Origin of the sequence: Pseudomonas sp. NFPP24, from assembly GCF_900112095.1 — a bacterium.
Lineage (GTDB): Bacteria > Pseudomonadota > Gammaproteobacteria > Pseudomonadales > Pseudomonadaceae > Aquipseudomonas > Aquipseudomonas extremorientalis.
Map to the genome: position 1 here is coordinate 345,771 of NZ_FOKD01000004.1, position 57,671 is coordinate 403,441.

47 protein-coding genes and 2 pseudogenes (2 of these 49 cut by a window edge) are annotated in these 57,671 nt (G+C 62.0%); 17 read left to right on the plus strand and 32 right to left on the minus strand.

Annotated elements, in window-relative coordinates; genetic code table 11:
• The 7 genes and pseudogenes from BM026_RS11070 to hemE all read left to right on the plus strand — a co-directional run.
• A pseudogene (locus tag BM026_RS11070) lies at nt 1-542 on the plus strand (type IV pilus secretin PilQ) (its annotated part extends 715 nt beyond the left edge of the window); the annotation flags it as partial.
• A 4-nt stretch (nt 543-546) separates the two neighbouring features.
• Nucleotides 547-1,065, plus strand: coding sequence for a shikimate kinase AroK (gene aroK, locus BM026_RS11075; protein WP_003171222.1), 519 nt, complete (start codon nt 547-549; stop codon nt 1,063-1,065).
• 125 nt (nt 1,066-1,190) lie between these two features.
• Complete coding sequence (gene aroB, locus BM026_RS11080) at nt 1,191-2,291, plus strand: 3-dehydroquinate synthase (RefSeq protein WP_093121358.1); 1,101 nt, start codon at nt 1,191-1,193, stop codon at nt 2,289-2,291.
• 10 nt (nt 2,292-2,301) lie between these two features.
• Nucleotides 2,302-3,861 carry an SPOR domain-containing protein gene (locus BM026_RS11085; protein ID WP_093513476.1) on the plus strand — a complete coding sequence of 520 codons (1,560 nt, stop codon included), beginning with the start codon at nt 2,302-2,304 and terminating at the stop codon, nt 3,859-3,861.
• A gap of 352 nt (nt 3,862-4,213) precedes the next feature.
• Nucleotides 4,214-8,659 carry a glutamate synthase large subunit gene (gltB, locus tag BM026_RS11095; protein ID WP_092246425.1) on the plus strand — a complete coding sequence of 1,482 codons (4,446 nt, stop codon included), beginning with the start codon at nt 4,214-4,216 and terminating at the stop codon, nt 8,657-8,659.
• A 32-nt stretch (nt 8,660-8,691) separates the two neighbouring features.
• A complete protein-coding gene (locus tag BM026_RS11100) occupies nt 8,692-10,110 on the plus strand; it encodes an FAD-dependent oxidoreductase (protein ID WP_092246428.1) in 1,419 nt (472 codons plus the stop codon).
• Nucleotides 10,111-10,351: 241 nt separating this feature from the next.
• Nucleotides 10,352-11,419 (plus strand): uroporphyrinogen decarboxylase, encoded by a 1,068-nt coding sequence (gene hemE / locus BM026_RS11105; RefSeq protein ID WP_093121351.1) that lies wholly within the window; start codon nt 10,352-10,354, stop codon nt 11,417-11,419.
• Nucleotides 11,420-11,538: 119 nt separating this feature from the next.
• Here the strand turns inward: hemE and BM026_RS11110 are convergent, their stop codons facing one another.
• Nucleotides 11,539-12,765 carry an MFS transporter gene (locus BM026_RS11110; protein WP_371914409.1) on the minus strand — a complete coding sequence of 409 codons (1,227 nt, stop codon included), beginning with the start codon at nt 12,763-12,765 and terminating at the stop codon, nt 11,539-11,541.
• Nucleotides 12,766-12,937: 172 nt separating this feature from the next.
• Between BM026_RS11110 and BM026_RS11115 the strand changes: the two genes are divergently transcribed.
• The gene (locus BM026_RS11115) at nt 12,938-13,831 is read left to right on the plus strand and encodes a LysR family transcriptional regulator (RefSeq protein ID WP_093528528.1); all 894 of its coding nucleotides are present in this window, start codon (nt 12,938-12,940) and stop codon (nt 13,829-13,831) included.
• Nucleotides 13,832-13,991: 160 nt separating this feature from the next.
• Here BM026_RS11115 and BM026_RS11120 read toward each other — a convergent pair whose 3' ends face one another.
• Genes BM026_RS11120 through BM026_RS11215 form a run of 20 tightly spaced genes read right to left on the minus strand, consistent with a single transcriptional unit; the run spans nt 13,992 to nt 31,339 of the window.
• On the minus strand, nt 13,992-14,435 hold the full coding sequence (locus BM026_RS11120) for a hypothetical protein (RefSeq protein ID WP_093121349.1): 444 nt from the start codon (nt 14,433-14,435) through the stop codon (nt 13,992-13,994).
• A 26-nt stretch (nt 14,436-14,461) separates the two neighbouring features.
• A complete protein-coding gene (locus BM026_RS11125; protein WP_071492357.1) occupies nt 14,462-15,688 on the minus strand; it encodes a beta-ketoacyl-ACP synthase in 1,227 nt (408 codons plus the stop codon).
• Nucleotides 15,688-16,416 (minus strand): 3-ketoacyl-ACP reductase FabG2, encoded by a 729-nt coding sequence (locus tag BM026_RS11130; protein ID WP_092246444.1) that lies wholly within the window; start codon nt 16,414-16,416, stop codon nt 15,688-15,690. Before BM026_RS11130 ends, BM026_RS11125 begins: the two co-directional genes overlap by 1 nt.
• On the minus strand, nt 16,413-16,874 hold the full coding sequence (locus BM026_RS11135; RefSeq protein WP_092246447.1) for a hotdog family protein: 462 nt from the start codon (nt 16,872-16,874) through the stop codon (nt 16,413-16,415). The genes BM026_RS11130 and BM026_RS11135 overlap by 4 nt, the downstream gene beginning before the upstream one ends.
• Nucleotides 16,871-18,037: a beta-ketoacyl-[acyl-carrier-protein] synthase family protein gene (locus BM026_RS11140; RefSeq protein ID WP_093513473.1), complete on the minus strand. Its 1,167-nt coding sequence runs from the start codon at nt 18,035-18,037 to the stop codon at nt 16,871-16,873. Before BM026_RS11140 ends, BM026_RS11135 begins: the two co-directional genes overlap by 4 nt.
• On the minus strand, nt 18,034-18,516 hold the full coding sequence (locus BM026_RS11145; RefSeq protein WP_093528531.1) for a hypothetical protein: 483 nt from the start codon (nt 18,514-18,516) through the stop codon (nt 18,034-18,036). Before BM026_RS11145 ends, BM026_RS11140 begins: the two co-directional genes overlap by 4 nt.
• On the minus strand, nt 18,513-19,247 hold the full coding sequence (locus BM026_RS11150; protein WP_092246456.1) for a class I SAM-dependent methyltransferase: 735 nt from the start codon (nt 19,245-19,247) through the stop codon (nt 18,513-18,515). The genes BM026_RS11145 and BM026_RS11150 overlap by 4 nt, the downstream gene beginning before the upstream one ends.
• A complete protein-coding gene (locus BM026_RS11155) occupies nt 19,244-20,491 on the minus strand; it encodes an NAD(P)/FAD-dependent oxidoreductase (RefSeq protein ID WP_093121333.1) in 1,248 nt (415 codons plus the stop codon). Before BM026_RS11155 ends, BM026_RS11150 begins: the two co-directional genes overlap by 4 nt.
• 33 nt (nt 20,492-20,524) lie before the next feature.
• Nucleotides 20,525-22,837: an MMPL family transporter gene (locus tag BM026_RS11160; protein WP_093121331.1), complete on the minus strand. Its 2,313-nt coding sequence runs from the start codon at nt 22,835-22,837 to the stop codon at nt 20,525-20,527.
• Nucleotides 22,827-23,480, minus strand: a complete 654-nt coding sequence (locus tag BM026_RS11165) for an outer membrane lipoprotein carrier protein LolA (protein ID WP_093528533.1) — start codon at nt 23,478-23,480, stop codon at nt 22,827-22,829. Before BM026_RS11165 ends, BM026_RS11160 begins: the two co-directional genes overlap by 11 nt.
• A 29-nt stretch (nt 23,481-23,509) precedes the next feature.
• On the minus strand, nt 23,510-23,935 hold the full coding sequence (locus BM026_RS11170) for an acyl-CoA thioesterase (RefSeq protein WP_093528536.1): 426 nt from the start codon (nt 23,933-23,935) through the stop codon (nt 23,510-23,512).
• Nucleotides 23,928-25,469, minus strand: coding sequence for an HAL/PAL/TAL family ammonia-lyase (gene hutH, locus BM026_RS11175; protein ID WP_093528539.1), 1,542 nt, complete (start codon nt 25,467-25,469; stop codon nt 23,928-23,930). The genes BM026_RS11170 and hutH overlap by 8 nt, the downstream gene beginning before the upstream one ends.
• Nucleotides 25,453-26,388, minus strand: coding sequence for an LpxL/LpxP family acyltransferase (locus tag BM026_RS11180; protein ID WP_092246475.1), 936 nt, complete (start codon nt 26,386-26,388; stop codon nt 25,453-25,455). Before BM026_RS11180 ends, hutH begins: the two co-directional genes overlap by 17 nt.
• On the minus strand, nt 26,385-27,119 hold the full coding sequence (locus BM026_RS11185; RefSeq protein WP_092246478.1) for a glycosyltransferase family 2 protein: 735 nt from the start codon (nt 27,117-27,119) through the stop codon (nt 26,385-26,387). The genes BM026_RS11180 and BM026_RS11185 overlap by 4 nt, the downstream gene beginning before the upstream one ends.
• Nucleotides 27,112-28,782, minus strand: coding sequence for an acyl-CoA synthetase family protein (locus BM026_RS11190; RefSeq protein ID WP_093528542.1), 1,671 nt, complete (start codon nt 28,780-28,782; stop codon nt 27,112-27,114). The genes BM026_RS11185 and BM026_RS11190 overlap by 8 nt, the downstream gene beginning before the upstream one ends.
• Nucleotides 28,779-29,324 (minus strand): COG4648 family protein, encoded by a 546-nt coding sequence (locus BM026_RS11195; protein ID WP_092246484.1) that lies wholly within the window; start codon nt 29,322-29,324, stop codon nt 28,779-28,781. Before BM026_RS11195 ends, BM026_RS11190 begins: the two co-directional genes overlap by 4 nt.
• Nucleotides 29,321-29,575, minus strand: a complete 255-nt coding sequence (locus BM026_RS11200; protein WP_016979215.1) for an acyl carrier protein — start codon at nt 29,573-29,575, stop codon at nt 29,321-29,323. Before BM026_RS11200 ends, BM026_RS11195 begins: the two co-directional genes overlap by 4 nt.
• A 9-nt stretch (nt 29,576-29,584) precedes the next feature.
• Nucleotides 29,585-29,854: a phosphopantetheine-binding protein gene (locus tag BM026_RS11205; RefSeq protein ID WP_071492342.1), complete on the minus strand. Its 270-nt coding sequence runs from the start codon at nt 29,852-29,854 to the stop codon at nt 29,585-29,587.
• Nucleotides 29,832-30,644: a lysophospholipid acyltransferase family protein gene (locus tag BM026_RS11210; protein ID WP_093528545.1), complete on the minus strand. Its 813-nt coding sequence runs from the start codon at nt 30,642-30,644 to the stop codon at nt 29,832-29,834. Before BM026_RS11210 ends, BM026_RS11205 begins: the two co-directional genes overlap by 23 nt.
• A complete protein-coding gene (locus BM026_RS11215; RefSeq protein ID WP_092246490.1) occupies nt 30,620-31,339 on the minus strand; it encodes a beta-ketoacyl synthase chain length factor in 720 nt (239 codons plus the stop codon). Before BM026_RS11215 ends, BM026_RS11210 begins: the two co-directional genes overlap by 25 nt.
• Nucleotides 31,340-31,688: 349 nt before the next feature.
• On the opposite strand from BM026_RS11215, the gene BM026_RS11220 reads away from it, so the two are divergent.
• Entirely contained in the window at nt 31,689-32,459 is a 771-nt protein-coding gene (locus BM026_RS11220) for a ParA family protein (RefSeq protein ID WP_071492339.1), read from the plus strand.
• Nucleotides 32,460-32,516: 57 nt separating this feature from the next.
• Here the strand turns inward: BM026_RS11220 and trxC are convergent, their stop codons facing one another.
• Nucleotides 32,517-32,951, minus strand: coding sequence for a thioredoxin TrxC (gene trxC / locus BM026_RS11225; protein ID WP_093528548.1), 435 nt, complete (start codon nt 32,949-32,951; stop codon nt 32,517-32,519).
• A 237-nt stretch (nt 32,952-33,188) separates the two neighbouring features.
• On the opposite strand from trxC, the gene BM026_RS11230 reads away from it, so the two are divergent.
• Both BM026_RS11230 and BM026_RS11235 read left to right on the plus strand, forming a co-directional pair.
• Nucleotides 33,189-33,476: a type II toxin-antitoxin system HigB family toxin gene (locus BM026_RS11230; protein ID WP_093513466.1), complete on the plus strand. Its 288-nt coding sequence runs from the start codon at nt 33,189-33,191 to the stop codon at nt 33,474-33,476.
• An 8-nt stretch (nt 33,477-33,484) separates the two neighbouring features.
• Complete coding sequence (locus BM026_RS11235; protein ID WP_038846491.1) at nt 33,485-33,886, plus strand: helix-turn-helix domain-containing protein; 402 nt, start codon at nt 33,485-33,487, stop codon at nt 33,884-33,886.
• Nucleotides 33,887-33,931: 45 nt separating this feature from the next.
• Here the strand turns inward: BM026_RS11235 and selO are convergent, their stop codons facing one another.
• The 5 genes and pseudogenes from selO to BM026_RS29565 all read right to left on the minus strand — a co-directional run.
• The gene (selO, locus tag BM026_RS11240) at nt 33,932-35,395 is read right to left on the minus strand and encodes a protein adenylyltransferase SelO (RefSeq protein WP_093528551.1); all 1,464 of its coding nucleotides are present in this window, start codon (nt 35,393-35,395) and stop codon (nt 33,932-33,934) included.
• A gap of 48 nt (nt 35,396-35,443) precedes the next feature.
• Entirely contained in the window at nt 35,444-38,782 is a 3,339-nt protein-coding gene (gene mscK, locus BM026_RS11245; RefSeq protein WP_071492335.1) for a mechanosensitive channel MscK, read from the minus strand.
• Nucleotides 38,783-38,832: 50 nt separating this feature from the next.
• Entirely contained in the window at nt 38,833-40,575 is a 1,743-nt protein-coding gene (locus BM026_RS11250; protein ID WP_058423526.1) for a potassium/proton antiporter, read from the minus strand.
• 234 nt (nt 40,576-40,809) lie between these two features.
• Complete coding sequence (locus tag BM026_RS29560; RefSeq protein WP_371914410.1) at nt 40,810-41,682, minus strand: methyl-accepting chemotaxis protein; 873 nt, start codon at nt 41,680-41,682, stop codon at nt 40,810-40,812.
• Nucleotides 41,683-41,712: 30 nt separating this feature from the next.
• Nucleotides 41,713-42,435: pseudogene (locus BM026_RS29565) on the minus strand (MCP four helix bundle domain-containing protein); the annotation flags it as partial.
• A 277-nt stretch (nt 42,436-42,712) separates the two neighbouring features.
• On the opposite strand from BM026_RS29565, the gene BM026_RS11260 reads away from it, so the two are divergent.
• Both BM026_RS11260 and BM026_RS11265 read left to right on the plus strand, forming a co-directional pair.
• Nucleotides 42,713-42,943 (plus strand): hypothetical protein, encoded by a 231-nt coding sequence (locus BM026_RS11260; RefSeq protein WP_058423524.1) that lies wholly within the window; start codon nt 42,713-42,715, stop codon nt 42,941-42,943.
• On the plus strand, nt 42,940-43,233 hold the full coding sequence (locus BM026_RS11265; RefSeq protein ID WP_071492333.1) for a cell division protein ZapA: 294 nt from the start codon (nt 42,940-42,942) through the stop codon (nt 43,231-43,233). Before BM026_RS11260 ends, BM026_RS11265 begins: the two co-directional genes overlap by 4 nt.
• Here the strand turns inward: BM026_RS11265 and BM026_RS11270 are convergent.
• Both BM026_RS11270 and putA read right to left on the minus strand, forming a co-directional pair.
• Nucleotides 43,230-45,032 (minus strand): acyl-CoA dehydrogenase, encoded by a 1,803-nt coding sequence (locus BM026_RS11270; protein ID WP_093528557.1) that lies wholly within the window; start codon nt 45,030-45,032, stop codon nt 43,230-43,232. The two genes, BM026_RS11265 and BM026_RS11270, sit on opposite strands and share 4 nt — an antisense overlap.
• Before the next feature lie 204 nt (nt 45,033-45,236).
• On the minus strand, nt 45,237-49,190 hold the full coding sequence (gene putA / locus BM026_RS11275) for a trifunctional transcriptional regulator/proline dehydrogenase/L-glutamate gamma-semialdehyde dehydrogenase (protein ID WP_093513461.1): 3,954 nt from the start codon (nt 49,188-49,190) through the stop codon (nt 45,237-45,239).
• Nucleotides 49,191-49,650: 460 nt separating this feature from the next.
• Between putA and putP the strand changes: the two genes are divergently transcribed.
• The 3 genes from putP (at nt 49,651) to BM026_RS11290 (ending at nt 54,023) form a co-directional block, all read left to right on the plus strand.
• The gene (gene putP / locus BM026_RS11280) at nt 49,651-51,135 is read left to right on the plus strand and encodes a sodium/proline symporter PutP (RefSeq protein WP_071492330.1); all 1,485 of its coding nucleotides are present in this window, start codon (nt 49,651-49,653) and stop codon (nt 51,133-51,135) included.
• A 204-nt stretch (nt 51,136-51,339) separates the two neighbouring features.
• Nucleotides 51,340-53,313, plus strand: a complete 1,974-nt coding sequence (locus BM026_RS11285) for a type VI secretion system Vgr family protein (RefSeq protein ID WP_093528560.1) — start codon at nt 51,340-51,342, stop codon at nt 53,311-53,313.
• Between the two features lie 26 nt (nt 53,314-53,339).
• Nucleotides 53,340-54,023, plus strand: coding sequence for a DUF4123 domain-containing protein (locus BM026_RS11290; protein WP_093528563.1), 684 nt, complete (start codon nt 53,340-53,342; stop codon nt 54,021-54,023).
• On the opposite strand, the gene BM026_RS11295 is transcribed toward BM026_RS11290, so the two are convergent.
• Nucleotides 54,009-55,286 (minus strand): O-acetylhomoserine aminocarboxypropyltransferase/cysteine synthase family protein, encoded by a 1,278-nt coding sequence (locus tag BM026_RS11295; RefSeq protein ID WP_092246523.1) that lies wholly within the window; start codon nt 55,284-55,286, stop codon nt 54,009-54,011. The genes BM026_RS11290 and BM026_RS11295 overlap by 15 nt on opposite strands.
• A gap of 174 nt (nt 55,287-55,460) precedes the next feature.
• On the opposite strand from BM026_RS11295, the gene BM026_RS11300 reads away from it, so the two are divergent.
• Nucleotides 55,461-56,297 carry a 23S rRNA (adenine(2030)-N(6))-methyltransferase RlmJ gene (locus tag BM026_RS11300; protein WP_093121304.1) on the plus strand — a complete coding sequence of 279 codons (837 nt, stop codon included), beginning with the start codon at nt 55,461-55,463 and terminating at the stop codon, nt 56,295-56,297.
• Nucleotides 56,298-56,424: 127 nt separating this feature from the next.
• Here the strand turns inward: BM026_RS11300 and msrA are convergent, their stop codons facing one another.
• Nucleotides 56,425-57,072, minus strand: coding sequence for a peptide-methionine (S)-S-oxide reductase MsrA (msrA, locus tag BM026_RS11305; protein WP_071492325.1), 648 nt, complete (start codon nt 57,070-57,072; stop codon nt 56,425-56,427).
• Between the two features lie 73 nt (nt 57,073-57,145).
• A protein-coding gene (locus BM026_RS11310) for a putative bifunctional diguanylate cyclase/phosphodiesterase (protein WP_071492324.1) crosses the window boundary here: on the minus strand, nt 57,146-57,671 show its 3' end. The gene runs 2,168 nt beyond the window's last position; the window shows 526 of its 2,694 coding nt (coding positions 2,169-2,694); its start codon lies beyond the right edge, outside the window; its stop codon occupies nt 57,146-57,148.

Below are 57,671 nucleotides of genomic sequence, written 5' to 3' on the forward strand. Positions count from 1 at the left end.
CCTTTATCACCGACAACCTGCTGCTGGACCTGGAGCTCACCGCCATGGAGAAAACCGGTAACGGCGAAATCGTCTCGCAACCCAAGGTGGTCACGTCCGACAAGGAAACCGCACGCATCCTCAAGGGCACCGAGATTCCCTATCAGGAATCCAGCTCCAGCGGCGCGACCTCGGTGTCGTTCAAGGAAGCCTCGCTGTCGCTGGAGGTCACCCCGCAAATCACTCCTGACGACCGCGTGATCATGGAGGTGAAAGTCACCAAGGATGAGCCCGACTATCTCAATAAACTCAACGACGTGCCGCCGATCAAGAAAAACGAGGTCAACGCCAAGGTGCTGGTCAAGGATGGCGAGACCATCGTCATCGGCGGGGTTTTCTCCAATACCCAAAGCAAAGTGGTAGATAAAGTGCCATTTTTGGGCGATGTGCCGTATCTTGGCCGCCTTTTCCGGCGCGATGTGCTGGCGGAGAAAAAATCCGAGCTGCTGGTATTCCTGACTCCGCGTATTATGAATAACCAGGCGATTGCTGTGAGTCGTTGATTCTGTGCGAAATTTGATTCTTGTAGGACCGATGGGCGCTGGAAAAAGCACCATCGGCCGTTTGCTGGCCAAAGAGCTGCGCCTGCCGTTCAAAGATTCCGACAAGGAAATTGAATTGCGCACGGGTGCCAATATCCCATGGATCTTCGATAAGGAAGGCGAACTGGGCTTTCGTGACCGCGAGCAGGCGATGATTGCCGAGCTGTGCGGCTGCGATGGCGTGGTATTGGCGACGGGTGGGGGCGCGGTGATGCGTGACGAGAACCGCCGCGCGCTGCATGCCGGTGGCCGGGTGGTCTACCTGCATGCGTCGGTCGAGCAGCAAGTGGGCCGTACCGCCCGTGATCGCAATCGCCCGTTGCTGCGCACGGCCAACCCGGAGAAAACCCTGCGGGATTTGCTGGCGCTGCGCGATCCGCTGTATCGGGAAATTGCCGATCTGGTGGTAGAAACCGATGAGCGGCCACCCCGGATGGTGGTCCTCGACATTCTTGAGCGCCTGCAACGGCTGCCACCCCGTTAAAGCCAGGCCCGAAATGCGCTATTCTCGGCGGCGCGCCAACACCTCCCAAGGTGTGGCGTAGAGCCATCAGGCAGCGTCAGCGTTTGACGTTACCGGTCGTCAATACATCTTCAACGCGGGGACACATGCAGACACTTAAGGTCGATCTAGGCGAGCGCAGCTACCCGATCCATATTGGCGAAGGTCTGTTGGACCAGCCCGAGTTGCTCGCACCGCATATTGCCGGGCGGCAAGTGGCGATCATCTCCAATGAAACGGTCGCGCCGCTGTATCTTGAGCGTCTGAGCCGCAGCCTCGCAGCGTACTCCGTTATTTCTGTGATCCTGCCCGACGGCGAGGCCCATAAGAACTGGGAAACCCTGCAACTGATCTTTGATGGCCTGCTGACTGCACGTCATGACCGCCGCACCACCGTGATCGCCCTGGGCGGCGGTGTCATCGGCGACATGGCCGGCTTTGCAGCGGCCTGCTACCAGCGTGGCGTGGACTTTATCCAGGTGCCGACCACCCTGTTGTCCCAGGTGGATTCGTCGGTGGGCGGCAAGACCGGCATCAACCATCCGCTGGGCAAGAACATGGTCGGCGCGTTCTACCAGCCCCAAGCCGTGCTGATCGATACCGCGACTCTCAACACCTTGCCGCCGCGTGAGCTGTCGGCGGGTCTGGCGGAAGTCATCAAGTACGGGCTGATCTGCGACGAACCGTTCCTGACCTGGCTGGAAGAGCACGTCGACGCCTTGCGCAATCTCGACCAGGCGGCCCTCACCGAAGCCATTTCCCGCTCCTGTGCCGCCAAGGCACTCGTGGTGAATGCCGACGAACGGGAGTCCGGCGTACGGGCCACCTTGAACCTGGGTCACACCTTCGGCCATGCGATCGAAACCCACATGGGCTATGGTGTGTGGTTGCATGGAGAGGCCGTGGCGGCTGGCACAGTGATGGCACTGGAGATGTCGCAGCGCCTGGGCTGGATCAGTGCCCAGGAGCGTGACCGTGGCATCCGCCTGTTCCAGCGCGCCGGTTTGCCGGTGATTCCGCCTGAAGAGATGACCGAGGCAGATTTCCTCGAACATATGGCAATAGACAAGAAAGTGATCGACGGTCGACTGCGACTGGTGCTGCTGCGCCACATGGGCGAAGCGGTGGTGACCGACGATTATCCGAAAGAGATTTTACAGGCCACGCTGGGAGCGAATTACCGCGCCCTGGCCCAGCTTAAAGGTTAATAAGATCCCGATGACTAGTTTGCATGCCGACGAGGCGTTCCTCGGCCATTACCAGTTAAGCCACGACCCTTTTGCTCCACGGGTGCCTGGTTTCAAATTTTTCCCGGCCCAGCGCAAACCAGTGCTCGGCCAGTTGCATCACCTCGCGCGCTACAGCCAATTGCTGCTGGTCGTGACTGGCCCTTTGGGCAGCGGCAAGACCTTGCTGCGCCAGGCCCTGGTGGCCAGCACTAACAAGCAGTCGGTGCAGAGCGTGGTGGTGTCGGCCCGTGGTGCCGGTGATGCGGCGGGCGTGTTGCGCCAGGTCGCCCAGGCGCTGGACGTGGCGACTGCCGAACCGAACGCAATCCTCAAGCAAGTGGTGCAACTGGGCCTGACCGGCCAGGAAGTCTACCTGCTGGTGGATGACGCCGAGCAGCTCGACGAATCCGCCCTCGAAGCGCTGCTGGCGTTGGCGGCCGGTACGCCGGAAGGTCGCCCCCACGTGTTCCTGTTTGGTGAGTCGTCGCTGATTGCCGAGCTGGAGCAGATCAGCGGTGATCAGGAGCTGTTCCACGTCATCGAACTGCAGCCGTACGAAGAGGAAGAAACCCGCGAATACCTGGCTCAACGCCTGGAAGGCGCGGGCGCGGGTATCGAACTTTTCTCCGCTCAACAGATCTCTGATATTCACGAAAGCTCCGACGGCTGGCCTGGCACCATCAACCAGGTTGCCCGCGATGCCATGATCGAAGCCATGATTGCCAGCCGCACAGCGGTCAAGCGTCCAAAGATGGGGTTCTCTATGCCTAAGAAACACGTATTGGCTATTTCCGCCGTTGTCGTGGTCGCTGTCGCCGCCGCCTGGTTGATTCCAGGCCGCAGCAAGGCACCGACCACGGCCGGCGCGCCAACCGAACAGGCGCAGTTGCCACTGGGCAAACCCACGCCAAACGTCGAGTTCGCCAATTCCGGGCAACCGACCAACCTGCCGATGGTTGGCCAACCTGTCATGCGCGGCCCGCTCGCCGAAGAAGCCGGTGGTATCTCCGAAGGTGATGACGGCGTGCCGGTGGAAGGTTCCAGCGCAACACCGCCGACCGTCACGACCACTGCACCCCCTGCGGGCGTGCCAGCCGGTCAGCCAGCGGCAAAACCAACGCCGGCACCGACTGTTGCAACCGCCAAGCCTGCGCCTGTGACCAAACCGGTTGCGCCTGCGCCAGCCGCCAAGCCCGCTCCGGCCCCGGCTGCCAAGCCTGCTGAAAAACCATCCGCCACCGTTGCCAAGGCCGGTGCTGCAGGTAGCGGCTGGTATGGCAGCCAGCCTTCCGGCAACTTCGTGGTGCAGATCCTCGGCACCAGCTCCGAAGCCAATGCCCAGGCGTTCGTGAAAGAGCAGGGCGGCGAGTACCGTTATTTCAAGAAAGTGCTCAACGGCAAGCCTCTCTACGTGATCACCTATGGCAGTTTCTCCAGCCGTGCAGCGGCTGATTCTGCCATCAAGGCCTTGCCAGCGAAGGTTCAGGCTGGTAAACCTTGGCCTCGCACTGTTGCCAGCGTTCAACAAGAACTCGCAACAACTCGCTGAAGATCCGGCGGCCTTACCCAGGCCGCCCTCCCGGCACCTCAAAAAAACCGCAAGTGCGTGCTGTCTCTAGAGACCGCGCGCTTTGTGGTGTCTGCGTCACAGTGGCTTTTGAGTCGTAGCGGTCAGAATTAAAAAAAGTTTTGACTAGCACAGCATATCGCTTTAAACCTTTCATAAATGCGACATAGATTTGCGACATTTCGTCGCTAAATTTGTGAGCGTCTGTGTCGGTGTGTACAATGACCTCCCTTTTGCCCCCGCTAAGCCGGCGTACGTTCGGCGTGGAAGGTAACCGGTTGAATTGAAAAGAAATTTGCCTCGGAATAAGAGGCAGCCTGGTGAGAAAGTGTCTATGAAAGCAGGTCTGTACCAACCCGATGAATTCAAGGATAACTGCGGTTTCGGCCTGATAGCCCATATGCAGGGCGAGCCCAGTCATACCCTTTTGCAAACGGCCATCGAGGCCCTGACCTGCATGACCCACCGCGGTGGGATCAACGCCGACGGCAAGACCGGTGACGGCTGTGGCTTGCTGATTCAAAAGCCCGACCTGTTCCTGCGCGCTGTCGCAAAAGAGCAATTTGCGGTCGACCTGCCCAAGCAGTACGCCGTGGGCATGGTGTTTTTCAACCAGGACCCGGTCAAAGCCGAAGCCGCTCGCGAGAACATGAACCGCGAGATCCTGGCTGCCGGCCTGCAACTCGTCGGCTGGCGCAAAGTGCCGATCGACACCAGTGTGCTCGGCCGCCTGGCCCTCGAGCGCCTGCCGCAGATCGAGCAAGTGTTCATCGCTGGGGATGGCCTGAGCGACCAGGACATGGCGATCAAGCTGTTCACGTCGCGTCGCCGCTCGTCCGTGGCCAACGCCGCCGACACCGACCACTACATCTGCAGCTTTTCCCACAAGACCATCATTTATAAAGGCCTGATGATGCCGGCGGACCTCACCGCCTTCTATCCAGACCTGAGCGATGAGCGCCTGCAGACCGCAATCTGCGTGTTCCACCAGCGCTTCTCCACCAACACCCTGCCGAAATGGCCGCTGGCCCAGCCATTCCGCTTCCTCGCCCACAACGGCGAGATCAACACCATCACCGGCAACCGCAACTGGGCCGTGGCCCGTCGCACCAAGTTCGCCAACGATTTGATGGACCTGGAAGAGCTCGGCCCGCTGGTCAACCGCGTGGGTTCCGACTCCTCCAGCATGGACAACATGCTCGAACTGATGGTCACCGGCGGCATCGACCTGTTCCGTGGCGTGCGCATGATCATTCCGCCAGCGTGGCAGAACGTCGAGACCATGGACCCGGACCTGCGTGCATTCTACGAGTACAACTCGATGCATATGGAGCCGTGGGACGGCCCGGCCGGCGTGGTCATGACCGACGGTCGCTACGCGGTATGCCTGCTCGACCGTAACGGTCTGCGCCCGGCGCGTTGGGTCACCACCACCAACGGTTTCATCACCCTGGCTTCGGAAATAGGCGTGTGGGACTACAAGCCCGAAGACGTCATCGCCAAAGGCCGCGTGGGGCCGGGCCAGATCCTGGCCGTGGACACCGAAACCGGGCAGATCCTCGACACCGACGCCATCGACAACCGCTTGAAGTCCCGTCACCCGTACAAGCAATGGCTGCGCAAGAACGCCCTGCGCATCCAGGCGACCATGGAAGACAACGACCATGGTTCGGCGTTCTATGACGTGGACCAACTCAAGCAATACATGAAGATGTACCAGGTCACGTTCGAAGAGCGCGACCAGGTGCTGCGTCCGCTCGGTGAGCAAGGCTACGAGGCGGTTGGCTCCATGGGCGATGACACGCCGATGGCCGTGCTGTCCCAGCGCGTGCGTACGCCGTACGACTATTTCCGCCAGCAGTTCGCCCAGGTGACCAACCCGCCTATCGACCCGCTGCGCGAAGCTATCGTGATGTCCCTGGAGGTATGCCTCGGTGCCGAGCGCAACATCTTCCAGGAGTCGCCTGAGCACGCCTCCCGCGTGATCCTCAGCTCGCCGGTCGTGTCTCCGGCCAAGTGGCGCTCGCTGATGACCCTGGAGCGCCCAGGCTTTGACCGCCAGATCATCGACCTGAACTACGACGAGAGCCTCGGCCTTGAAGCCGCGGTGCGCAACGTCGCCGACCAGGCCGAAGAAGCCGTGCGTGCCGGTCGTACCCAGATCGTACTGACCGACCGCCACATCGCGCCGGGCAAGCTGCCGATCCACGCCTCCCTGGCCACCGGCGCGGTGCACCACCGCCTGACCGAGAAAGGCCTGCGTTGCGACTCCAACATCCTTGTCGAAACCGCAACCGCCCGCGACCCGCATCACTTTGCGGTGCTGATCGGTTTCGGCGCCTCGGCGGTGTACCCGTTCCTTGCGTACGAAGTGCTGGGTGACCTGATCCGTACCGGTGAAGTGCTGGGCGACCTCTATGAGGTGTTCAAGAACTACCGCAAGGGCATCACCAAAGGCCTGCTGAAGATCCTGTCGAAGATGGGCATCTCCACCGTTACGTCTTATCGTGGTGCGCAACTGTTCGAAGCCATCGGCCTGTCCGAAGAAGTCTGCGAGCTGAGCTTCCGGGGCGTGCCAAGTCGCATCAAGGGCGCACGTTTCGTCGATATCGAAGCTGAACAGAAAGCCCTGGCGGCCGAAGCCTGGAGCGCGCGCAAGCCGATCCAGCAAGGCGGCCTGCTCAAGTTCGTGCACGGTGGCGAGTACCACGCGTACAACCCGGACGTGGTCAACACCCTGCAAGCCGCCGTGCAGCAGGGCGACTACGCCAAGTTCAAGGAATACACGAGCCTGGTGGACAACCGCCCGGTGTCGATGATCCGTGACCTGTTCAAGGTGAAGACCCTGGACACGCCGATGGACATCGCCGAAGTCGAGCCGCTGGAATCGATCCTCAAGCGCTTCGACTCCGCCGGTATCTCCCTGGGCGCGTTGTCGCCCGAGGCTCACGAAGCCCTGGCCGAAGCCATGAACCGCCTGGGGGCGCGTTCCAACTCCGGCGAAGGCGGTGAAGACCCGGCGCGCTACGGCACCATCAAGAGCTCGAAAATCAAGCAGGTCGCGACCGGCCGTTTCGGTGTAACCCCGGAATACCTGGTCAACGCCGAAGTGCTGCAGATTAAAGTTGCCCAGGGCGCCAAGCCGGGCGAGGGCGGCCAACTGCCAGGCGGCAAGGTCAACGGTCTGATCGCCAAGCTGCGTTATGCAGTGCCGGGCGTGACCCTGATCTCGCCGCCGCCGCACCACGACATCTATTCGATCGAAGACTTGTCGCAGCTGATTTTCGACTTGAAACAAGTCAACCCGCAGGCGCTGGTCTCGGTGAAGCTGGTGGCGGAAGCCGGCGTGGGCACTATCGCCGCTGGCGTGGCCAAGGCCTATGCCGACCTGATCACCATCTCTGGCTACGACGGCGGCACCGGCGCTTCGCCGCTGACTTCCATCAAGTACGCCGGCGCGCCGTGGGAACTCGGCCTGGCCGAAACCCACCAGACCCTGCGCGGCAACGACCTGCGTGGCAAGGTGCGCGTGCAGACCGACGGCGGCCTGAAAACCGGCCTCGACGTGATCAAGGCCGCGATCCTCGGTGCGGAGAGCTTTGGCTTTGGCACTGCGCCGATGATCGCCCTGGGCTGCAAGTACCTGCGCATCTGCCACCTGAACAACTGCGCCACCGGTGTCGCCACTCAGAACGAGAAGCTGCGCAAGGATCACTACATCGGCACCGTCGACATGGTGGTGAATTTCTTCACCTACGTCGCCGAAGAGACCCGTGAGTGGCTGGCCAGGCTGGGCGTGCGTTCGCTGGAAGAGCTGATCGGCCGTACCGATCTGCTGGAAGTCCTCGAAGGCCAGACCGCCAAGCAGAACCACCTGGACCTGACGCCGCTGTTGGGCAGCGATCATATCCCGGCCGACAAACCGCAGTTCTGCGGCGTGGACCGTAATCCGCCGTTCGACAAAGGCCTGTTGGCCGAGAAGATGGTCGACATGGCCGGTTCCTCGATCAACGACGCCAGCGGTGGCGAGTTCGCCCTGGATATCTGCAACTGCGACCGTTCCATCGGTGCACGCATCTCCGGCGAAATCGCGCGCAAGCACGGTAACCAGGGCATGGCGAAAGCGCCGATCACTTTCCGCTTCAAGGGCACTGCTGGGCAGAGCTTCGGCGTATGGAACGCCGGCGGCCTGCACATGTACCTGGAAGGCGACGCCAACGACTACGTGGGCAAGGGCATGACCGGCGGCAAGCTGGTGATCGTTCCGCCTAAAGGCAGCGTTTACAAGACCCAGGACAGTGCCATCATCGGCAACACCTGCTTGTACGGCGCCACCGGTGGCAAGCTGTTCGCGGCCGGTACTGCCGGTGAGCGTTTCGCCGTGCGTAACTCCGGTGCCCACACCGTGGTGGAAGGCACTGGCGATCACTGCTGCGAGTACATGACCGGGGGCTTTGTCGCGGTACTGGGCAAGACCGGTTACAACTTCGGTTCGGGCATGACCGGCGGTTTCGCCTACGTGCTCGACCAGGACAACACCTTCGTCGACAAGGTCAACCACGAGTTGGTCGAGATCCAGCGGATCAGCGGCGAAGCCATGGAGTCCTACCGGAACCACTTGCAGCACGTGCTGGACGAGTACGTCGAGGAGACCGGCAGCGAATGGGGCCGTAACCTCGCTGAAAACCTCGATGATTACCTGCGTCGTTTCTGGCTGGTCAAGCCCAAGGCTGCCAACCTGAAATCGTTGCTTTCCAGCATCCGTGCCAACCCGCAGTGATATGCGCCTGAAGAGTTTGATGAGGTTTTAACATGGCTGAACGTCTGAATAACGACTTCCAGTTCATCGATGTCGGGCGCAAAGATCCGAAGAAGAAACTGTTGCGTCAACGCAAGAAAGAGTTCGTGGAGATCTACGAACCCTTCAAACCCCAGCACTCGGCCGACCAGGCCCACCGCTGCCTGGGGTGCGGTAACCCGTATTGCGAATGGAAGTGCCCGGTGCACAACTTCATTCCGAACTGGCTGAAGCTGGTGGCCGAGGGCAATATCCTCGCTGCCGCCGAGCTGTCGCACCAGACCAACACCCTGCCGGAAGTGTGCGGCCGGGTGTGCCCGCAGGACCGTCTGTGCGAGGGTGCCTGCACCCTCAACGACGGCTTCGGCGCGGTGACCATCGGTTCGGTGGAGAAGTACATCACCGACACCGCGTTCGCCATGGGCTGGCGCCCGGATATGTCCAAGGTCAAGCCGACCGGCAAGCGCGTCGCGATCATCGGCGCGGGCCCGGCGGGCCTGGGCTGTGCCGACGTGCTGGTGCGTGGCGGCGTGACCCCGGTGGTGTTCGACAAGAACCCGGAAATCGGCGGCTTGCTGACCTTCGGCATCCCCGAGTTCAAGCTGGAAAAAACCGTCCTGAGCAACCGTCGTGAAGTGTTCACCGGCATGGGTATCGAGTTCCGCCTCAATACCGAAGTCGGCAAGGACATCACCATGGAGCAACTGCTCGAAGAATACGATGCCGTGTTCATGGGCATGGGCACCTACACCTACATGAAGGGCGGTTTTGCCGGTGAGGACCTGCCGGGCGTTTATGACGCGCTCGACTTCCTGATCGCCAACGTCAACCGCAACCTGGGCTTTGAAAAGTCGCCGGAAGACTTCGTCGACATGAAAGGCAAGAAGGTCGTGGTGCTCGGCGGTGGTGATACCGCGATGGACTGCAACCGCACCTCGATCCGCCAGGGCGCCAAGTCGGTGACTTGTGCCTATCGCCGTGACGAAGCCAACATGCCCGGCTCGCGCAAAGAGGTGAAGAACGCCAAAGAAGAAGGTGTGAAATTCCTCTACAACCGCCAGCCGATTGCAATCGTCGGTGAAGACCGCGTCGAAGGCGTGAAGGTGGTCGAGACCCGCCTCGGAGAGCCGGACGCCCGTGGCCGTCGCAGCCCCGAGCCGATCCCGGGTTCCGAAGAGATCATCCCGGCCGACGCCGTGGTCATCGCCTTCGGCTTCCGCCCAAGCCCGGCGCCGTGGTTCGAGCAATTCCAGATCCAGACCGACAGCCAGGGCCGCGTCGTAGCCCCGGAACAAGGCCAGTACAAGCACCAGACCAGCAACCCGAAGATCTTCGCCGGTGGCGACATGGTGCGCGGTTCTGACCTGGTGGTAACCGCGATCTTCGAAGGCCGCAATGCCGCCGAAGGGATCCTGGATTACCTGAACGTCTAATCTCGTTCAGGCTGAAATGCGGTCAAAAATGTGAGAGGGGGCTTGCCCCCGATAGCGGTGGTTCAGTTACAGATACTGGGACTGACACACTGCAATCGGGGGCAAGCCCCCTCCCACGTTTATTTTTGCAGCGCTTTCATGTCCGCGACAAATTGACCCGATAGACAAAAGGCACGGCTCATACCGTGCCTTTTGCGTCTGGCTCTGAGAAAATGCCCGCACTTTTTTTGCGGATGCCGACATGACTGCCCTCAAGAACGACCGTTTCCTTCGTGCCCTGCTCAAGCAACCCGTGGACGTCACCCCTGTGTGGATGATGCGCCAGGCCGGTCGCTACCTGCCGGAATACCGCGCCAGTCGCGCCAACGCCGGCGATTTCATGAGCCTGTGCATGAACCCGGAGTTCGCCTGCGAAGTCACGATGCAGCCGCTGGACCGCTATCCACAATTGGACGCGGCCATCCTTTTTTCCGACATCCTCACCATCCCTGACGCCATGGGCCAGGGCCTGTACTTCGAGACCGGCGAAGGCCCGCGCTTCAAGAAAGTCGTCAGCACCCTGGCCGATATCGAAGCCCTGCCGATTCCAGACCCCCACAAAGACCTCGGTTACGTGATGGACGCCGTCAGCACCATCCGCCGCGAGCTCAACGGCCGCGTGCCGTTGATCGGCTTCTCCGGCAGCCCCTGGACCCTGGCCACCTACATGGTCGAAGGCGGCTCGTCGAAAGACTTCCGCAAGACCAAGGCCATGCTCTACGACAACCCGCAAGCCATGCACCTGCTGCTGGATAAGCTGGCACAGTCGGTCACCTCCTACCTCAACGGCCAGATCATGGCCGGCGCCCAGGCGGTGCAGATCTTCGACACCTGGGGTGGCAACCTCTCGGCGGCGGCGTACCAGGAGTTCTCCCTGGCCTACATGCGCAAGATCGTCAGCGGCCTGATCCGCGAACACGAAGGGCGCAAGGTGCCAGTGATCCTGTTCACCAAAGGTGGCGGCCTGTGGCTGGAAAGCATTGCCGGCGCTGGTGCCGATGCATTGGGCCTGGACTGGACCTGCGACATTGGCGAGGCTCGCCGTCGCGTTGGTGGCCAGGTCGCGCTGCAAGGCAACATGGACCCGACCGTGCTGTACGCCAAGCCGGAAGCCATCCGCACCGAAGTTGGCCGCATCCTGGCCAGCTACGGCAAAGGCACCGGGCACGTGTTCAACCTCGGCCATGGCATCACCCCGGAAGTGAATCCGGAGCATGCGGGTGCGTTCCTGCGCGCGGTGCATGAGCTGTCGGCGCAGTATCACGAATAACACGCAAAACGAATGTGGGAGGGGGCTTGCCCCCGATGGCGGTGTACCAGTCAGTCCAACTATGACTGATCTACCCTCATCGGGGTGTAGCCCCCTCCCACATTAAAAGCCAGAGAAACTCAGGCCTTCGCTTGCCCCAACGGCGGCAACTTTGCCAACTTCAACGCCACCAGCAACGCCCCGATCAACAGCGCCACGATAAACGCGCCGATCCCGTTCCACCCGGCGAAGTGCCAGAAGAACCCGCCTGCCGTCCCGGCAATACTCGACCCCACGTAGTAGCAGAACAGGTACAGCGACGACGCTTGCCCCTTGGCTCTCACCGCGCGGCGGCCGATCCAGCTGCTGGCCACCGAGTGGGCGCCGAAGAAGCCGAAGGTGAAGATCAGCATGCCCGGCACAACCAGCCACAGGGGGGTGAACAAGGTCAGGGCCATGCCGGCCAGCATCAGCACGATGGTGCCCCACAGCACGCGACGGCGGCCAAGGCGGTCAGCCAGGGAGCCGATTTTCGCCGAGCTGTAGATGCCCGAGAGGTACACCAGCGACAGCAGGCCGACCACGGCTTGGCTCAGGTCATAAGGATCGGCCAGCAGGCGATAGCCGATGTAGTTGAACATCGTCACGAACGCGCCCATCAACAGGAACGCTTCGAGGAACAGCCACGGCAGGCCGGCGTCCTTGAAATGCATGACAAAGCCATCCACCAGGCTGCGCGGCTTGAGACTGGTAGCGCGGAAGTTGCGTGATTCGGGGAGGATCTTCCAGAACACCGTGGCGGCGATCAGCGCCAGACCGCCAATGATCAGCATCGCGGTGTGCCAACTGACGAAGTCGATCAACACGCCGATGATCAGCCGCCCGCTCATGCCGCCAATTGCGTTACCGCCGATGTACAAGCCCATGGCCAGGCCGATGTGCTGCGGGTGGATTTCTTCGCTCAGGTAGGTCATGGCTACGGCGGCCAGGCCACTCAGTGACAAGCCCACCAGTGCGCGCATGAACAGGATGCCTTCCCAGGTGGGCATCAAGCCACTGGCGATGGTCGCCAGCGCGGCGCAGAACAGCGCGGAGACCATCACCGGCTTGCGTCCCAACCGGTCGGAGATCGGCCCGGTGATGAGCAAGCCGAACGCCAGCATCGCCGTGGCCACCGACAGGATCAGGCTGCTTTGCGCCGCATTGATGGAAAATTCGTGGGACAGCGCCGGCATCATCGGCTGCACGCAATACAGCAGCGCAAAAGTGGCGAAACCGCCGGAGAACAGTGCCAGCACCGTACGCATGAACATCGGCGTGCCTTTTTCGATGTACGCGTCATTGAGCTGGGCCACCACCTCATCCAGGGCGGTGGGCGGTACGTCTTGAGCGAGTGGAGCAACAACAGCTTTCACGGGGACCTCGGGGAGGAAGAGCGTGCCAGGACCGGCAATGCAAAAAAGAATATAGCTCCCTAATGATTCTTTCCAATATATTGTTCGACCTGTTTGATAGCTTTAACGACCTAATGAGGTTTGCATGGAATTGCGTCACTTGCGGTACTTCATCGCCGTCGCCGAAGAACTGCATTTCGGCCGGGCCGCGCAGGTGTTGGGCATTTCGCAGCCGCCGTTGAGCCAGCAGATTCAGGCGCTGGAGCAAGAGGTGGGCGCACGTTTGTTTGAGCGGACCAATCGTCGGGTCGAGCTGAGCGAGGCCGGGCGGCTGTTCTTGCAAGAGGCGCGGCTGGTGCTGGCGCAGGTGGACAAGGCGGCGGATGTGGCGCGTCGGGCGCAGTTGGGCGAGCTGGGTGAATTGAAGATTGGTTTCACCTCGTCGGCACCGTTCAACTCCAGTATTCCCCAGGCAATTTTCGCGTTTCGCCAGGCATTCCCGGCGGTGCATCTGAACCTGCAGGAGATGAGCAGCACCGAAGTGGCCGAGTCGCTGGTGGATGAGTCGATCCAGGTGGGCTTGATGCGGCCACTGCCTTTGCCGGATTCCTTGAGCGTGGTCGAGTTGATGCGCGAACCCTTGGTGGCGGTGTTGAGTGCGGGTCACCCGTTGGTGGCGGGCAGCGAGCGTGGTTTGCACCTGGCGCAATTGGCACAGGAGCCGTTTGTGTTTTTCCCGCGCACTTACGGCAGCGGCCTCTATGCCCAGTTGCTCAACCTGGCGCGTGATGCCGGCTTCAGCCCGCACTTTGCCCAGGAGGCCGGGGAGGCGATGACCATCATCGGCCTGGTGGCGGCGGGCTTGGGCGTGTCGGTACTGCCGGCGTCCTACCAGCGCATTCGGATCGATGGTGTGGTGTATCGCACGCTGCTGGATCAGGAGGCGATGACGGCGGTGTGGCTGGTGCAACGCAAGGGCGCGCAGACGCCCATGGCAGAGGCGTTTGTGGAGTTGTTGACGCGCAAGGCTGCCCAATAACGCTTTGTGGTGAGCGCGCTTGTTGTGGTGAGCGGGCTTGCCCCGCGCTGGAGTGCGAAGCGCTCCCAAGATCTTTGGGGTCGCTACGCAGCCCAGCGCGAGCAAGCTCGCTCACCACAATAGCCCGCTCACCACGGAGGGGGTGTGCCTGACGCTGGTCTTACTTCGACGTCCCCGTCTGCTCAAACAACTGCGCCGCCGTCCCCGCCTCATTCACGCCATTGCTGCGCAAGCCCGCCATGATGTCGCTGTCCAGATTGTTCACCCAACGGTTGTAGTTGCGATGGATCTTGCCGTCCTTGTAGCCCAGGTCGCGGCTGTCGCGGTAGGTGATGGCGTAGCTGTTGCGGGTGTAGCGGATGTCGATGGCGGCGTAGTACTGGTTACGCACAGTGATTTCGGCCTGCACCAGTTGCGGGCTGAGGCGTTGTACCGTCCATTCGCGCTTTTGCAGGGCGTTGACGATCACCGTTTTCATTTTTTCTTCGCTGACCTGGGCGTTGGCCGGCAGGTCGTGCTGGGTATTGAGGATCGGTTTGCTGGTGCAGCCGGCGCTGACCAGCAGGGCCAGGGTGATCAAGGTAACGCGTAGCAAGGAAGACATTCCGTTTTCTCCAATCGATTAAAGAGTCAGGCCCAGCGGCGGAAAATCAGCGAGGTGTTGACGCCGCCAAAGGCAAAGTTGTTGTTCATCACGTAGTCGTGGTGCATCTCGCGGAAGTCACCCTGCAGGTAATCCAGCTCGCCGCATTGCGGGTCGACGGTGTCCAGGTTGAAGGTGTGCACGTACTGGTCGCGGTTCATCATCTCGATGCTGAACCACGACTCCAGCGCGCCGCACGCGCCGAGGGTGTGGCCGAGGAAACTCTTCTGCGAACTGATGGGCATGCGGGTGCCGAACAGGCTGCTGGTGGCCAGGGTTTCGGCGATGTCGCCTTGGTCGGTGGCCGTGCCATGCCCGTTCACGTAGCCGATCGCGGACGGCTCAAGCCCGGCATCTTCCAGGGCCAGCTCCATGGCGCGGCGCATGGTTTTCTGCTCCGGGCGGGTGGTGTGCTGACCGTCGGCATTGCTGCCGAAGCCGACAATCTCGGCATGGATATGCGCACCGCGCGCCAGCGCATGTTCCAGTTCTTCGAGCACCAGCATGCCGCCGCCTTCACCGATCACCAGGCCATCGCGGCCACTGTCATAGGGGCGTGGGCTGGTTTGCGGGGCGTCGTTTTTCAGGCTGGTGGCGTAGAGCGCGTCGAACACCATGGCTTCGGTGGGGCACAGCTCTTCGGCGCCGCCGGCGAGCATCAGGGGCAGGCGGCCGAACTTGATCGCCTCATAGGCATAGCCGATGCCCTGGCTGCCGCTGGTGCATGCGCTGGACGTGGGGATCAGCCGTCCGGTCAGGCCAAAGAAGATGCTGATATTCGCCGCCGTGGTGTGCGGCATCATGCGCACGTAGGAGTTGGCATTCAGCCCCTCGGCCACCGAGTTCAGCAGCATATTGCCGAACGCCTTGATCTCGTCCGTGCTGCCGGTGGACGAGCCGCAAGCCACGCCCATGCGTCCGTCCTTGATCGACTCGTCACCGAGCAAGCCGGCGTCCTGCAACGCCTGCTCCGCCGCCCACACCGCCAGACGCGAGACGCGGCCCATGCTGCGCAGTTGCTTGCGCGTCCAATGGGCGGGCACGACGAAGTCGTCGATCGGCCCGGCCAGGCGCGTGTTCAATTCAGTGAAGCGGTCCCACTCGTCCATGCGCCGGATGCCACTGCGGTTGGCGCGGAAGTTGGCCGAAATGCTCGCCCAATCGCTGCCCAGGGAGGTCATGCCGGCCATGCCGGTGACGACGACGCGCTTCATCAGCACAAGCCTCCATTCACGGCCAGGACCTGGCGCGTGATATAGCCGGCTTCGGCCGACATCAGGAAGTTCACCGCACCGGCGACTTCTTCCGGCGTGCCCATGCGCTGCGCCGGGATCATTTTCATCAGCTCTTGCACCGGTACGTTTTCATCCAGCATCGCCGTGTCGATCAAGCCGGGGGCGACGCAGTTGACGGTGATCTTGCGCTTGCCCAGCTCGATGGCCAGGGCCTTGGCCGCGCCGATCAGGCCGGCTTTGGACGCGCTGTAGTTGACCTGGCCACGGTTGCCGATCAAACCGGAAACCGACGTGATGCACACGATACGCCCGGCTGCGCGACGACGAATCATCGGCATCATCACCGGGTGCAGCACGTTGTAGAAACCGTCCAGATTAGTGCGCATCACCACGTCCCAGTCCTCCTCCGACAGGGCCGGGAATGCGCCGTCACGGGTCAGGCCGGCATTGAGCACCACGCCGTAGTAGGCGCCATGTTGCTCCACATCGGCCTCGAGAATTTCCTTGCACAGCGCACGATCCGCCACATCGAACTGCAGCACCCGCGCCTTGCGGCCCAGGGCTTCAACCTCGGCCTGCACCGCATCGGCGTCGCTACGCCCGCTGCGGCAGTGCAGCACGAGGTCATGCCCGGCCTGGGCCAGGCGCAGTGCAATAGCGCGACCGATGCCACGGCTGGAGCCGGTGACCAGTACGGATTCAGTCATGGCGTTACGTCCTTCGATTCATCTAAATAATTGGCCGCCTGGGGCGGTCGAAATACATTCAAGCGGGCGCTCGCCTGGATACCGTCACCGGTCAGGTGGCATTCGAACACACCCATGCCATTGTCGTCTTCCAGGGAACGCAGGCCGTGGATGCTCAGCTCGGCGCCTGCCGGAAAGTGTTCCACGTTGCATTCGAACTTGCGCGTGCCGAGCAGGAAACCCAGTTCCACCGCTTCACCTTTCTGGCGCGCGTGGCAACCGGCGTAGGCGGCGACGCTTTGCGCCATCAACTCGATGCCGACCCAGGCCGGCAGGCTGCCGTCAGCGCGGTTGAACAGGCCGCCTGGCTTGATTGTGGTGCGGGTGTGGACCTGCTCTTCATCGAACGACAGCACCTGGTCGATCAGGATCATGTCGCCCGCATGGGGCAGCAGTTCGGCGAGTGGCCAATCGATCATGGGGCCTCTCCAATAATCAGGCTGACATTGTTACCGCCGAAGGCAAACGAGTTGCTCATCAGGCAGCGTTTTTCCAGGGGCTCTGCGGCTTGCGCCCAGTGCAAGGCGGGCAGTGCCGGGTCGGCCTGGCCATCCCATACATGCGGCGGCACCCGGTGGTGGACCAGGCTCAACCAGCAGAACGCCGCTTCCAGCGCACCGGCAGCGCCCAGGGTATGCCCGCTCAGGGGTTTGGTCGACGAGCAGGCCACGCCGTGGGGGAACAGGCTGGCGACCGCCAGGCTTTCCATCGCATCGTTATGCTGGGTGGCGGTGCCGTGCAGGTTCAGATAGCCGATCTGCCCGGGCTGCAATTTCGCGCTGGCCAGGGCCTTGCGCATCGCCTGCAATGCACCTTTGCCGGTGGGTTCCGGCGCGGAAATATGGTGCGCATCGCAACTGGCGCCGCTGCCCAGCAGGGCGATGGGGGCAGGCACCTTGCTCATCAGGAACAGCACGGCCGCTTCGCCGATGTTGATGCCGTTACGGTTCACCGAAAACGGGTTGCAGCGTTCGTTCGACACCGCTTCCAAGGCACTGAACCCGTTGAGCGTGAGCTTGCACAGGCTGTCGACGCCGCCGCAGATCACTGCATCGCACACGCCCAGGTCCAGCAGGCGCTGGGCGCTCATCAATGCGCGCGCGCTGGAGGTGCAGGCGGTGGAGATCACATAGGCCGGGCCGCTCAGTTGCAGCCAGTCGGCGAGGAAGTTCGCCGGGGCGCTGAGTTCCTGCTGCCGGTAATCGTAATCGCCGGGGAACTGGTGTTCGCGCAGGTAAAGGGCAATACCGCGACTGGCTTCATCGATACCCGAGGTGCTGGTGCCGAGCACGATGCCGACCCGTGAGGCGCCGTAGGTGTGGATCGCCTGGCGGATCTCGCCCTCGATCTGCAACGCCGCTTCCAGCAGCAACTGGTTATTACGGCTGCTTTGCTGGCCCAGCTCAGCGGGGATGGTTGCCAGTTCGCCGTGCACACCGGCCACCGGCAGCACACGGTCCGGGACCCAGCCGCTTTCGGCGCGCATGCCGGAGCAGTCACCGGCAAACAGGCTGCGGCTGACCTCCGCCTGGCCACGGCCAAGGGCGCAAATCACGCCCAGGGCGTTCAGGTAGGCGGTCATCGTGCCGCTCCTAGCGGTGTGATGTGGTAGCTCAAGGGGTGGCCAGTCATGTTTACGCTGAACACCTCGGAAGACTGGTACACGATCTGCCAATGGCCCGGCAGGGTGCGCGTCAAATCCATCGCCTGTGCGCTGGGGTACAGCGTACGCACGTCATCCGCCGAGGTCAGCGCAAACAGCAGCGCGGCAAACAGCTCGCGTGCCTGGGGGTTGGGCGGCAGCAAGCCATCGGCTTGCCACTCGCCATCGATCAGCTTTTGCCGGGCCTGGGGAATGCCCAGGGGGTCCATCATCGACCAACGAATGCCATTGGCTTCGCGCTGGATCACCAACAGCCAGTCCTGGCTCTGGCCGTCAGCCAGGCGTTGCACATGCAGTTGCAGCGGCAAGGCCAGGGCCGGGATTTTCTCGGGCAACGGCGCCTGGCTGGCGCAGGCGCCCAGCAGCAACAGGCAACCGATCAACAGCCAGCGCATCATGGGTTGGCACTCGCCAGTGGTTTGCGTGCCACGCAGTTGACCAGGGTTTCTTCGCGTTGGCCCACCGGCGGTGCCTTGCGCAGACCCCAGCGTTCCAGCAGGCCGAAGTCGCTGGAGCGGCTCCACCACAAGTACGGGTACGAGACGTTTTGCGGGCCGAACTCAAAGCCCTGTTCGCGGAGCATCTCCAGGTATTCTTCGGCGCTTTTCTGCACATGCATCGGGTGGCGGAACAGCCAGCGGATCACCCAGGTGTCGATATAGGCTTCGGTGGACTCGGCAAACAGCAAGTAACCGCCTGGCTTGAGCACGCGGTAGAACTCCTTGAGTGCGCGATGCTGCTCTACCAAGTGGTGGAAGGTCTGGTGGCAGAACAGGATGTCCACGCTGTCGTCCGACACCTGCAGGGTGGCGCAGTCACTGCCGATCAGCTCGATGGCCAGGCCCTGGCGCGCCGCTTCTTCACGGCTCAGTTCCAGGCTGTGCAGGTCCGCGTCAAGACCGATCAGGCGCTTCGGGGCGAACACCTGCTGCAACAGCTTGAAGGATTTGCCCTGGCCGCAACCGGCGTCCAGCAGCACCGGCGCTTGTGGCAGTGGTTCGGTGAACAGGCTGCGCAGGTCGTTGATCGCCACGCGCAACACATGGTGCTGCCAGGTGTGGCTGCGCAGGAACCAGAAGCCGAACCTGGTTTCTTCGACGTAGTTCTTACTCAAATACTGACTGCTCACGCGGCGTCCCCTGCGCAAATTTCCGACAACATCCGCAAGCGTCGCTTGGGTTCACTCACAAACGGGTTGCGCTCATCCCACGCATAACCGGCGAGGATCGACGCGATCATCCGGCGAATCTCCGGCGAACTGCCCGGATGGAAGATCACATCCTGGAACGTCCCGGCGTACCAGCCTTCGACGTAGCAGCGGAACGTATCGACACCGCGCTTCAACGGTTCGGCAAACTCTGTCTGCCAGTCTACGGTTTCGCCGTTGAGCTGACGATGCAGCACGCCGGCCGCCATGCTCGCCGAACGCATGGCGATGGTCACGCCCGAAGAAAACACTGGGTCGAGAAATTCCGCCGCGTTGCCCAGCAGCGCAAAGCCAGGCCCGTGCAGGGTTTTGACGTTGGCCGCGTAGCCGCCGATGGTCCGCGCCGGCGTATCCCATACGGCGTTTTGCAGCACACCGGCCAGGCTCGGGGTTTCATCGATGAAGCCGCGCAGGCAGGCGTCGAGGTCACTGTCACGACCGTCGAAATGCTGCTTGGCAGCGACCACACCCACCGAGCAGCGGCCGTTGCTGAACGGAATGGTCCAGAACCAGATATCACGCTGGGTCGGGTGTGTGGTCACCAGGATCTTGCTGCGCTCGAAACCTGGGTGTTCGATGCGATCTTCGATGTGGGTGAACACCGCCTGGCGCACCGGAAAGTCCGACGGCAGATCCAGCTCCAGCAGGCGCGGCAACACCCGGCCGTAGCCGCTGGCATCGAGCACGAACTTGGCCTTGAGGTGGTACTCGCTGCCGTTTTCCCTGCGTACATGCAGGTAGCGCGACTCGCCCTTGAAGTCCACGCCGACAATGGTTTCGCCGTAGCGGATATCCACGCCTTGCTTGGCTGCCTGATCGGCCAGCAACTTGTCGAACTCGCCGCGCTGCACCTGGAAGGTAGTGGGTTTGCCGTTGCTGAAGGTGTCGCCGAAATCAAACGCGCTGTAGCGCTCGCCCCAGGCAAACGCAGCGCCGGTTTTCACCTGGAAACCTGCCGCCTGCACGGCGTCGAGCATGCCGGCTTCTTCGATAAAGTCGATGCAGTGCGACAGCAGGCTTTCGCCAATCGAAAACCGTGGGAAATGCTGGCGCTCGATGATCAATACATCATGCCCTTTGCGCTTTAACAGCGCGGCGGCGATAGCCCCGGATGGACCGGCACCGATCACCACCACCTGGCGACGTTCCATTTCAACTGTGGGCACGAGGGCTCCTTGCCACATTGGCGATAATTACATTCATAAGGCGTGCTTCTGCCGCCCGGCCCAGGGGGCCAGCATCAAGCTGAATGCCAGGCCCAGGCTGACCGATAAGCCGAAATTGCTCACCGCTGGCGTACTTGATACGGCCAGCAGGCCAAACGACAACCAGGTCGTCAGCGCCGCCAGCAATGTGCCGAGAAGACTGACCGCAGGACCACCTATCTGTTCGCGCATCAGGATTGCGTAGTCAACGCTGATGGCCGTGACCAGCAGCAGGCCGAACAGGCTGAACAGCGTCAGCGGCTGGCCCAGCCAACCGAGGCTGGCCAGGCTGCACAGCGCCGCCAGCAATGGCAGGGCGACGATGCGCAAGGCCCCGCCGAGACCGAACGGCAGGATCAGCAGCAGGACGATCAAGACGCAGGAGATCAACTTCAATTCAGCGGCGCTGATCTGGGTGTCGGCAAACACCCGGTTCAAGTCGCCCAGGCGGTCGACCAACTGCACGCCGGGCAGATCCAGCGCTTGCACGCGCAGCAGCGCGGGGTTGTTCAAGCCTTGCAGGCTGACCATCGCCGCCACGCCGCCGTCCACCGGCCCGAGCCACAGCGTGCGCCAAGGCTCGGCCAGCGGGCCTTTCAGCGCGGCGTCGATGTCTTGGGTGGGCAGTGCTTGCAACTGTGCGACTTCGGCTTGCAGGGCACTGGCGGGCACGCCGAGGTCCAGCAGCGGCTGCCAGTGTTGCGGCAGTGCGTTCAGTGCGTCGCGCAGTTGTTGCTGTTCGGCGGGCAGGCTGACCAGTTGATCGAGCGCCAGGTAGCCCTGGAGCTTGTCCATGTTCACCAACTGATCTAGGCGTTGGCCCAACGCGTGTTGACGCTCCAACAGCTGTTGCTGGTTGTCTGCACGCACCAGGAAAAACTGGCTGGTGGGTTGGAACCCGGTGATCCGCGCCACGGCCTGGGCTTCTTGCAGCAGCTGCGGCGGCGCGCCGATCCACTGGCGGATATCATTCTTGCTGTTCAAGTGCCACAGGCCACCGGCGCAAAACAGCAGCACCAGCGCCAGCAATGCCGGGCTCGGCACGCGCTTGAGCAGCGACTCGCGCGCTAGCCACAGGCATTGCGCGACGCGCAGCGGCCATTGCGCCGGGCGCAGTTCGACGCCCTTGAGCAGCGCCGGCAGCAGGCACACGGCGGACAGGTACGCACCGACCAGTCCCGCCGCGGAGAACACCGCAATCTGGGTCAGCGCCGGGAACGGCGTCCAGGCCAGCGCCAGGTAGCCGATGCAACTGGTGGCCAGGCTCAGGCTCAAACCGGGCAAGGTGATGCGCAACGCCGGCCAACTGCGCCACGGCTGCAGGCTCCAGCTCTTCGACAGGTAGTGCAGCGGGTAATCCACCGCCACGCCGATCAGGCTGGAACCGAGTACCAAGGTCATCACATGCATATGGCCGAATAGCGCCACACAGGCCACCGCGCCAAACAGCATGCCCACCAGCACCGGCACAAAGGCCAGCAGCACGCGCCAGCGGCGGAAGGCGAGCAACAGCAACAACAGGATGCCAACGGTAGCGCCGCCGCCGACCCAGGTGATCTCCCGCGTGGCCTGCTGTTGACCATTGGCGGCGTACAACAAACCGCTGGCGGCGAGCAACTGCGCGCCTTGCCGACCGGCTTGCTCGCGGCTCGCCTGGAGCAGATCCGCCACCTGCAACGGCAGTTTCATGTCGAAGGCATTGCCGGTGGTGCGTGCCCGCAGCAGCACCCAGCTTTTGCCGTCGGCATCGGCGATCAATGCGCCGCTGCCGATATCCAGTTGCACCGAGCCGTGTTGCGGCTGGCTGTTCTGGATACGCCCGGTCAGGCCCAGCCAGTCATCCTGGCTCGGCACCAGGCTGAATCCGGTGAAGGGGTCGAACAGCGCCTGTACGCGTTGCTGGATAAACGCATCGGGATGCTCGATCAGTTGCTCGCGGTCCTTGGCTGACAGCATCGCCAGGCGGCCACGCAGCAATTGCTCGCGCAGTGCCGGCAAGTCGGCTTGCAGGTTCCACTGCACTTTTTCGAATAGCCCGCTGGCCTGCCAGCGCTCGCCCAACTGTTGCGCCACGGCCACGGCTTGCTGGCGGTCGGCATGTCCCACCAGCACCAGCATTTCGCGGTTCAGCGGCTCCTGCATGCGTTGTTCGGCTTGCTGTTCCAGCGCATCCGGGGTGTTGCCCGGCACCAGTTCCATCAGGTTGGCCGACAGCGGCGCACCGTGGCGCCACTGCCAGCCGGCCAGGGCCAGCACGGCCACCAGCAGGATCAGGAACAGGCGCGGCAGCAGGCGCTCACTGGGCAAAGTCGTGTTGCTCCGCTTCACTCAGGGGCAGGTCGGCATGGCTGTCCTGCATGCGCAGCACGGTGCTGTCGCCCTGGGTTTCCAGCAGTTCGATGGTTTGCACCAGGTCGCCGCCGTCGATGTTGATCTGGGTGAAGACTTGCTTGAGCAACAGCGAGCGCGGGATCAGGGTCAACTTCCACTGCTTGGCCTCGCCTTGCAGCTTCAATTCGAAGTCACGTTGCAGGCCGCTGCTGTCGCCCTGCAGTACGGCGAGGAACAGCCGATTTTGTTCGGCACCGGCGCTCTTGTTCGGCAGCAGTTGCCAACTATTGGCGTCGCGACGGGCAATGCCCTGGGCGCTGATGCGGTAGTCCTGTTGCAGTGGCGTTTTCAGCAGCCACAGCAGGCCATGGTGCTTGGCGAGCACGAAGGTGCCTTTGCTGACCAAGGGCTGGGGCAGGGCACGCAGGTGTTTTTCCTGGGTGAAGTTGCCGTGGATCACCGAGGGTTTGGCCAGTTGGTCGCTGAGTTGTTGCAAGTCAAAAGCATGTGCACTAAAGCTCAGGAACAACCCGATCAAAAATGTGGCAGCGGGCTTGCCCGCGATGAGCCTGAGGGCGCTGCGTAGTGTCCGGCGGATCGCGTTATCGTTGAAGTCCATCGGGGGTAAGCCCCCTCCCACATGGGATTTCATTTCAGGGCCCTTTCGACGGCGTCGGTGAAAATTTTGGGGGAGGCCAGTTGCATCTCGCGCGTGGCGATTTCCACCGCGACTTGCACGGTGCTGGCGCGGGTCAAACGCTCGCCGCTGGCCAGGTCGGTGATCAGGTAGTTGACCTTCAAGCGGTTCTCCCACTCCACCAGGCTGGCGCGTACGTTGATGGTCTGGCCGAACACGGCGCCGCGCACGTAGCGCAGTTGCAGGTCGATCACCGGCCAGGCGTAGCCCGATTCGAGCATCGCCGCGTAGTTGTGGCCGAGCTTGTCCAGCAGCGCGCAACGCGCCACCTCCAGGTACTTCACGTAATGCCCGTGCCACACGACGTTCATGGTGTCGACGTCAAAAAACGGCACGAGGATTTCAGTGTCGCAATGCAGCACGCCAGGGTTACGCATGCAGCCTCCAGTGTTGTTCGGCGATGCGTTGCAGGCACAGGCGCAGTTCGCCTTCCAGGGCGCGGTCTTCGATGACCGGCGGGAAGTCCTTGGCCAGTTCCGCGTGCATGGCGGCCAAGGCCGGTGGCAGCGGCCGCGCATCCTCGGCCTGGGCCCGCAGCCACACGCCCTGGTTGGCCGCGAGCAAAGTTGCGGCGGCGACCTGTTCGGTCAGCTCCAGCACGCGGATCGCATCGCGGGCGGCGATGGTGCCCATGCTCACCTTGTCCTGGTTGTGGCACTCGGTGGAGCGCGAGAACACGCTGGCGGGCATGGTGTTTTTCAGGGCTTCGGCGGTCCAGGCGCTGGTGCCGATCTGCACCGCCTTGAAGCCGTGGTTGATCATGGCGCGGTCAGCCGGCGCGCCGGACAGGTTGCTCGGCAGGCCGTGGTTGTAGCGCACGTCCACCAACAGTGCGAGCTGGCGGTCGAGCAGGTCGGCGACGTTGGCCACCAGGGTCTTGAGGCTGTCCATGGCAAAGGCGATATGCCCGCCGTAGAAGTGCCCGCCGTGCAGCACGCGTTCTTCTTCGGCGTCGATGATCGGGTTGTCGTTGGCGCTGTTCAGCTCGATCTCGATGAACGAACGCAGCCAGTTCAGGCTGTCGGCCAACACGCCGAGGACGTGGGGCGCGCAGCGCAGTGAGTAACGGTCCTGCAGACGGTGCAGTGGCGCGGTCGGCGCATCGATGGCCAGGTCCTTGCGCAGCCAGGCGGCGACTTGCATCTGCCCCGGGTGCGGCTTGGCGGCGAGCAGCCGCTCGTCGAAGTGTTCCGGGTTGCCTTGCAGCGCCACCACGTTCAGCGCGGTGATGCGCGTGGCCAGTTGCAGCAGGTAGTCGGCGCGGGCGAAGGCCAGGCACGCCAGGCCGGTCATCACGGCGGTGCCGTTCATCAGCGCCAGGGCTTCCTTGGGGCGCAGCACCAGCGGGTTCCAGCCCAGTTCGCGGTGCACGTCGGCGGCCTGGCGGCGTTCGCCACGGAACATCACTTCACGTTCGCCGGACAGGGTTGCGGCCACGTAGGACAGGGGCGTCAGGTCACCGCTGGCGCCCACCGAGCCTTCTTCCGGGATCAGCGGCAGCACGTCGTGTTCGAGGAACGCATGCAGGCGCTCCAGCAGCTCCACGCGCACACCGGATACGCCGTGGCACAGCGACTGCAAACGAGCCGCCAGCACCGCCCGGGTGGCCTGGGCGTCGAGCAACTTGCCCAGGCCGCAACCGTGGAAGGTGTACAGATGACGCGGCAGCGCTTCGACGTGCTGCAAGGGCACCGCCACCACGCAGGAGTCGCCGTAGCCGGTGGTCACGCCGTAGATCACGCCTTCCTTGTCCAGCAGCGAGTCGAGGAACTGCGCGCCCTTGGCGATGCGCTGGCGATACGCGGGGTCATCCTGCAACTGCGTAGGCGCTTGACGGTTGGCCAGGGCCAGCACGTCTTCGATGCGCAAAGGGCGTTCGCCAAAGGTTACCGGCTCAAGATGCGTGGTCATCGGTCTTCCAGAAAGGGTAAAAGTTGAACCATTGTCGGGGCGCTTCCAGGCAGAACTCGCCCAGGCGTGCGGCGTAGCGTGCGGTCCACAGGGCTATGACCTGCTCGCGGGTGGTGCGTTTCCATTCGATCAGCGGCGTAAACGGCTCGATGCTCAGGCGATAGCGGCTGCCGTGCTTGAGGCACATCAACAGGTTCACCGGGCATTTGAGCAGGCCGGCCAGCAGCCACGGGCCTTGGGGGAAGGCGGCGTCGTGGCCGAGGAAGTCCACACGCACCGTGCGCCCACCGTGCAGCGGCACGCGGTCGCCGGCGATGGCCAGCCACTCGCCGTCATCCAGGCGCTGGCTGAGCAGCAGCATGGTGGCCGGGTCCAGCTCGCTGACCTGGATCAGGCGCAAGTGCGTCGCCCCGGCCTCGCCCAACAGACGGTTGAATTGTTCGGCGTGCTTGGTGTGCACCAGCACGTTCATGGTGACCTGTTCACCGATCTCGGCCAGCGCCCGGCACACTTCGAGGTTGCCCAGGTGCGCGCCCACCAGCATCTGCCCGCGCTCGCCCCGCAGTTGCCCGCGCAATTGCGCAGGGTCGTTGATTTCAATCTGCTCCAGACGCAACTTGCCGTTCCACACGTCGAGCTTGTCGAGCAACGAGTCGGCAAAGGCCATGAACTGGCCGAAGACTTTCCAGTGGGTAGGGCGCAGTTCGTCACGCCCGCTCCAGTCGGCCAGGCGCTGCTGGTATTGCCAGGCGCTCTGTCGGGCGGTGCGGCCGAACAGGAAGAAGTACAGGACGATGCCGTACAACACCGGGCTCAGCAGTCGACGACCAAGGACCTTGGCGGCGAAGGCGGTGAGTTTCATCAGCCAATAGCTGCCGCGCTCCTCGCGGTCGGCCCAGTGTTTGCTGCTGTCACTCATGCCTGCCACCGCCGCCACAGGATCATCGGCGCGCGGATCAGCATGCCGAAGAACAGTCGGGTGTGCATGGCCGAGATGCGTACGTTGTCGCGGAACAGGCGGAAGTGCGACAGGCCATCGGCCGGGTAATGCACCTGGGTCGGCAGCCAGCGCATCGGTTGGTTGCGCCAGGCCAGGCGCACCAGAATGTCGGAGTCGAAGTCCATGCGCGTGCCGATGTAGGCCGAGTCCATCAGCGCCAGCACCGGTGCCAGCGGGTACACGCGAAAGCCGCACATCGAGTCGCGGATCTGCAACGACAAGGTGTTGATCCACACCCACACGTGGGTCAGGTAGCGCGCGTACAAGCGGCCTTTGGGCACGCTGTCGTCGTATTCGGGATAGCCGCAGATAATCGCATCGGGATGCCGACGCGAGGTGTCGATAAAGGTCTCGACTTCGCGCAGGTCATGCTGGCCGTCGGCGTCGACTTGCAGGGCGTGGCTGAAACCCAGGCGTGCGGCTTCGCGAAAGCCGGCCATCACCGCGCCGCCTTTGCCCTGGTTGTTCGGCAAGGTCAGCAGGGTGACGTTGTCCAGGGTTGCCAGTTGCGCCAATACCGCTGCGCACGCCGGGCTGCTGCCGTCATCCACCAACAGGCAGGGCAGGCCGCTGTCCAGCAGGCTGCGGACCACGGCCGGCACGGCGGCTTCGTGGTTGTAGACCGGGATCAGGGCGCAGGGGTTATGCATTGGATGCCACCAACTGAATGCGTCCGCTGGAGCAGGCCGCTACGCCGTTGCGATAGGCGAAATACAATTTGTCGCGTTCCGGGTCAAAGCGCAGGTGCAGTTCGATCCCATCGCCTGGGCGCACTAATTGCTGAAACTTGAGCACTTCCATACCCGCAAAACTCGGTGGCAAATCGAGCAGTTGTTGGCCCAGGTTGAACGCCCACTCGACTTGCACCACGCCCGGCAGCACCGGCGTGACCGGGAAGTGGCCGCTGAAATAGGCCAGGTCTGGCGGGACGCTCAGTTGCACGGTCCATTCGCCGTTGGCTTCGACGCGCTCCAATACTTCCGGTGCCTTGGGCCGGGGTGCCAGCAGCAGTGCCTCGATGTCGGCCTGAGGCAGTTTGCCTTGGCTGTTCAGCGGCAGCTGCCTCAGCAATCGCCAACGACGCGGCAGGGCCAGGGCTTCGCAGTGCTGGCTCAGGTGTTGGCGCAGGGTTTGGGTGACGGTCCGGCGGCCTTGATTGCGCAAGGCATGCAGGCCTTCGGCGCTCAACACCACCAGCGCACCAAGCGAGGCGCGATTTTCCTGGACTACGCCCAGGCGGGTGTCGGCGACCCACGGGTGGGTCATCAACGCGTGTTCCAGCATGGGCAGGGAGATGCGTTTTTCTTCCAGCTTGACGATGCGGTCCAGGCGGCCGAGCAGCTCGAAACGGCCATCGGCATGGATGCGTGCGGCGTCGGCGGTCTGTTCGACATGCCCCTCAGGCAGGTAAGGCGATGCAATGCGCAGGGCACCGTCGGCATCCTGGCTCAGTTGCACGTCGGTAAACGGCTGCCACGGCTGTGCGCCTTGGCGCCAGGCGATGCCGCCGGTTTCCGAGCTGCCGAGAATCTCGGTCGGCCATTGTTGCAAGCGGTCATACAGGCTGCCGGCGGCGTCCACCGGCAACGCGCCGCCGGACGAAAACACCCGCGACACGCTGCTCAGTGCCGGCCAGTCGAGGTTATCGCCCATGCGCTTGAGCAGTGCCGGGCTGGCAACCCAGGCAAAGTGCGCATGCTCGCGACTGGCGCGCTGCATGTCTTCAGGGAATGCCAGTTGCTTGCGCACAAAGGTACGGCCGGCGCACAGCGGCCACAGGACGCGGAACAGCAAACCGTAGATGTGTTGGGTGGCGACGCTGCCGATGATGCAGGCGTCCTTGAGGTCCTGGCCCCACAGGGTTTCCAGGGCCTCGACCTCGTTGGCCAGTTGACGCAGGGTCTTGTCGATGCGCTTGGGTTCGCCGCTGGAGCCGGAGGTGCACAGGCTCAGTTGGCAAGCGTCCAGTTCAAGTGCGGCAGCGCTCAATGGCGCCGCATACAGCGACTCAAGGTCAGCCGCTTCGGTCAGCCAGGCATCGACGGCCTCATCCCAGCGTTGGCGGGTCTGAGGTTGCAGGTCGGCGGGCAGCAGTACGCTGACTCCGGCCCGCCAGGCACCCAGCAGGGCAATCGCCAGCAGGCCGGCATCTTCCAGGTACACGGCCAGTCGCTGGATGCCGCGGGCTTGCAGGCCCGCCGCCAGGCTCAGGGAGTATGCCCACAGTTGGGCATGATTCATGGCAGGTTCGGTGGTAACCGGACGCTGTTCCAGCGGCTCAAGCAGCACGTGCTCAAGTTTCAACCCATTCATACGCGGCCTCGAACCCTTTGTCGTACCAGCCATTCCACGGCAAACAACAGCCCCATCAGCCCGTAGGCGATCAGGCCGTTGTACAACGTCCACCAGCTCAGCGGTGCCCACAGGGTGAGGGCGGCGGCGAGCAGGCCATTACACAGAAAAAACACACTCCACACCACGGTGACCTGGCGGGTGTACACGATGGCATGCGGCGCCAGCACCGGGTCGGTCATGCGCGCCAGGCGCTCGACCATCGGCGGGCCATATTTGAGGCTCAGGCCGAACAGCGCCAGCATGAACGCGCTGACCAGGCTCGGGTACCAGCGCAGCAGGCGGGGGTTGTCGAACCAGGCGAGCAACAGGCAGAACACGATCACCGCCAGCGCCATCCCGCGGCTGCCCGGGCGTCGTGCACCGGTCAGCGCGCGCAGCAGCCACAGACTGCCGAGCAGCAGACCGAATTGCCACGGGGCGAAGTGTTCGGTGCCGTAATACACCGCAAAGGGGTACAGCAGCCCCGCCAGCAACAGGCCAAGGCCGATCAGCCGGCTCATGCGGCAGGCGTGACCAGACGGTACACCGCCTCAACCACGTCGTTCACGGTGCGCACAGCCTTGAATTCCTCGGCGGCGATCTTCTTGCCGGTCTGGCGCTTGATATGGTCGATCAAGTCGACGGCATCGATGCTGTCGATTTCCAGGTCCTGGTACAGGTTGGCGTCCAGGGTAACGCGTTCCGGCGGCAGTTCGAACAGTTCCACCAAGGCATCGCGCAGGGTGTTGAAAATATCGTCACGAGTTTGCATGGTCCGGTCTCAAGCTGCCTGTCTGGCCGTGACGAACGCCGCAAGGCTGGCCACGTTGGTGAAGTGATTGCGGGTGTCCTTGGCGTCGGCATCGATCTTGATGCCGTACTTTTTCTGGATCGCCAGGCCCAGTTCCAGGGCATCTACCGAATCCAGGCCGAGGCCTTCGCCGAACAGGGTCTGATCGCTGCCGATATCGTCGACGCTGATATCTTCCAGGCCCAGGGCCTCGATGATCAGCGCCTTTATGTCGTGCTCAAGGCGGTGTTGGTCGCTCATCTTCGGCGAGCTCCTTAATAAAATAGTGATGCAGGTAATCGTTGAGCTTGCGTGAGGCCTGGGGCGCGGGCCCCAGTGTTGCGAACGCCTGTGGTTCTATATCGGCACCCACCCGCAAACTGAAGTGCACGCGGCATTTAGGGATGCGATACCAGGGTTCGGCCTTGGTCAGCGTGGTCGGGCTGACCTTGATCACCACGGGGGTGATGATTGTCGCACCCCGCAGTGCAATGGCGGCACCGCCGCGATGAAAGGCAGGCGCCGCGCCGGGTTTGGTGCGGGTGCCCTCGGGAAAGATGATCAGGGTCTGGCCGCTGCGCAGGGCGTCTGCGGCAGCATCGAGCATCTCGGCACTGCCGTCGTTGCTGATATAACCGGCGTCGCGCACCGGGCCGCGGGTGAACGGGTTCTGCCACAGGCTCTGCTTGACCACGCAATTGGCCTGGCGCACCAGGCCGATCAGGAATACCACGTCGATCAGCGATGGGTGGTTGGCGATGATCATCTGGCCCGGGCGACCCAGCTTTTCGGCGCCTTCGACGCTGTAGGTCAGCACGCCGGCGCGTTGCATCAGGCGGATAAAGAACCAGAACAGCCAACTGATCGTGTGACGGGCGCGGCTGCGGTGCTTTGCAGCGTCCCCTGGCAGGCAACTGAGCAAAGGAAACACCAGCAAACGCAGGCACAACCCGCCGAAACCGAACAGCGCAAAGCTGGCGGCGGTGGCGAACAGGCGCCAGTAATAGGCGTCTCGTGGTTTGTCATTCAGGGCTTGCGTTGCCAGTTCCATACGCGGTTCTTCCAGGCATGTTGGCAGGCGACCTGTTCGGTGAGCAGGGTGCGCAGCAGGTTCAGGGCGTGGGGCCACTGGGTTTGAGTGGGTTGGACAGTGCCGGTACCGAGTTCCAGTTGCCACTCGTCGCCCGGCGTCAGCAGCAAACCGAGGGCGTAGGGGAAGGGCACGTCGACGATCCAGCTGGCATAGGCTTCGGGCGCCTGCTCTTCGGTTATCACCAGTAAAACCGCCGTCGCACCTTCGTTGAGCAGCGCGGCGGCTTCGAGCATGCCGTGTTCCAGGCCATCGCCGGCGGCGGCGAGGGCGGTCATTTCGCTGGTTTCATTGCGCAGGATCGACCAAAGGCCAATCACCGCATTGTGCACCGACAGGCTGAACTGGGTTGGCGACAGCGGTTGTTCGCTGGCCAGGTCGCTGAGGATGTCGAGGGTGCGCGGGGTTTCGCCATGCCGGGAGATAAACACCAGCGGCAGGTCCTGCAGGCCTTCGGCCAGTGGCCAACCCACGCTGAACGCCATGCGCGCCAGCCTGCTCAGGCGGCGGCGCTGCATGGCCGGCAGGAACGAGACATCAGGGGCTGCATCACTTGCGGGCAGCAACGCCGGCGCCTGACACCAGGCGCGCCAGTCATCCACGCTATCGAGCCCGGGGGCCCAGGCGCGCCATTGGGCGATGTTGAAAGTGATCACTGAGAAGTTGTCCCGCCCCTGCGGGCTTCCATGTGCGACTTTTGGCCCCGAATACCGGGACAGGGAACAATAGCCGAATGGCGCGCATTATCCCGGTGCCGTGGGGTTCTAGCAAACTTTGGTAAAGATTTGTGCACGGTCGATTACAAAATAGTGGAAAGAATTGACAGATTGTCCTTTACCCAAGGACTGGATGGATTGTCGGACCGTTCTTTTTAATCTGTGGGCTGTGTATGACAGCTATCGTGCCAATGGCATCGTGATGCAGCAGTGCATGGATGAACGAGGTAGCTAACAGGCGCTTTTGCCCTCTACACTCGGACATTCATTGATACACGGAGGTTTTTCCATGCGGCGTGTGGTGTTCAATCAAAAAGGTGGCGTTGGCAAGTCCAGCATTGCCTGCAACCTGGCGGCAGTCAGCGCCAGCGAAGGTTATCGAACCCTGTTGGTGGACCTCGATGCGCAAGCCAATTCAACCCAATACCTCACTGGGCTGACCGGCGACGATATCCCCATGGGTATTGCCGAATTCTTCAAGCAAACCCTGTCTTCCGGGCCGTTTTCGAAGAAAAACCGGGTGGATATCTACGAGACCCCCTTCGACAACCTGCACGTGATCACCGCAACCGCAGAACTGGCGGACCTGCAGCCCAAGCTCGAGGCCAAGCACAAGATCAACAAGCTGCGAAAGCTGCTGGATGAGCTGAGCGAAGATTACGACCGGATTTACCTGGATACGCCTCCAGCACTGAATTTTTATGCGGTTTCAGCGCTGATTGCCGCTGATCGCGTGCTGATCCCCTTCGATTGCGACAGCTTCTCGCGCCAGGCCCTGTATGGTCTGCTGGCGGAGATCGAAGAGTTGAAGGAAGACCACAACGAGGACCTCGAAGTGGAAGGCATCGTGGTCAATCAGTTCCAGGCCCGGGCGAGCCTGCCGCAGCAGATGCTGGATGAGTTGATTGCAGAAGGGTTGCCGGTGCTGCCGGTGTACTTGGCCAGCTCCGTGCGCATGCGTGAGTCGCACCAGGAGAGCAAGCCGCTGATCCACCTGGACCCACGGCACAAGCTGACGCAGCAGTTTGTAGAGTTGCATAACCTGCTGGAAAACGCGTGATCCAAAAGACAACACAAAAACCCTGTGGGAGGGGGATGGGTGGTTTCCAAGGCCGAGTTACACGCCTTGGCTACGCAACCAGCTCATCAATTGCGACAACGCAAGCGCCCCACTCTGGCGCGCCACTTCGCGGCCGTTCTTGAACAGAATCAAACTGGGAATCGAGCGAATCCCCAACTGTGCCGACAACTGCTGATTGGCCTCGCTGTCCAGCTTGGCCAACCGGCACTTGCCCGCCAACTGCCCGGCCGCCTGCTCGAACACCGGCGCAAACGACTTACACGGCCCACACCAGTCCGCCCACACATCCACCAGCAACGGCAAATCGCCCTTGATTTGACTGGCGTAGTCGCCTTGCTTCAACTCAAACGGCTTGTTCGACAAAACCGGCTGCTTGCAGCGCCCGCATTTGGGCGCATCACCCAGGCGTTCACCGGGGATGCGGTTGAGGCCGTTGCAGTGGGGGCAGGGGATGACAAGAGGTTCGGGCATGGTGGGGCTCCAATGAAAGCAGTCAGTGAAGTTCAATGTGGAGCCGGACGCAGGTGTTATCAAGTTATGAAGCGGCGTTGCATATGCTCACAGATTTTTGCGTGCTGGTTGGGCATGCCTACCTAGGCTGTGAAAGCGTGTTCGACAAAGCACCACCGGTCCGATCGACTCTATAGCAAATTGCGATAGTCAGCGTTCGAGTTTAACCTTCATAGCAAGATGCGATAGGGATGTTGCATGCGAGTGATCAGTGCGAAGCAAATACGAAATGCCAAGGAAAAATGGCCTCACTCAGCCAGTGCTCTGGATGAGTGGCATCGGAAGGTCAAAGTCATCAACCCTGAAGACTTTGCGACTTTGAGAGCAGTTTTCCCTGCTGTGGATAAAGTGGGGGCGCTGCATGTGTTCAATATCGGAGGCAACAAGCTGCGCCTTATTGCCATCGTGCGCTATCGAATGCAGCGTCTCTACATCCGGCATGTTTTGGACCATCGTGAATACGATAAGGGTAAGTGGAAGGAGTAATGGGAAAAATGAGTGTATTGATCGAGCAAGTCGCCGAGCATTGGCAGTTCGTGTCCCCCTTGTTGCGTAAGCCGAAAACCGAGGCTGATTACGATGTGTTGGTAGAGGCGCTCGACGAATTGCTGGATATCGTGGGGGACGATGAAACCCATCCGCTGATGGGGCTGGTCGATATCATCGGTGATTGGGTTGAGGCCTATGACTTAGAGCATTGGCCAATACCTGAGGCGAGCGGTGTCGATGTATTGCGTTCAATGATGCAGGAGCATGGCTTGACGCAAAGTGACCTGCCTGGTGTCGGCGCTCAGTCGGTTGTCTCAGAAATCCTGAGTGGAAAACGCCAGCTGAACGTTCGGCAGATTCGTTGGCTGGCGGAGTTCTTCAAGGTCCCTGTGGATATGTTCATCTGATCACGATCACGATCACGGCGGTGGGCGATCTTCTGGATAGGCCTCCTATGACGAACAACTAATCTCCAAATGTTTCCCCCAATCTGGCGGCCGCTGTGCGTACTGCTCCATCCCCGCTTGCTCCTCAAACGGCTTGGAAAGCACCGCATGCAACCGCCGCACTTCGCTGTAATCCCCGGATTCGGCGGCAACGATGGCGTTCTGCGCCAGGTAGTTGCGCAGGATATACAGAGGGTTCACCGCATGCATCCGCGCACGGCGTTGTTCTTGGCTGAATTCCCCATCCCGCTCAACGCGCGCCTTGTACTGCTCGGCCCAGGCATCAAACCCGGCCAGGTCGACAAAGTCATCGCGCAGCCGCGCTACGGCCAACGCCGCCGATTCATCCCCCAGGCGCCGGAAGAACAGGGTGTAATCCACGCCGCTGTTTTGCATCAGCTTCAGTAAACGCTCGACCAGTTGCTGGTCATCGTCTTCGGCGGTGGTCAGCCCCAAGCGGCGGCGCATCAGGTCCAGGTAGTTCGCTTGATAAAGCGGCAGATACAACCCAAGTGCTTCCTTCAACGCATCGACGCTGATAAACGGTGTCAGCGCCTGCGCCAATGCACTCAAGTTCCACTGCCCGATCGGCACCTGATTACTGAAGGAATAGCGCCCTTCGTGATCCGAGTGGTTGCAGATGAAGTGCGCGTCAAAGTCGTCCAGGAATGCAAACGGCCCGAAGTCGAAGGTGATACCGAGGATCGACATGTTGTCGGTGTTCATCACCCCGTGGCAGAAGCCATATGCCTGCCATTTGGCGATCAGCTCGGCATTGCGCTCGACGATTTCGCGGAACATCGCCAGGTACGGCTCGGGCTGTTCGCGGCATTCGGGGTAGTGCAGGTTGAGCACGTGTTCGGCCAGTTGCGCCTGCTGCTCGGGTTTCTTGGTGTAGTAGAAGTATTCGAAATGCCCGAAGCGGATATGGCTGTGCGCCATGCGCAATACCATCGCGCCGCGTTCCTGTTTTTCGCGCCACACCGGGGTGTCGGAACCGATCACGCACAGCGCGCGGCTGCTGGGGATGCCCAGCGCATGCAGCGCTTCGGACGCCAGGAATTCGCGGATCGACGAGCGCAGCACGGCACGCCCATCGCCCATGCGTGAGTAAGGCGTCATGCCGGCGCCCTTGAGGTGCAGGTCCCAATGCTCGCCCGCCTGGTTGTACACCTCGCCCAGCAACAACCCACGGCCGTCACCCAATTGCGGGGTGTAGCCGCCGAACTGATGCCCGGAATAGACCATCGCCCGCGGCTCTGCCTCGGCCCACAGTTTGTGCCCGCCGAACAGTTCGGCGAACACCGGTGTTTCGGCAACGGCGGGGTCCAGGTCGAGCAGGGCCATGGCGGCCTCGCTCGCCACGACCAGGCGCGGTGCGTCGAGGGGCTCGGGCAATACGTGGGTTGAGAACGCATCGCCCAGGCGTGCGAAGCGGTTGTCGAAGGTCAGTTCGTCGAGGGCTTTCACCGGCCATCTCCAGCAGAATGTCCGAGCATTCTGCTGGGGATAGCGCAGTTAGTCGAGTTTGCTCGGTGGTGGTTCCTGCACGCCGCCGTCATTGGCGGGCTTGGCCGGGGTGTCGACTTCCACCAGTTTGTATTCCTGGCCGTGGAGGTTCTTGAGATAGACCTCCATCTGGCGGAACGAGATGTTGATGTGCTCTTTCTTGAACTCGCGATTGATAAAGCGGTTCACTTCATCAATCACCGGGTTGCGGTCGCCCAGGTCGCGCACGTGCATGCGCAGTTCATGGTCGAGGGTGCTTTCGCCGAAGTTGAGGAAGTACACATGGGGTTCCGGCTCCTTGAGTACCCGCGGGTTCTCGCGGGCGGCCTTGAGCAGCAGTTCCTTCACGCGGTCCAGGTCGGAGCCGTAGTCCACGCCGAGCTTGAGGGTGACGCGGGTAATGGTGTCGGTCAGTGACCAGTTGATCAGTTGTCCGGTAATGAACGTTTTGTTCGGGACAATGATGTCCTTGCGGTCAAAGTCGGTGATCGTCGTGGCGCGGATGCGGATCTTGCTCACCGTGCCCGACAGGTTGCCGATGGTGATGGTGTCGCCGATGCGCACCGGGCGTTCGAACAGGATCATGATGCCGGAGATGAAGTTGGCGAAGATCTCCTGCATGCCAAAGCCCAGGCCCACCGACAGCGCCGCCACCAGCCATTGCAACTTGTCCCAGCTCACGCCGAGGGTCGACAGGGTGGAGACGAAACCGACGCCGGCAATCACGTAGGACAGCAGCGTGGTGGTCGCGTAGGCGCTGCCCTGGGCCAGGTCCAGTTTGGACAGCACCAATACTTCGAGCAAACCCGGCAAGTTGCGCGCGAGCGCGAAGGTAATGCCGATGATGATCAGCGCGCCGAGCAAGTCGCCGATGCTGATGGGCACCATGCTGATATTCGCACCTGTGCCGCTGGTGTATTCGTACAGCGTGACGTTATCCAGGTAGGAAAATACCGAGATCAGGTCCGCCCACACCCAATACAGCGCGGCGATAAAACCGCCGAGCAATGCCAGGCGAATCAGGCGCATGGACTGCTCGTTGACCTGCTCGATGTCCAGGGTCGGTTCTTCGATCACCGCTTCGCCGTCGCCGGCTTCCTTGGCGGCCTGGCGTTTGGCCAGGGCGCGCGCATAGGCCAGGCGCCGGGCGGCAACGCCCAGGCCACGGACGAAGGTGGCTTCGATCACCAGCCAGAACATCAGCAGGTACAGGGTATTGATCAGCCGGTCGCTGAGCTTGAGTGCGGTGTAGTAGTAGCCGAAGCACACGGCGATAAACAGCGCGATGGGCAGCGCGGTAAACAACAGGCCCACGGCCTTGCGAAACAGCGAAGCCTTTTCGTGCGTAGGGCTGTTGAGCAACAGGCGGCCCAGCAGCCAGGCCATCAGCGCGTAGCAGGTCAGCACCACGCCGATGCCCAGCACGTCGTCGGCCAGCGCCGCGGGTTGGTGTTCAGCGATGGCGACCACGGCCACCAGGGCCAATACCACCAGCCCGAGTTTGCGCACCCAGCCTTGCAGGAATTCGACCTGGGGCTTTTCCCAGCGAAAGTGCAGTTCGGCCACGCCACCGGGCGCCAGGATGCGATAGGCGGTGTAGAACACCAGCCAGGCCTGAGCGATCTGCAACAGGGCTGAACCGAGGTTGGCGTTTTGCCCACGGGCGTCGATTTGCAGCGCGTAGCCGCACAACGCCAAGCCCAGGGACACCGGCATCGCCAGCAGGATGTTGATCAGGATGGCCTGGGGCGTGTGCCACTGGCTGTCGCGCTTGAAGTGGCCGATGTCCAGGTGCACCTTGTTCAGGCGCTGGTACAGGTTTTTACGACGCCACAGCAACGCGCCGATCAACAGCAGCAGGGGCAGGAACAGCAGCGGGCGTTGGGTCAGGCCGTCATACAGTTCGCTGACGCTGGACGCCCAGGGCAGGGTGGCGACTTGCTTGCTCAGGTGCGCGGGGACGGTTTCCAGCCATTCGGTATCCAGCGGCTTGTTGCTGGGAATCCAGAACATCTGCTCATCCAGCGTCGCGCGCAGGGTGGTGGCGGTGCTAAGCAGTTGTTTCTGGTTCAGTTGCAACGTGATGGATTCGTTTAGCAGCGCGCTCAGTTCACGGCTCAGGCGCTCCAGCAGGTCGCTGCGGGTGATCGCCAATTCGAGCAAGGTGCGGCGCAGCTGCGGGGTGACATCCTCCGGCGCCTGGTTGGCCAGCAGGTTATCCACATAGGCGCTGGGCGAGCTGATCAGCTCGCGCTGCTGGTTGACCTCGAACTGGTACAGGCGAATGTTGGCGATGTCGTCCGCCAGGTCGCGGTCCACGGTGAGGCGCGGCAGGGCCTGCTTTTGCTTGTAGAGGATCTTTGACAGCAGCAGGCTGCCCTTGAGCACGTTGATCTGCTCGTCCAGGGCCGAATCGCTCTGGGTCACGGTGTCCAGTTGCTGCTTGGTCTGCAGGTTCTTCTGGGTCAGGTCGTTGAGGCGGTCGGTACTTTTGAGCAGGTAGTCGGACAGCTTCAGGTTGGCCGCGCTTTCCGTGGCCAGCAGGCTGCTGCCACCGGCCTTTTGCGCTTCGATGGACTGCTGGGTCACGGTCTGCTGGGACTGGGCCAGGCGCTTCTGGTTGATCAGGGTCTGCAGGTCCTGGATCTCTTGTTCCAGGCGTGCGGTCTTTTCCATCACCAGGTCATGCTGGCTGTTGCCCAGGTCTTGCAGCTGGCTGTTGCCGGCCAGTTCCTGGCGGCGCAGGGGGATCAGCGCGTTGAGGGCCGCAAGTTCGGCGTTGAGCTGGTTGCGCTGGTCGGCGCTGAGGGTCTTGCCGTTGTCTTTACCGGCCTTGAGGGTCGAGTTGATCTGCAGAATGCGTGTCTGGCTGTTGCTGATTTCGGTCTGGGCGCGCTCAGGACGGGTCTGGGCGGCGATGGACAGGCTGTTGGCATCGGCCAGTTCTTTTTGCAGGTCGCCTTGCTGGGTGCTGCGCTGCACCAGCAACTGTTCAAGCTGTGGCACCGGCAGGCTGGCGTAGCGCTGGGCGACCGGGATGACTTTGGTTGCCTTGAGCCGCGTCAGTTCGCGCTGGTTCTCGGTGGTCTGGCGCGGGGCGTCTTCCAGTTGGCGCTTGAGGTCGGCCAGGCGCTGCTCGTAATCCTGCTTGTTGCCCAGGTACGTCAGGGTCTGCTGCAGAATGGTCTGCAGCGCCTTCATGTCGGCGTCGGGCAGTTTGCGGTCGGGCAGCTTGTCCAGGGTTTGCTGGATAGCCTCGGCGCTGGGCGGGTCGGCGGCGTGGACAACGCCGACACACAGGGTCAGGCTCAGCAGGGCAGTGGCGAGAAGAGTGCGCAAGGTTGGCATAGAGACCGGTCGTGCAAGGTGAAGAATCGGGGGCGTCGTCGCCCCGCAGTTTAGAGGAAGAGTCCGGGGCCCGGGCGACTTCCTTCGGGGAATCTGACGCCCACTTTGCCGATCTTGTTCCCGTCCATGACCGCAACGGTCCAGATGGTGTTGTTCCACTCCACCTGGTCGCCGACGATGGGCGCGCCCCCGACTTTCTGGGTGATGAAGCTGCTCAGCGGCATGTCCGGGTCGATGCCCTCCAGCTTCAGGCCGTACAAGGCCGACACCGCGCCCAGCTGGGCGTCGCCTTCCAGCACGAAGTCGCCGAAGAAGCGCAGATCCAGCCCGCGTTGCGGTGCCTGGCTGAACAGTTTGCCCAGGGCTGGCAGGTTGTGTTCGTGGCCGATCACGCAGAGCAGGTCGCCGACTTCCAGCACGGTACTACCCGACGGATGGAGCAGTTGCTGGCCACGGAACAGCGCGGCAATCCGCGTGCCTTCGGGCATTTTCAGCTCGCGCAGGGCGGCGCCGATGCACCATTTTTCCGCGCCCAGGCGGTAGACGAACAGCTCCCATTCGCTGGTGACGTGCACTTCCAGCGCCGCGCGGGAAATCGGCGCCGGGTCCGGCGGGACGGTGACCTTGAGCAGCTTGGCCACCCACGGCAGGCTCGTGCCCTGCACCAGCAGTGACACCAGCACGATAAAGAACGCCAGGTTGAAGTACAGCTGCGCATGGGGCAGGCCGGCCATCAGCGGGAACACCGCCAGGATGATCGGCACCGCGCCGCGCAACCCGACCCAGGCGATAAAGGCTTTTTCGCGGCCATGGAACGCCTTGAAGGGCAGCAGGCCAACCATCACCGACAGCGGCCGTGCAAACAGGATCATCCACAGCGCCAGGCCCAGGGCCGGCAACGCAATCGGCAGCAAGTCATGGGGCGTGACCAGCAGGCCCAGCACCAGGAACATGCCGATCTGCGCCAGCCAGGCCATGCCGTCGAGCATATGCAGAATGCCATGACGGCTGCGCACCGGGCGGTTGCCTATCACCAGGCCGCACAGGTACACGGCGAGGAAGCCGCTGCCGTGCAGGGCGTTGGTCACGGCAAATACGAACAGGCCACCGGCGATCACCAGGATCGGGTACAGGCCGGTGGCCAGGTTGATGCGGTTGACCATCTGCAACATCAACCAGCCGCCACCCAGGCCGACGATGCCGCCGATGCCGAATTCGCGCACCAGGTGCGTCAGCAGGCTCCAGTGCAGGCCGGTCTGGCCGCTGGCGAGCATGTCGATCAGGGTAACCGTGAGGAACACCGCCATCGGGTCGTTGCTGCCGGATTCGATCTCCAGGCTGGCGGTGACCCGTTCGTTCAGGCCTTTGCCGCCGAGCAGCGAGAACACGGCTGCGGCGTCCGTCGAGCCGACAATCGCACCAATCAGCAAGCCCTGGATGATATTGAGGTCAAACAGCCAGGCCGCGGCCATGCCGGTGAGGCCGGTGGTAATCAACACCCCCACCGTGGCCAGCGACAACGCCGGCCAGAGTGCCACGCGGAAACTCGCCACCCGCGTGCGCAAACCGCCATCAAGCAGGATCACGGCCAGGGCGAGGTTGCCCACCAGGTAGGCGGTCGGGTAGTTGTCGAAGATGATGCCGCCGCCGTCGACGCCGGCGACCATGCCCACGGCCAGGATGATCACCAGGATCGGGATCCCCAGGCGGGACGAAAGAGAACTCACTAGAATGCTCGCACTTACCAGCAACGCGCCGATCAGGAACAGGCTGTTGATGGTCGTCGCATTCAAAGGCAGTACTCCACGGGCAAACAAGACAGGGCGCAAACTGACCATGCAGTCTACGTGCCAGCGATTCTAACCTGTTGAATTGCTGCGCTGTCAAAAAGCTTTTAAAGACAGGCACAGATCTAAATGTGGGAGGGGGCTTGCCCCCGATTGCGATGGTTCAGCTACAGATAAGCTGGCTGATACACCGTCATCGGGGGCAAGCCCCCTCCCACAATTTCGACCCAGTTGTGTCAGTTAGAGGCGGAAGCGGCTGACCATCCCGTTCAAGTCCACCGCCAGGCGCGACAGCTCACTGCTCGCCGCGCTGGTCTGGCTGGCGCCGGTGGCCGACTGCACCGACAAATCGCGGATGTTCACCAGGTTGCGGTCCACTTCCCGCGCCACCTGCGCCTGCTCTTCGGCCGCGCTGGCGATCACCAGGTTGCGCTCGTTGATCTCGACGATTGCGGTGTTGATGGTATCCAGCGACATCCCGGCACCTTTGGCGATGTTCAGCGTCGATTCGGCGCGTTCGGTGCTGTTGCGCATCGAATCCACCGCGTGCTCGGTGCCGGCCTGGATACTGCCGATCATCCGCTCGATTTCGCTGGTCGACTGTTGGGTGCGATGGGCCAGGGCCCGCACTTCATCGGCCACTACCGCAAAGCCGCGACCGGCTTCACCGGCACGCGCCGCTTCAATCGCCGCGTTCAGGGCCAGCAGGTTAGTCTGGTCGGCCAGGCCACGGATCACGTCGAGTACCTTGCCGATATCGCGGGACTCATTGGCCAGGTCGCCAATCAGGGTCGCGGTGGCTTGCACGTCGGCGCTCATGCGCTCGATGGCGCCGACCGTTTCCTGCACCAGATCACGGCCATCACCGGCGGAGGTGGTGGCGTTGCGCGACGCTTCGGAGGTGCTCACCGCATTGCGAGCAACTTCTTCGACGGCACTGGTCATTTCATTCACCGCCGTGGCGGCTTGTTCGATTTCATTGTTTTGCTGGGTCAGGCCACGGGCGCTTTCGTCGGTGACCGCGTTCAACTCTTCGGCGGCCGATGCCAACTGGGTGGCGGAACCGGCGATGCGTTGCAGGGTGTCGCGCAGCTTGTCCTGCATCTTGGCCATGGCTGCCAGCAGGCGCCCGGCTTCGTCGTTGCCGTCGACCTTGATCGGGCGGGTCAGGTTGCCTTCGGCCACTTCTTCCGCAGCTTCCAATGCCTGGGAAATGGGCAGTGTGATGCTGCGGGTCAACAGCCAGGCAAACAGCAGGGTCAGCAGCGTGGCGACCACCAACAGGCTTACCACCAGGTTGAAGGCCATGTTGTATTGGTCCTCGGCTTCCTTATTGGTGGTCAGGGCCATCGTGTTGTTGAGGTCCAGCAGCCGCGTGAGCACGGCGTTGACTTGCTCGGAGTTGCTGAGCAATTCGGTGTTGAGCAGGCTGCGCAGTTCCTCCACTTGATTGGCCCGTGACAGGCTCTTCATGCGCTCTTCAATCTGGTGGTACTGGCCGAGCAGGCGTACGTACTCGTCATAGGTCGAACGCTCCTCACTGCTCTCGATCAGTTTTTCGTAGATGCCCTGGGCGGTGCGAATCTGCTGGTTGCGCAGCTCGAAGGCTTCCAGGGTTTTCTGTTGCACATCCGGTTCACGGTTGGTCAGCAGGCGGTACGACAGCACCCGCAGGCGCAGGGTCAGTTGGGTGAACTCATCCAGGGCACGAATGCTTGGCACGCTGGACAGGGTGATGTCTTCGGTGGCAGCGCGGATCTTGCTCATCTGATTCAGGGCGAACACACCGAGAAACAACATCAACGCACCAATAAACGCGAAGCCGAGGAAGGCCCTCGGAGCGATATTCATATTACGAAGCGACATGCGGGAATCCTGGGGGAGAAGCGCGATCCGTGCGGCCGTGAGACGGGGTGTGCCTCTCTATCGGTCGTACGACTAAAGTCTAAAGGGGCGTGTGCGGTTTTGTCGCACCTGACGAGGGGTTTGACTGATTCAGGAACCAGATCCGGTAAATGCAGTCACTAAGGCTCGAAAGTGCGGCCCGGCCCTTAAAAAACGGGCCGCGCGCCGGGGATAACCCTGGCATCCGAGGTGAATTTTCTTTATCGTCACCGCCCTTTGAAAAGCCAGAGAAATCAAAATGTTAGAAGCATCCCTCAGCCAATTGGAACAACTCGTCAGCGACCTCGTACAACAGAATCAGGACCTGCTGGGCAGCAATGAATCCCTCAAGGCCGAACTGGCCCGCGCCAAGGATGAGAACGACAGCCTGCAACTGAGCCTGATGGAACAGGAAGAGAAGCACGGCGCCACCGCCGCCCGTATCCAGGCGCTGGTTGAGCGTGTGAGTGCAGGGCCTGTCAGCGCATGAGTGAAGGGATAAAGGTCGTTTCGATTCTCGGAGAGGATTACTCGATCAAGGCCCCGCCTGGGGAAGATAAGACCCTGATGCACGCCGTGACCCTGCTCAAGGCCTCCCTGGCCACCACCAAGAAAAAGTACCCGACCCTGATCGGTGACAAATTACTGGTGCTGGCGGCGCTGAACCTGTGCGCCGAGCAGATCGAAATGCAGCAGGCTCACCAGCAGGAACTCGACCGTTACCAAGAGCAAGTCAGCGCCACGGTCGATGTGATTTCCAAGGCGATCGGAACGCCTTAGAACCACTCATCCTGCATACCGAGGCACGTGTCATCGCGTGCCTCCAGAATCGCCAGTTCATGATGGCAGCCCGGTACTTCCCAGGTCAGGAAGTACCGGGCAGCCCGGAGCTTGCCTTTGTAGAAGGCCACATCGGCCGCATTGCCCTTGGCCAAGCCTTCTTCGGCGCGAATTGCCTGTTCCAGCCAGCGCCAGCCAATCACCGTATGCCCGAACACCTTCAAGTACAGCGCCGAGTTCGCCAGGCTGCTGTTGACCTTGCCCTGGGCGAGATCCGTCAGCAGGCCGATGGTCACGCCTTGCAGGCGGTTCACCAGTTGTTCCAGCGGTTCCCTCAGTGCAGTGAGGCTTGGATATTGCTGCGCACGGGCGCCGGTTTCGGCGATCAACCTGATGAGTTGCTTCAAGCCCGCGCCGCCATTCTGTGCCAGCTTGCGCCCCAGCAAATCCAGGGACTGAATGCCATGGGTGCCTTCATGGATCGGGTTCAGGCGGTTATCACGGTAGTACTGCTCCACCGGGTATTCACGGGTGTAGCCGTGGCCGCCGAGAATCTGGATCGCCAGTTCGTTGGCCTTGAGGCAGAACTCCGACGGCCAGGATTTGACGATGGGGGTCAGCAGGTCCAGCAGTTCATGGGCCTGTTTGCGCGCGTCTTCGGTTTCCAGGGTGGTGGTGTCGTCGAACAGGCGTGCGGCGTAGAGGCCCAGGTCGAAGGCGCCTTCCACATAGGATTTTTGTGTGAGCAGCATGCGCTTGATGTCGGCGTGCTGGATGATCGAGACCGGTGCGGTTGTAGGATCCTTGCTGTCGGGCAGGCGACCTTGAGGGCGCTCGCGGGCGTACTCCAGGGAATAGAGATAGCCGGCGTAGCCAAGCATTACCGCGCCCATACCTACACCGATGCGCGCCTCGTTCATCATCTGGAACATGCAGCTTAAACCTTGGTGCGGCTTGCCCACCAGATAGCCGACACAGTTGCCGTTATCGCCGAAATTCAACGCCGTGGAGGTGGTACCGCGCCAGCCCATCTTGTGGAACAGACCGGCCAGCAACACATCGTTGCGCTCGCCCAGGCTGCCATCGTCGTTGACCAGGAACTTGGGCACGATAAACAGCGAAATGCCCTTCACCCCGGCGGGCGCTTCCGGCAGCTTGGCCAGCACCATGTGCACGATGTTTTCCGACAGCGGGTGATCGCCGCCGGAAATAAAGATCTTGTTGCCCTTGAGGCGATAGGTGCCGTCAGCCGCTGGTTCTGCGCGGGTGCGAATATCCGACAGCGATGAGCCGGCGTGGGGTTCGGTGAGGGCCATGGTGCCGAAGAAACGGCCGTCGATCATCGGTTGCAGGAAGCGTTGTTTCTGATCCGCGGTGCCGAAGCTTTCGATCAGGTTGGCGGCGCCCATGGTCAGGAACGGGTAGGACGTGGACGCGGCGTTGGCCGACTGGAAGTGCGCGAAACAGGCTTGTGACAACAGGGTGGGCAGTTGCATGCCACCGGCTTCGAAACTGCGTGCTGCGTTGAGGAAACCGGCTTCAAGGAACGCATCCACCGCCGGTTTGACCTCCGGAATCAGAATGGCCTTGCCGTCTTCGTAGCGCGGTTCGTTCTCGTCGTTCTTGCGGTTGTGGGGCGCAAAGTATTTTTCCGCAATGCTGCGGGCGGTGCTGATGGCCGCGTCGAAGGTTTCGCGATTGTGCTCGGCAAACCGCTCGCGCTGGGTCAGGCCCTCGGCATCGAGGACTTCGTACAGCTCGAAAGCCAGATTGCGGGAACTGAGCAGCGTCTCGGACATGGCGGATTACCTTTGGAGGAATTGGCCTGAGTCTAAGTGCGCGAATAGAGGCTGGATAGCAACATTGATTTGGGTGATGCACAGGCAAATGTGGGAGGGGGCTTGCCCCCGATGGCGATGTGTCAGTCACCAAGTGCATTGGCTGATCCACCGCTATCGGGGGCAAGCCCCCTCCCACATTTTTTACCGCATTTCGTCAGGCAGTTAGCCGATGGTCATCAGGCTGGCGTTACCACCCGCCGCAGCGGTGTTGACACTCAACGCCCGCTCAATCACCAAACGCTCCAGCGCAATCGCCGTCTCGCCCTGGGATAAACCATGCACCCCGACAATCGCGCCACCACGCTGTGCCACTTGCTGGCACACCGCGCGCAACTGGTCGGAATCACCGTGGTGCAATACCGCATCGAACACCACTTCGTCCTTGGTCCAGTCGGCCACGCGCTTGATCTTCGCCTGAATCTCCTTCGGCAGGCGTGGGAACAAGGCCTTGGTCAGGTCAGATTCCGGCCATACCGCCGAACCGCCTACGGCCAGTACCGCCGCCAGTTGCGTCAACAGATCACCTTCCACGTCCGCCAGGCACAGAACGTGCTCGCGGGGCAGGATGGCGTAACTGTTGCGCTCGCCGGTCGGGCCGGCCAGTTGGCGGGTGATACCGCTTTGCGATTGCGCGGCGAACTGGCTGCACAGGGCGCTGAGTTCGCTGAACTGGTTGCTGTCGGCCCAGGTTTTGAGGGCCGTCAGCGGTTGGCTCATGGCGTCGCGCAAGCGAACATCCGGTGCGGCCAGTGCGTCGCCGCGTACGAAGGATTGCTCGATCGCATCCGTAGGACGGGTCGACAGCAGGCGGTACAGGTACAGCGGGCCGCCGGCTTTCGGACCAGTGCCCGACAGGCCTTCGCCGCCGAACGGTTGTACGCCGACCACGGCACCGACGATGTTGCGGTTCACATAGACGTTACCGGCATTGACGTTGTCGATCACCTTGGCGATGGTCTCGTCGATGCGGGTGTGCACGCCCAGGGTCAGGCCGTAGCCGGAGGCGTTGATCTGGCCGATGAGCTGGTCGATCTCTTTACGCTTGTAGCGCACCACGTGCAGTACCGGACCGAAGATCTCGCGTTGCAACTCGTCGAAGCTTTCCAGTTCGATCAGGGTTGGCATCACGAAGGTGCCGCGCTTGATCTCTTCACCATCGGCAATCGCCACCTGGTATACGTTGCGGCCTTTGTCGCGCATGGCCTGGATGTGTTTCTCGATGCCGGCCTTGGCTTCGGCGTCGATCACCGGGCCGATATCCACCGACAGGCGCTCCGGGTTGCCCAGGCGGCATTCAGCCATGGCGCCCTTGAGCATTTCGATCACACGGTCTGCTGAATCTTCCTGCAGGCACAGTACGCGCAGGGCCGAGCAACGCTGGCCGGCGCTGTCGAAGGCCGAAGACACCACGTCGATCACGACTTGTTCGGTCAGCGCCGAGGAGTCGACGATCATCGCGTTCTGGCCGCCGGTTTCGGCGATCAACGGGATCGGACGGCCCTGGGCGTCCAGGCGGCCCGCGACATTACGTTGCAGCAGACGCGCCACTTCGGTAGAGCCAGTGAACATCACGCCTTTGACGCGATCATCCCCCACCAGGCGGGCACCCACGGTTTCGCCCTGGCCCGGCAGCAGTTGCAGCACGCCTTCCGGAATACCGGCTTCCAACAGGATGCGCACGGCTTGCGCGGCGACCAGCGGAGTTTGTTCGGCCGGCTTGGCCAGTACCGGGTTGCCGGCGGCCAATGCGGCGGCGACTTGGCCGCTGAAGATGGCCAGTGGGAAGTTCCACGGGCTGATGCAGACCACCGGGCCCAGTGGCCGGTGGGCGTCGTTGGTGAAGTCGTTGCGTGCCTGCACCGCGTAGTAGCGCAGGAAGTCCACGGCTTCACGCACTTCGGCGATGGCGTTGGCGAAGGTCTTGCCGGCTTCGCGGGCCAGCAGGCCCATCAGCGGCTGGATCTCGCCCTCCATCAGGTCGGCGGCGCGCTCCAGGATAGCGGCGCGTTCGGCGGGCGGGGTGGCCTGCCAGATCGGACCGGCACTGATTGCGCACAGGATGGCGTTGTCGACGTCTTCGACGGTGGCTTCTTGTACATGACCGACTACATCACGCAGGTCGGACGGGTTGAGCACCGGCGCCGCTGCTTGCTCGCTGGAGGTACAACCGAGCATCGGCGTGGCTTTCCAGTTGTTGTGAGCGGTGGCGAGAAGGGCACACGAAAGCGATGCCAGGCGATGTTCGTTGGCCAGGTCGATACCGGCCGAGTTGGCGCGGTCGCTACCGTACAGGTCACGTGGCAATGGAATGCGCGGGTGCGGCAGGCCGAAGCCGCCTTCCAGCGTGGCCATTTGCTCGATGCTGGTCACCGGATCGGCCACCAGCTCCTGGATCGAGATGGATTGGTCGGCAATACGGTTGACGAACGAAGTGTTCGCGCCGTTTTCCAGCAGGCGACGGACCAGGTAGGCCAGCAGCGTTTCGTGGGTGCCGACCGGTGCATACACGCGGCACGGACGGTTCAGCTTGCCATCGGCAACCTTGCCTACAACCTGCTCGTACAGTGGCTCACCCATGCCGTGCAGGCACTGGAACTCGTACTGGCCGGGGTAATAGTTCTGACCGGCGATATGGTAGATGGCCGAAAGCGTGTGGGCGTTGTGCGTGGCGAACTGCGGGTAGATGACTTCCGGTACCGACAGCAGTTTGCGTGCGCAGGCGATGTAGGACACGTCGGTGTACACCTTGCGGGTGTACACCGGGTAGCCTTCCAGGCCTTCGACCTGGGCGCGCTTGATTTCGCTGTCCCAGTACGCGCCTTTTACCAGGCGGATCATCAGGCGGTGGCGGCTGCGGCGCGCCAGGTCGATGACGTAGTCGATCACATACGGGCAACGCTTCTGGTAGGCCTGGATCACGAAACCGATGCCGTTCCAGCCAGTCAGTTGAGGCTCGAAGCACAGGCGCTCGAGCAGGTCCAGGGACAGCTCCAGGCGGTCGGCTTCTTCGGCGTCGATGTTCAAACCGATGTCGTATTGCTTGGCCAGGAGCGTCAGGGACAGTAGGCGCGGGTACAGCTCATCCATCACGCGCTCATACTGCGCACGGCTGTAGCGCGGGTGCAGCGCCGACAGCTTGATGGAAATGCCCGGGCCTTCATAAATCCCACGGCCGTGGGAGGCTTTGCCGATGGAGTGGATGGCTTGTTCGTACGAGGCCAGGTACTTCTGGGCATCGTGTTCGGTAAGCGCGGCTTCACCGAGCATGTCGTAGGAATAGCGGAAGCCCTTGGCTTCGAATTTGCTCGCATTGGCCAGGGCTTCGGCGATGGTTTCGCCGGTGACGAACTGTTCGCCCATCAGGCGCATGGCCATGTCGACGCCCTTGCGGATCATCGGCTCGCCGCTCTTGCCGATGATGCGGCTCAGGGACGAGGTGAGGCCGGCTTCATTGTGGGTGGCGACCAGTTTGCCGGTCAGCAGCAGGCCCCAGGTGGCGGCGTTGACGAACAGCGACGGGCTGTTGCCCAAATGCGGCTGCCAGTTGCCGGTGCTGATCTTGTCGCGGATCAGCGCGTCGCGGGTGCCCTTGTCCGGGATGCGCAGCAGCGCTTCGGCCAGGCACATCAGGGCGACACCTTCCTGGGACGACAGGGAAAACTCTTGCAGCAGGCCCTGGACAATCCCGGCACGGCCGCCGGCGCTCTTCTGGTTACGCAGTTTTTCGGCAATCGAGGCGGCGAGCTTGTTGGTGGCTTCGGCCATCGGCGCCGGCAGGCGGGCCTGTTCGATCAGCATCGGCACCACTTCCGGCTCGGGGCGACGGTAAGCGGCAGTGATCGACGCACGCAGCACGGATTGCGGCAGGATGCTTTCGGCGAATTCGAGGAAGCACTGGTGGGCGTGGTCGGTCTGGACCTCGCCCGCGTCGTCCGCGTCCTTGCTGCTCAAACCATTGAGTTCAGTCAGGGTTGCACCACCCTCCAGTTTCTCCAGGTAATTGAAAATCGCCTGCTTGATCAGCCAGTGCGGCGTGCGATCGATGGAGGTCGCGGCGGCCTTGAGGCGCTCGCGGGTCGGGTCGTCAAGTTTGACCCCAAGGGTGGTCGTAGCCATTTTCTTATCCTCATGGGTGCCACTACCGAGTGGCATCAGCTGGCGGCAAGATTAGCTTTGCGCATGCAGAGGTGCAACCGGGTGCAACCCATTTTCTTCATGATTTTTTCGATCGTGATCGGGAAAAAAACCGGCCTTCGACGGAATCCGCTTCGCCTTGGTGCGTTTGCTTCTGAGATCGGCTGTTCTTGCTCCGAAAAGGAGCAAAAACGAGGTGTTTTGCGCATTTAACATCAAGGTGCAACTTATTCTCGCGAAACTGGTTGCACCTTATTTGCTTTGTTGAATAGCATTCGCGCCCAAGGTGCAACCACCTCTGAGGTTTGGTTCATCGGCTGGCGGCTTTCCTGGGGAAACGTCAGTCATAAATGCGCGGCACGCAGCTACGTCTACCTACTTCCAGTGGGTGGTCGTCTGACAGACCGCCGCTACATAAAAACAAAGCCAGGGCGTCACTCTTATGAGCGTTAGTAATCCAACCCTGATCACGTTCGTGATCTACATCGCAGCAATGGTGCTGATCGGCTTCATGGCCTATCGCTCCACCAACAACCTTTCCGACTACATCCTAGGCGGTCGCAGCCTCGGTAGCGTGGTGACAGCCTTGTCGGCCGGTGCTTCCGACATGAGCGGCTGGTTGTTGATGGGCCTGCCGGGCGCGATCTACATGTCCGGCCTGTCGGAAAGCTGGATCGCCATCGGCCTGATCGTCGGTGCCTACCTCAACTGGCTGTTCGTCGCCGGTCGCCTGCGGGTCCAGACCGAGCACAACGGTGACGCCCTGACCCTGCCGGATTATTTCTCCAGCCGTTTCGAAGATAAAAGCGGCCTGCTGCGGATCATCTCCGCCGTGGTGATCCTGGTGTTCTTCACCATTTACTGCGCTTCCGGCATCGTTGCCGGTGCCCGCTTGTTCGAAAGCACTTTCGGCATGTCCTACGAGACCGCCCTTTGGGCCGGTGCCGCAGCGACCATTGCCTACACCTTCGTCGGTGGTTTCCTGGCCGTGAGCTGGACTGACACCGTACAGGCCACCCTGATGATTTTCGCGCTGATCCTCACGCCGATCATCGTGTTGCTGGCCACTGGTGGCGTCGACACCACCTTCCTGGCCATCGAAGCCAAGAACCCTGACAACTTCAACATGCTGAAAAACACCACCTTCATCGGCATCATTTCGCTGATGGGCTGGGGCCTGGGTTACTTCGGCCAGCCGCATATCCTGGCGCGCTTCATGGCGGCGGATTCGGTGAAGTCGATTGCCAAGGCGCGTCGTATCTCCATGACCTGGATGATCCTGTGCCTGGGCGGCACGGTGGCGGTGGGCTTCTTCGGTATTGCCTACTTCTCGGCACACCCGGAAGTGGCCGGTCCTGTGACTGAAAACCACGAACGCGTATTCATCGAGCTGGCCAAGCTGCTGTTCAACCCATGGATTGCCGGTGTGTTGCTGTCGGCCATCCTGGCTGCCGTGATGAGTACCCTGAGCTGCCAATTGCTGGTGTGCTCCAGCGCCCTGACCGAAGACTTCTACAAAACCTTTCTGCGCAAGACCGCCTCCCAGGTTGAGCTGGTGTGGGTCGGTCGTGCCATGGTGCTGCTGGTGGCCCTGGTCGCTATCGGCCTGGCCGCCAACCCGAACAACCGCGTACTGGGCCTGGTGAGCTACGCCTGGGCCGGTTTCGGCGCCGCGTTCGGTCCTGTGGTGCTGATCTCGGTGATCTGGAAAGGCATGACCCGCAACGGCGCACTGGCCGGTATCCTGGTCGGCGCGATCACCGTGATCGTGTGGAAACACTTTGAGCTGCTGGGCCTGTACGAAATCATCCCAGGCTTCATCTTCGCCAGCCTCGCGATCTACGTCGTAAGCAAGATGGGCGCACCGACTGCGGGTATGGTCGAGCGTTTTGATGCGGCGGAAAAAGACTACAACCTCAACAAGTAATTCGCCGGGCCTTAAGCGCCTGATGAGTTGAAAGAGGGGCCCGCTTCCTATGGATAGCGGGCCTTTTTTTGCGTGTGCTTTACGCCGACCCAGAGAGGATTCGTACGCGTTTTTGTAGGGTTTTACTGATTTGTCTGGCGCGTGCTCGGCAGAGGGCAGCCGTGATGCAGAATCGGCCCCTTACCCCTTGCAGAGAAACACCGGATGTTAGCTCCTGCCAATCAGAGTGCCTTTACCCTGTCCCTCAATGGAGAACCCAGTGAATTCAAGGTCCACGGGTTCATGGGGACTGAGTTCATCAGCCTGCCTTTTCGCTTTGACCTGGAGTTGGTCAGCGAGCAACCCGACCTGGACCTTGAGAGCCTGCTGCACAGCCAGGCGTTCCTGGGGTTTGATGCCAATGGCCATGGCATTCATGGCCTGGTGTATCGGGTCGCACAAGGCGATTCGGGCAGGCGCCTTACGCGCTATCAGATCACCCTGATGCCGCAGCTGGCTTATCTGGAGCACAGCACGCATCAGCGGATCTTCCAGAAACAAACAGTGCCCCAGATCATTGCGCAGGTATTGGAAGCCCAGGCAATCAAGGCTGATGCCTTCGCGTTTCATCTGAGCGGCAAGTACCCCGAGTGTGAGTATTGTGTTCAGTTCGGCGAAACCGATCTGGAGTTTATTCAACGCTTGTGTGCCGAATGGGGCATTCACTATCACTTCCAGCACAGCCCCGAGCGCCACCTGTTGGTGTTTGGCGACGACCAGAGTGTGTTCGCGCAGCCGGATCACGTCACGCCGTATTCACCCGGCTCCGGGATGGTGGCCGATGGGCCTGCGATCAAGCGCTTTATTCTGCGGCTGAAGACCCGCACCAGCGGTGTGAATCTGCGGGACTACGACTTCAAAAAGCCGAACCTGACGTTGGAAAGCGCAGTCTCCAGCAATCGGCAACCGACTCTGAACGACCAGCGTTACCCAGGGCACTTCGAAGATCGTGAGCGTGGCAAGTACCTGGCGCAACGCGTGCTGGAGCGTCATCGCAGCGATTACCGCCAGGCCCGTGGCCATAGCGATCAACCGGCGTTGGTCACCGGACAGTTCCTGAAGATGGCTGGCCACCCTCGTCAGGAGTGGAATGCCTTGTGGCTGGTCACTCAGTTGCACCATACAGGGCGGCAGCCTCAGGTGCTTGAGGAATCTGCCCCTGAAGGATATGGCGATGAATCCTCCCAAGGCTACAGCAATGAATTTGTCGTAACGCCCTGGGACGTGCTGTTTCGAACACCGCTCCTGATGTCGCGGCCGCCCATATCGGGTTACCAGAACGCAGTGGTAACGGGGCCAGCCGACAGTGAAATCCATTGTGACGAGTACGGCCGGGTCAAGGTGCAGTTTGCCTGGGACCGCAACGGTGAACGCAACGATCAGTCCAGCTGCTGGCTGAGGGTTGCCAGCGGTTGGGCCCATGATCGTTACGGTTCTGTGTTGATTCCGCGGGTCGGTATGGAGGTCCTGGTGGGCTTCGTCAATGGCGACCCGGATATGCCATTGGTGATGGGTTGCCTGCCTAATGCGGCAACACAGGTGCCCCTCGATTTGCCGGCGGACAAGACCCGAAGCATCTTGCGCAGCCAGAGCAGCCCTGGGGGGGGTGGCTACAACGAGCTACGCATCGAGGATCGCAAGGGGGCCGAGGAAATCTATCTGCGCGCCCAGCGGGATTGGACGCAGCATGTGCTACATGACCATCGGGTGATGGTGGACGGCGAATCGCACCATGAAGTGCAGGGCGAGGAACAGCGGATAAATCATGGCAACCGCCTGACCGACCTCAAGCAGGACGACCATCTGGTGGTGGGCGGTTCGCAGCAGGTCCGGGCCGGGCAGACCATCCAGATAGGCGCAGGACAAAGCATCGTCATCGACGCGGGCGCGACCGTCACGATTCAGGCGGGTGGGCAGTCGATCACCCTGTCTGCCGGTGGCATTTTCAGCAGCGTGCCGATCCAGCCTGGCGGGGCGCCCGCTGCAGTAGCGGCGCCGTTGATGCCGGGGGTGAAGGAAAAACTGTTGGCAGTGATCCCGGCTCCGCTGTCCCGTGTGCAGGTCGCCAGCCTGAAACGCAGTGCACCGTTTTGCGAAGAGTGCGAACGATGCAGGAACGGCCAGTGCAATCTCACTTGACCTCCACCCAGAAGGACTCTACGTCGATGCTTCAACCCTTGCTTGCTGGTGAAAAGATCTTCGCAGTACTCGGCGCTGCCAGCGACGCCCAGCCCTTGAATGCGTGGCGAACGCTGGCCGGCGGAGCGCCTTTGCATCCCGTTTGGGCCAGTACGGCCTATGCGACCTGGGAGGAGGTGATGCCCTATGTAGGCATCGTCGATCCAGGTAGCGCGTTCCTGGAATGGGCTGCCGCCACAGACGCCACGGATTGGGGCTGGCTGGCCGTATCGTCCTGCCCATTGGACGTGGTGGTCGCACACCTGCAAAGCCTGAGCAAGGTGTACCTGGCCGATGGGCAAGAGGTATTTTTGCGCTTTTGGGATGGCGCGCAGTTTCTGCCGATCATTCAGCGCTGCGGTGAAGAGCTGTTGCCGGTGTTCCCGCGATACCTCATTAGTGGCCAATCGCTGACTGTTGCGACTGGCCCGGTCACTGCCGCCAAAGCCAGCCCATGGTGGCGAGTGCCGGTACCTTTGCTGGAGCACTTGGCGGAGCAATCGCCGCAAACCCTGGTCGGTAACCTGTTGCAGTGGCTCGAAGAGCAGCGACCCGACCTCTACACCGCTTTTGCGCCGGCGACCTTGCAGCACAAGGTCGCCTACTTTGCGCGTCGATCGAGTATCAGCCATGAAGCGCTGGCTGATTACCTGGCCTCAGAGCTGAGTTGAGCCCAGCGCCTGCTGCAAATCCTCGATCAGGTCTTCAATGGCCTCGATGCCCACCGACAAGCGAATCATCTCGGGCTTTACGCCGGCCTTGGCCTGTTCTTGCTCGTTCATCTGCCGATGGGTGGTGGAGGCCGGGTGGCAGGCCAGGGATTTGGCATCGCCGATGTTCACCAGGCGCTTGAAGATGCGCAGTGCGTCATAGAAGCGCACGCCGGCCTCATAGCCGCCCTTCAAGCCAAATGAAAGGATTGCTGACGGTTTGCCTTGCAAGTACTTCTGCGCCAGTTCGTGGTGCGGGTGGTCCGGCAGGCCTGCGTAGCTGACCCACTCTACCTCGGCATGGCCTTGCAGGAACTGTGCGACCTTCAGGGCGTTTTCAGTATGGCGCTCCATGCGCAGGGCCAGGGTTTCCAGGCCTTGCAGCAGCAGGAAGGCGTTCATCGGGGCCAGTGCCGCGCCGGTGTTGCGCAGTGGAACGGTGCGGGCGCGAGCGATGAAGGCGGCCGGGCCGAATTTCTCGGTGTAGACCACGCCGTGATAGGCGGGCTCGGGGTTGTTGAGCCCGGGGAATTTCTGCGGGTAGTCGGTCCAGGGGAAGTTGCCGCTGTCGACGATCACGCCGCCCAGGGAGTTGCCGTGGCCGCCGATGTACTTGGTCACCGAGTGCACCACGATATCGGCGCCGAACCGGATGGGTTTGCACAGGATCGGCGTGGCCACGGTGTTATCCACCACCAGCGGCACGCCGTGCGCGTGGGCGACGTTGGCCAGGGCTTCCAGGTCGACGATGTTGCCCGCCGGGTTGCCGATGCTTTCGCAGTACACCAGCTTGGTGTTGTCGTCGATCAGCTCGGCGATGGCTTCGGCGCAGTCATCCCGGGCAAAGCGAACATCGACGCCGAAGCTGGGCAGCAAGTGCGCGAACAAGGTGTAGGTGCCGCCGTAGAGTTGCGGGGTGGTGACAATATTGTCCCCGGCGCGGGTGAGCGTCTGGATCGCGTAGTGGATCGCCGCGCTGCCGGCCGACACCGCCAGGCCTGCGATACCGCCTTCGAGCGCGGCGATGCGTTGCTCCAGCACGTCGTTGGTGGGGTTCATGATCCGCGTGTAGATATTGCCGGGCACGTCCAGGTTGAACAGGTCGGCGCCGTGCTGGGCGTTGTCGAATTCGAAGGCAACATTCTGGTAGATCGGCACAGCAACAGCCTTGGTGGTCGGGTCCGACTGGAAGCCGTGGTGCAGTGCGATGGTGGCGTCTTTCATGATGGTGATGGACCTCCCTGGAGTGTGGATCGCCACAATAAGTCCGAGTCATCATTGATATTTAGACTTTTTTCAGGTGAAAGCCTGTCTTTTCGATATAAGTACCGCCCGGCACGTTGCCCTGCACCAACGCTTGCGTAAAAGGTAAACTTCGCCCCCTGCGCAGGAGCAACCATGAATTATCGTCACGCCTTTCACGCCGGCAACCACGCCGATGTCTTCAAACACCTGACCTTGACCCGCCTCATCGCCCTGATGTCACGCAAGGAGCAGCCGTTCGCCTACCTCGACACCCATGCGGGGATCGGTCTGTACGACCTGCAGGGCGACCAGGCCAACCGCACCGGTGAATACCTGGAAGGCATCGCCCGCCTGTGGAGCGCAAGCGACCTGCCGCCGTTGACCGCCGATTACATGCGCGTGCTGCATGAGATGAACCCGGATGGCGAGTTGCGCTACTACCCTGGTTCGCCCGAGCTGGCGCGGCGCCTGACGCGCCCTCAGGACCGCGTGCTGCTCAATGAGAAACACCCGGAAGACGGCGTGTTGCTCAAGGACAACATGAAGGGCGACCGCCGCGTCAAAGTGCACCTGGGCGAAGGTTGGCACGTACCGCGTGCGCTGTTGCCGGTGCCGGAAAAGCGCGCGCTGATGCTGATCGACCCGCCGTTCGAAAAGCTCGACGAGATGCAACGCTGCGCCGCCTCCCTCAAGGAAGCAGTGGGCCGCATGCGCCAGACCGTCGCGGCCATCTGGTACCCGGTGAAGGACCAGCGCATGTTGCGTCGTTTCTACCAGGACCTGGCCGGCACCGGCGCGCCGAAGTTGCTGCGAGTGGAGTTACTGGTGCATCCGCTGGACACCCCCAACACCCTGACTGGCTCGGGCCTGGCCATCGCCAACCCGCCGTGGGGGCTGGAAGAGGAGCTGCGTGAGCTGCTGCCGTGGCTGTCCAGGAAGCTTGGGCAGACCCAGGGCGGATGGCAGATGGATTGGCTCATCGCTGAGTAACCACGCCTTGTGAATACCTCATGTGGGAGGGGGCTTGCCCCCGATAGCGATCTATCAGTTACAGATGTACTGACTGACACACCGCTATCGGGGGCAAGCCCCCTCCCACATTTTACCCGTGTCGACTTTAGATCGGGCAGGTCACACCGGTGCCACCAATCCCGCAATAGCCCTGCGGATTTTTCGCCAGGTACTGCTGGTGATACGCCTCGGCGAAGTACACCGTCGGTGCCTCTTCGATTTCGGTGGTAATCGCACCCAGGCCGGCCTTGGTCAGTTCGGCTTGATACGCCTTGGCGCTGGCCTGCGCCGCCGCCAGTTGTTCCGGCGTGGTGGCATAAATCACTGAGCGGTACTGGCTGCCGATGTCATTGCCCTGGCGCATGCCCTGGGTGGGGTTGTGCAGTTCCCAGAACATTTTCAACAAGTCTTCGTATTTCACTTTGGCCTGGTCATACACCACCAGCACCACTTCGCTGTGGCCGGTCAGGCCCGAGCAGACTTCTTCATAGGTCGGGTTGGGCGTGTAGCCGCCGGCGTAACCGACCACAGTGCTGACCACGCCATCGCGCTGCCAGAACCGACGCTCGGCACCCCAGAAGCAGCCCAGGCCGAAGATTGCAAAGCCGACGTCATCGAGGAACGGTCCGAGCAGCGGGTTGCCATTGACGAAGTGCGTTTCCGGCAATGCCATCGGGGTTTCACGGCCAGGCAGAGCTTGTTCTTGAGTAGGCAGCACGTTTTTGTTCACCAGAATTTCCGAGCGCAAGACCATGATCAGTCCTCTCGTCAGGTTGAGTTAGCAATAAAGATTGAGACCGCCAGTGTGCCCGAGTGTTACAGCGCTGTCAGGCGATAGGGCCGCGCGGGTAGCGTTTCAGCATCGCCAGCAGCTCGGCGCCGGGGATCGGCCGGTCGAACAGGTAGCCCTGGCCCACATCGCAACGGTGCCGACGCAGAAACGCCAGTTGCTCGGCGGTCTCGATGCCCTCGGCCACCACCTTGAGCTTGAGATTGTGGGCCATGGCGATCACCGCCGAGGTGATTTCCATGTCGTCCTGGTTGTCCGGGATTTCGTGGATGAAGCTGCGGTCGATCTTGATGATGTCGATAGGGAATTTTTTCAAGTAACTCAACGACGAGTAACCGGTGCCGAAGTCGTCCATGGCCAGGGTCAGGCCGAAGCTCTTCAATTGATCAAGCTGCAGGCGCGTGTCTTCGGTGGCTTCCAGTAACAGGCCTTCGGTCAGTTCCAGCTCCAGCAGGTTGGCCGGCAGTTTTTCTTCCTTGAGGATCGTGGCGATCGAGGCCACCAGGTCCGGGTCGGAAAACTGCTTGGGTGACAGGTTGATCGCCACCTGCAAGTTGCCCATG

What these genes read in the sequence shown, in the direction of transcription:
- aroB (WP_093121358.1), top strand. Translation starts at nt 1,191, where the DNA reads ATGCAGACACTTAAGGTCGATCTAGGCGAGCGCAGCTACCCGATCCAT.
- BM026_RS11085 (WP_093513476.1), top strand. Translation starts at nt 2,302, where the DNA reads ATGACTAGTTTGCATGCCGACGAGGCGTTCCTCGGCCATTACCAGTTA.
- gltB (WP_092246425.1), top strand. Translation starts at nt 4,214, where the DNA reads ATGAAAGCAGGTCTGTACCAACCCGATGAATTCAAGGATAACTGCGGT.
- BM026_RS11100 (WP_092246428.1), top strand. Translation starts at nt 8,692, where the DNA reads ATGGCTGAACGTCTGAATAACGACTTCCAGTTCATCGATGTCGGGCGC.
- hemE (WP_093121351.1), top strand. Translation starts at nt 10,352, where the DNA reads ATGACTGCCCTCAAGAACGACCGTTTCCTTCGTGCCCTGCTCAAGCAA.
- BM026_RS11115 (WP_093528528.1), top strand. Translation starts at nt 12,938, where the DNA reads ATGGAATTGCGTCACTTGCGGTACTTCATCGCCGTCGCCGAAGAACTG.
- BM026_RS11120 (WP_093121349.1), bottom strand. Translation starts at nt 14,435, where the DNA reads ATGTCTTCCTTGCTACGCGTTACCTTGATCACCCTGGCCCTGCTGGTC.
- BM026_RS11125 (WP_071492357.1), bottom strand. Translation starts at nt 15,688, where the DNA reads ATGAAGCGCGTCGTCGTCACCGGCATGGCCGGCATGACCTCCCTGGGC.
- BM026_RS11130 (WP_092246444.1), bottom strand. Translation starts at nt 16,416, where the DNA reads ATGACTGAATCCGTACTGGTCACCGGCTCCAGCCGTGGCATCGGTCGC.
- BM026_RS11135 (WP_092246447.1), bottom strand. Translation starts at nt 16,874, where the DNA reads ATGATCGATTGGCCACTCGCCGAACTGCTGCCCCATGCGGGCGACATG.
- BM026_RS11140 (WP_093513473.1), bottom strand. Translation starts at nt 18,037, where the DNA reads ATGACCGCCTACCTGAACGCCCTGGGCGTGATTTGCGCCCTTGGCCGT.
- BM026_RS11145 (WP_093528531.1), bottom strand. Translation starts at nt 18,516, where the DNA reads ATGATGCGCTGGCTGTTGATCGGTTGCCTGTTGCTGCTGGGCGCCTGC.
- BM026_RS11165 (WP_093528533.1), bottom strand. Translation starts at nt 23,480, where the DNA reads ATGGACTTCAACGATAACGCGATCCGCCGGACACTACGCAGCGCCCTC.
- BM026_RS11170 (WP_093528536.1), bottom strand. Translation starts at nt 23,935, where the DNA reads ATGCGTAACCCTGGCGTGCTGCATTGCGACACTGAAATCCTCGTGCCG.
- hutH (WP_093528539.1), bottom strand. Translation starts at nt 25,469, where the DNA reads ATGACCACGCATCTTGAGCCGGTAACCTTTGGCGAACGCCCTTTGCGC.
- BM026_RS11180 (WP_092246475.1), bottom strand. Translation starts at nt 26,388, where the DNA reads ATGAGTGACAGCAGCAAACACTGGGCCGACCGCGAGGAGCGCGGCAGC.
- BM026_RS11185 (WP_092246478.1), bottom strand. Translation starts at nt 27,119, where the DNA reads ATGCATAACCCCTGCGCCCTGATCCCGGTCTACAACCACGAAGCCGCC.
- BM026_RS11190 (WP_093528542.1), bottom strand. Translation starts at nt 28,782, where the DNA reads ATGAATGGGTTGAAACTTGAGCACGTGCTGCTTGAGCCGCTGGAACAG.
- BM026_RS11195 (WP_092246484.1), bottom strand. Translation starts at nt 29,324, where the DNA reads ATGAGCCGGCTGATCGGCCTTGGCCTGTTGCTGGCGGGGCTGCTGTAC.
- BM026_RS11200 (WP_016979215.1), bottom strand. Translation starts at nt 29,575, where the DNA reads ATGCAAACTCGTGACGATATTTTCAACACCCTGCGCGATGCCTTGGTG.
- BM026_RS11205 (WP_071492342.1), bottom strand. Translation starts at nt 29,854, where the DNA reads ATGAGCGACCAACACCGCCTTGAGCACGACATAAAGGCGCTGATCATC.
- BM026_RS11210 (WP_093528545.1), bottom strand. Translation starts at nt 30,644, where the DNA reads ATGGAACTGGCAACGCAAGCCCTGAATGACAAACCACGAGACGCCTAT.
- BM026_RS11220 (WP_071492339.1), top strand. Translation starts at nt 31,689, where the DNA reads ATGCGGCGTGTGGTGTTCAATCAAAAAGGTGGCGTTGGCAAGTCCAGC.
- trxC (WP_093528548.1), bottom strand. Translation starts at nt 32,951, where the DNA reads ATGCCCGAACCTCTTGTCATCCCCTGCCCCCACTGCAACGGCCTCAAC.
- BM026_RS11230 (WP_093513466.1), top strand. Translation starts at nt 33,189, where the DNA reads ATGCGAGTGATCAGTGCGAAGCAAATACGAAATGCCAAGGAAAAATGG.
- BM026_RS11235 (WP_038846491.1), top strand. Translation starts at nt 33,485, where the DNA reads ATGAGTGTATTGATCGAGCAAGTCGCCGAGCATTGGCAGTTCGTGTCC.
- mscK (WP_071492335.1), bottom strand. Translation starts at nt 38,782, where the DNA reads ATGCCAACCTTGCGCACTCTTCTCGCCACTGCCCTGCTGAGCCTGACC.
- BM026_RS29560 (WP_371914410.1), bottom strand. Translation starts at nt 41,682, where the DNA reads ATGGCCAAGATGCAGGACAAGCTGCGCGACACCCTGCAACGCATCGCC.
- BM026_RS11260 (WP_058423524.1), top strand. Translation starts at nt 42,713, where the DNA reads ATGTTAGAAGCATCCCTCAGCCAATTGGAACAACTCGTCAGCGACCTC.
- BM026_RS11265 (WP_071492333.1), top strand. Translation starts at nt 42,940, where the DNA reads ATGAGTGAAGGGATAAAGGTCGTTTCGATTCTCGGAGAGGATTACTCG.
- BM026_RS11270 (WP_093528557.1), bottom strand. Translation starts at nt 45,032, where the DNA reads ATGTCCGAGACGCTGCTCAGTTCCCGCAATCTGGCTTTCGAGCTGTAC.
- putA (WP_093513461.1), bottom strand. Translation starts at nt 49,190, where the DNA reads ATGGCTACGACCACCCTTGGGGTCAAACTTGACGACCCGACCCGCGAG.
- putP (WP_071492330.1), top strand. Translation starts at nt 49,651, where the DNA reads ATGAGCGTTAGTAATCCAACCCTGATCACGTTCGTGATCTACATCGCA.
- BM026_RS11285 (WP_093528560.1), top strand. Translation starts at nt 51,340, where the DNA reads ATGTTAGCTCCTGCCAATCAGAGTGCCTTTACCCTGTCCCTCAATGGA.
- BM026_RS11290 (WP_093528563.1), top strand. Translation starts at nt 53,340, where the DNA reads ATGCTTCAACCCTTGCTTGCTGGTGAAAAGATCTTCGCAGTACTCGGC.
- BM026_RS11295 (WP_092246523.1), bottom strand. Translation starts at nt 55,286, where the DNA reads ATGAAAGACGCCACCATCGCACTGCACCACGGCTTCCAGTCGGACCCG.
- BM026_RS11300 (WP_093121304.1), top strand. Translation starts at nt 55,461, where the DNA reads ATGAATTATCGTCACGCCTTTCACGCCGGCAACCACGCCGATGTCTTC.
- msrA (WP_071492325.1), bottom strand. Translation starts at nt 57,072, where the DNA reads ATGGTCTTGCGCTCGGAAATTCTGGTGAACAAAAACGTGCTGCCTACT.